Genomic DNA, 55284 nt, shown 5'->3' with positions numbered 1-55284 from the left:
CGGCGTTCTTCACGCTGCGCAAGTACCTCAAGGTCTGATCCCGGACCGCCTCGACGGCCCCGGACGGCACTGCGCCGTCCGGGGCCGTCGGCGTTCCGGGGGGCTTCGTTCCGGTTCGCCCCGTGCGGAGCGGTGTCTACACTCCGGTGCCATGCTGCAAACTCCGCGCAGGGCCCGCCAGGTGGCCGCGCTCAGCCTGGTGTTCGGCGCCGTGCTGCTGGCCGGCGCGGCCACCGGGGCCTGGGGCGACCCGGGCGGCTCGCCGCACCACCCCTCCACCGACACCGTCCGGGCCGGCGGCGGGCTCCCGGCGGACCCGGCCGGCGCCGCCCTGTCCGAGCAGCAGGCCGAGCACCTGCTGGCGGCCGGCGGCGACCGCTGGGGCGCGTACTACAGCGCCCAGGAGTACGCGGAGTTCAGCCAGGGCCTGGACGGCCGGTACCCGGGAGTCGGCCTCTCGGTCGGCCGCGGCCAGGACGGTGTCACCGAGGTCTCCCAGGTCGCGCCGGGCGGCCCGGCCGCCGCGGCCGGGATCGCCCCCGGCGACCGGCTCGTGCGGATCGGCGGGGACCAGGCCGACCACCTGCCGGTGACCGAGGTGGTCGCGCGGCTGCGCGGCCAGGGCGAGGAGCGCCGGGCGGGCTCCGAGGTCACCCTGGCCGTCCGGCGCGGTGAGGGGCAGGAGCGCGAACTGCGGCTGCGGCGCGTGCTGCTGGACAGCCGGCAGGTCACCGCGGAGCAGCTGGGCAAGGGCGTGCTGCGGGTGACCGTGCGCGCCTTCACCAGCGGCGTGGCCGACCAGGTGCGCGCCGCCCTGCGCGCCCCGCACGCCGGCGTGGTGCTCGATCTGCGCGCCAACTCCGGCGGGTTGGTCGACGAGGCGGCCGAGACCGCCGGGATCTTCCTGGACGGCGGAGCGGTCGGCTCGTACCAGGAGCGCGGCGGGACCAGGGAGTTGACCGCCCCGCCCGGCGGCGACCAGCGCACCCCGCTGGTGCTGCTGGTGGACGGCGGCACGATGAGCGCCGCCGAACTGCTGGCCGGCGCCCTCCAGGACCGCAGCCGCGCCGTGGTGGTGGGCTCGCGGACCTTCGGCAAGGGCACCGTCCAGCAGCCCAGCCGGCTCGCCGACGGAGCCGTGCTGGAACTGACCGTCGGCCGCTACTACACCCCGGCCGGCCGCTCCCTGGACGGCACCGGCCTCACCCCCGACGTCCCGGCGGGATCGGGCGAGGAGGCCGACGCCCTCGCCCTGCGGGTCCTCTCGGGGCTCGGCACCCGCGCCTGAAGCCCCGCCCTAAAGCAGCTGCCCGATCCGGCGTCGAAGTGCGAGAATGGCCGCGCTATGGCAAAGGAAACCGGACAGAAGCTGATCGCGCAGAACAAGAAGGCGCGACACGAGTACACGATCCTCGACACCTACGAGTGCGGCCTCGTGCTCACCGGCACCGAGGTCAAGTCACTGCGCGAGGGGCGGGCCAACCTGGTCGACGGCTACGCCTACATCCAGAACCACGAGGCGTGGATCGACAACGTCTTCATCCCCGAGTACACCCAGGGGACGTGGACCAACCACGCGGCCCGGCGCAAGCGCAAGCTGCTGCTGCACAAGCTGGAGATCCGCAAGATCGAGACCAAGGTCCGCGACGCGGGTCACACCCTGGTCCCGCTCTCGCTGTACTTCAAGGACGGCCGGGTGAAGCTCGAACTGGCGCTCGCGGTCGGCAAGAAGCTCTACGACAAGCGCCAGACGCTGCGCGAGAAGCAGGACACCCGCGAGACGGCCCGCGCGGTGGCGGCGGCACGCCGGCGCCAGGGTTAATCCGCTGGACCCTCGCCCGTCGCCTCGCGTACTATGGCGCAAGCAACACGGACGATCGCCGTCCGAGCTGTTTCTCAACAAAACATGGGGATGATCGGTTTCGACAGGGGATGTTGAAACAGGGGAAGCGAGCCGAGGAACGCGGCAATGATCTCGTTAACCACGTGTCGCAAAAAAATAATCGCCAACACTAAGCGCGATTCCCAGCAGTTCGCTCTCGCTGCCTAATAAGCACCGATAGCGCTTGGGTGTCAGACCGGGGGGTTCCCGACCCGGACCCTGGCATAATCTAGGGAACTCAACCGTCCGCCCGGGCTGCGAGGGCGGATGGGAAATCAAACAGCAGCTGGGCCTGTTGGCGGCTTGTCCGCGTGACCGCCAGGGCCGAGAAAAGCACAGCGGACTGCGCTCGGAGAAGCCCTGAATTGACTCCACTGGACCCGGGTTCGATTCCCGGCATCTCCACCACCCCATGTTCACACCGAAGGCCGTTCTCCGCTCCAGGCGGAGGGCGGCCTTCGATTTTTGTACGTTCCGGAGCAGCGCGGCCGGGGGGTCGCGGCGTAGGATCATCCGTCCGCTCGTTTTCCGGAGCCGGATTCCGCCGCAACCACCGAGGCCATGCAGAGCAACACGGACACCACCCCCACGGCCGATCACGAGACCGTCCGCACGCGCGAGATCGCCGGTGAGCAGCAGCACCTCGACACCGTCTACCACCGGTTGGAGGAGAAGCTCGCCGAGGCCGAGTACATCCTGGAGGACGCCGCCAAGCGGGTCCAGGTCGGCACCCCCGGCGCGCTCGCCGAACGCGACGCCCAGGTCTACCGGGCCGGCGCCCACCTCCAGCGCCTGAACAGCGAGTTCGAGGACTTCCTGTTCGGCCGGATCGACCTCCAGCGGGCCGACGCGCCGGAGGAGCACGGCATCCCGTCGAACACCCCGCTCGACCCGGCCGACCCGGCCGTCGCCGAGACCCTCCACATCGGCCGCCTCGGCGTGCTGGACGCCGAGTACGGTCCGCTGGTGATCGACTGGCGCGCGCCCGCCGCCGCCCCGTTCTACCGCGCCACCCCCGTCGAGCCGGGCCGGGTGATCCGCCGCCGGGTGATCCGCTCCAAGGGCCGCAAGGTGATCGGCGTCGAGGACGACCTGCTGCGCCCCGACCTCACCCCCACCCTGGACGGCGAGGAGCTGGCCGTGGTCGGCGACGGCGCGCTGATGGCCTCGCTGGGACGCGCCCGCAGCCACTCGATGCGCGACATCGTCTCCTCCATCCAGAGGGAGCAGGACGAGGTGATCCGCGCCGCCGCCGCGGGCGCCACCCTGGTCACCGGCGGCCCCGGCACCGGCAAGACCGCCGTCGCCCTGCACCGCGCCGCCTACCTGCTCTACCAGGACCGCCGCCGCTACGCCGGGGGCATCCTGGTGGTCTCGCCGACCCCGCTGCTGGTGTCCTACACCGAGGGCGTGCTGCCCGCGCTTGGCGAGGAGGGCCAGGTCGCCATCCGGGCGGTCGGCTCGCTGGTGGACGGCATCGAGGCGGGCACCTACGACACCCCTGAGGCGGCCCGGGTCAAGGGCTCGGCCAGGATGGTGCACCTGCTGCGCCGGGCCGCCCGCGCGGCGCTGGAGCTGGGCGCGCCGCAGGAGCTGAAGGTCGTCGCCCGCGGCGAGGTGCTGAAGCTGGACGCCTCCCGGCTGAAGGCCGTGCGCGGCAACGTGGTGGGCTCCGGCGGCACCCCGCTGAACCTGCTGCGCCCGCGCGCCCGCAGGCTGCTGCTGGACGCCCTGTGGCAGCAGGCCACCCGGGACCTGCCGAAGCCCACCGACCACTACGCCCGGGAGCAGCGCCAGGAGGAGAAGGAGTCCTTCGACGAGTACGTCTCGGACGAGGCGTCGTTCCTGGACTTCCTGGACGCCTGGTGGCCGGCGCTGACCCCGCGCGGGGTGCTCGGCACGCTGCGCCAGCACCGGCACATCAACCGGATCGCCCGCCGCGCCGTCACCCCGGACGAGGCCAGGCTGCTGGCCGCCTCCTGGCGCCACCTGTCCGCGCAGGGCGAGGGCGCGCTGTCCGCGCACGACGTCGCGCTGGTCGACGAGCTCCAGGTGCTGCTCGGCGAGCCGGCCCGCCCGAAGGTCCGCGAGGTGGACGCGGTGGACCTGCTGAGCGGCCTGGAGGAGGTCACCACCTTCGCCGACCGCAGCACCCGCCAGCGGGACCGCTGGCCGGTCGAGCGCAAGGAGTACGCGCACGTCATCGTGGACGAGGCGCAGGACCTCACCCCGATGCAGTGGCGGATGATCGGCCGCCGGGCCCGGATGGCCACCTGGACGATCGTCGGCGACCCGGCGCAGTCCTCCTGGCCGTTCCCGCAGGAGGCCCAGGCCGCGCTGGACGAGGTGCTCTCCGGCAAGCCGCGCCGCCGCTTCACGCTGACCGTGAACTACCGCAACCCGGCCGAGATCGCCGAGGTCGCGGCGAAGGTGCTGGCGCTGGCCGCGCCGGGCACCCCGTCGCCGAGCGCGGTGCGCCACGTCGGTGTGGAGCCGCGCTTCGCGGCCACCACCGACCCCTCGCCGGAGGCCTTCGGCAAGGCCGCCCGGGCCGAGCTGGAGCGGCTGCTGGCCGAGGTGGACGGCACCGTGGCGATCGTGGTGCCGATGGACCGCCGGGAGGAGGCGGCCGGCTGGGTCGAGGGCCTGGGCGAGCGCGTGGTGGCGCTGGGCAGCCTGGAGGCCAAGGGCCTGGAGTACGACGCGACGGTGGTGGCCGACCCGACCGGCATCGCCGGCGAGTCGGAGGCCGGCCTGCGGGTGCTGTACGTGGCGCTGACCCGCGCGACCCAGCGGCTGACCGTGCTCTCCGGACCGGACGACCTGCCGGACGCGGCCGGCGTGCCCGCGCTGCTGCACGGCTGACGGTTCCCGAGGCCCACGGAAGAAGGCCCCCCACCGGATGGTGAGGGGCCTTCAGACGTTTAGTACACCGACCCGCCATGCTCGCCTCGCGGCAAGTGGTCCCTCGAAGGGACGAAGGTTGGGCCCGGGGGCTTGGATCGAGCCGGTGCCTGTCCAATGTAACGCATCGGCCGGGAGAGGCAAGGAGTGAGCGGGGGAGACCCAGGGTCGCCGGATGGGATTGTCGGATCCGCACACTCAATGAACGTTATTTCTGGCTTCCCCCAGGAAGGTGCGACGATCGAGGTCTAGCATGCGTAGGCGATGCCTTCAACAAAATGTTGAGCCTGCGGGACAGACGGAAGAAGGAAGCGTCGATGGCGACGGTGCCCAGTGTCTCCAACTCGATCACGGTACGGCTGGAGGTCCCGGCCCGGGGCAACGCCGTCAGTGCGATCACCACGGCCGTGGAGTCCTCCGGCGGTTCGGTGACCGGTCTCGACGTCACCGCCTCCGGCCTGGAGGCGCTGCGGATCGACGTCACGGTGGCGGCCTCCTCGGTCGCGCACGGCGAGGAGATCGTCGAGAAGCTGCGCGCGATCGACGGCGTGTCGATCGGCAAGGTCTCGGACCGCACCTTCCTGATGCACCTCGGCGGCAAGATCGAGATGTCCTCCAAGCTGCCGATCCGCAACCGTGACGACCTCAGCATGATCTACACCCCGGGTGTCGCCCGCGTCTGCATGGCGATCGCGGAGAACCCCGAGGACGCCCGCCGCCTGACCATCAAGCGCAACAGCGTCGCCGTGGTCACCGACGGCTCGGCGGTGCTGGGCCTGGGCAACATCGGCCCGGAGGCCGCGCTGCCGGTCATGGAGGGCAAGGCGGCCCTGTTCAAGCGCTTCGCCGGGATCGACGCCTGGCCGATCTGCCTGGACACCCAGGACACCGACGAGATCGTCGCCATCGTCAAGGCGATCGCCCCGGGCTTCGCGGGGATCAACCTGGAGGACATCTCCGCGCCGCGCTGCTTCGAGATCGAGGCCCGGCTGCGCGAGGCCCTGGACATCCCGGTCTTCCACGACGACCAGCACGGCACCGCGATCGTGGTGCTGGCCGCCCTCACCAACGCGCTGAAGGTGGTCGGCAAGGAGATCGGCGACATCCGCGTGGTGATGTCCGGCGCCGGCGCCGCCGGCACCGCGATCCTCAAGCTGCTGATGGCGGCCGGCGTCGAGCACGCCACCGTGGCGGACGTGCACGGCGTGGTCCACCTGGGCCGCGAGGACCTCACCGAGAGCCTGCGCTGGATCGCCGAGCACACCAACCGCTCGGGCCGCACCGGCACCCTCAAGGAGGCCGTGGCGGGCGCCGACGTCTTCATCGGCGTCTCGGCCCCGAACGTCCTGGACGGCGACGACCTGGCCACCATGGCCGAGGACGCGATCGTCTTCGCGCTGGCCAACCCGGACCCGGAGGTCGACCCGGCCATCGCCCGGCAGACCGCCGCCGTGGTCGCCACCGGCCGCAGCGACTTCCCGAACCAGATCAACAACGTGCTGGTCTTCCCGGGCGTCTTCCGCGGCCTGCTGGACGCCCAGAGCCGCACCGTCAACACCGAGATGATGATCGCCGCCGCCCGGGCGCTGGCCACCACCGTGGCCGACGACGAGCTGAACGCCAACTACATCATCCCGAGCGTGTTCCACAAGGACGTGGCCAAGACCGTCGCCTCCGCGGTGCGCGAGGCGGCCCTCGCGGGGGCCCAGGAGGCCCCGGCGCCGGCCCGTCCGACCCCCGGCATCGTCGGCACCCTCGACACCGCCGCGTTCCCCACCGTCAAGCTCTGACGGCCGGATCGGGCGACGTGTCGTAGACCGCTCAAATGTACGAATAGTGAGCATACCTGCCCAGCCCGCCCCGAACCCTTGCGACACAAGGGCGAGGGGCGTGTTTGGGCTTGTCAGTCGTAGGGCGTACCGTAGCCCTGCACGGGGCAGGCGTGTCCGACAAGTACGGAACGTCCCCCTGGTCTTCCGGCGTGTCCTCCCGACCGCCGCCCGCGCCCGGTCCGCCGGAGCCGACGGAGCGTCACACCTCCAACGGGCGGGCGATGTTCGGGCGGCTGGGCCGGGGCCCGATTGGCTTTCTCGGGGCCGGTCGGGGCAGGATTCGTATCCAGGCGGGCGGGCGGGCCTTCGACGGCTCCGGCGCGCGGCATCGGGTGCGGACCCGGCCTGCGACCACGCATTGCCTGCATGAGCACAGTGTGCGGACCTGCGGCCCATCCGGGTGCCCCCCGGTGGGAGCACCGATGGGCCCCCGCGCACCGCAAGCGAACAGACCACAGGAGTACACATGAACCGCAGTGAGCTGGTGGCCGCGCTGTCCGAGCGCGCCGAGGTGACCCGCAAGGACGCCGACGCCGTTCTGGCCGCCTTCGCCGAGATCGTCGGCGAGGTCGTCGCCAAGGGCGACGAGAAGGTCACCATCCCCGGTTTCCTGACCTTCGAGCGCACCCACCGCGCTGCCCGCACCGCCCGCAACCCGCAGACCGGCGAGCCGATCCAGATCGCCGCGGGCTACAGCGCCAAGGTGAGCGCCGGCTCCAAGCTGAAGGAAGCCGCCAAGGGCGCTGCCTGAGCCACCCCTTGAACGCCCGAGAGGCCGGGCTCCCCGCTGGGGAGCCCGGCCTCTCGCCGTCGTGTCGGGGCCGTCAGGCCTCGACCAGCTGCTCGCTGGGCAGCTCGACGTGGGCGCCGAGGTCCCGCAGCTTGTCCATGAAGTTCTCGTAGCCGCGGTTGATCAGGTCGATGCCGTGCACGGTCGAGGTGCCCTCGGCCGCCAGCGCCGCGATCAGGTACGAGAAGCCGCCGCGCAGGTCCGGGATGACCAGCTCGGAGCCGATCAGCTTGGACGGGCCGGAGACGACCGCGGAGTGCAGGAAGTTGCGCGCGCCGAAGCGGCACGGGGTGGCGCCCAGGCACTCGCGGTAGAGCTGGATGTGCGCGCCCATCTGGTTCAGCGCGCCGGTGAAGCCGAGCCGCGACTCGTACACCGTCTCGTGGACGATCGACAGGCCGGTGGCCTGGGTCAGCGCGACCACCAGCGGCTGCTGCCAGTCGGTCTGGAAGCCCGGGTGCACGTCGGTCTCCAGGGCGATGGCCTTGAGCTCGCCGCCCGGGTGCCAGAAGCGGATGCCCTCGTCGTCCACCTCGAAGGCGCCGCCGACCTTCCGGAAGGTGTTCAGGAAGGTCATCATCTCCAGCTGGCGGGCGCCGCGGACGTAGATGTCGCCCTTGGTGGCCAGCGCCGCGCAGGCCCAGGAGGCCGCCTCCAGGCGGTCCGGCAGCGCGCGGTGGTTGTAGCCGTTCAGCTCGTCCACGCCGGTGATCAGGATCGTCCGGTCGGTGCCCAGCGTGATGATCGCACCCATCTTCTGCAGCACGCAGATCAGGTCGACGATCTCCGGCTCGATGGCCGCGTTGCGCAGCTCGGTGACGCCCTCGGCGAGGACGGCGGTGAGCAGCACCTGCTCGGTCGCGCCGACCGAGGGGTACGGCAGCTCGATCTTGGTGCCGCGCAGCCGCTGCGGGGCGACCAGGTAGGTGCCTTGCGGGTGCTTCTCGATGGTGGCGCCGAACTGGCGCAGCACCTCGAAGTGGAAGTCGACGGGGCGGCCGCCGATGTCGCAGCCGCCGAGGCCGGGGATGAAGGCGTGGCCGAGGCGGTGCAGCAGCGGGCCGCAGAACAGGATCGGGATCCGCGAGGAGCCGGCGTGCGCGTCGATGTCGGCGACATTGGCGCTCTCGACGTGCGAGGGGTCGAGGATCAGCTCGCCGTCCTCGTCACCGGTGCGCACGGTCACGCCGTGCAGCTGCAGCAGGCCGCGGACCACCTTGACGTCGCGGATGTCCGGGACGTTGCGCAGTCTGCTGGGGCCCTGCCCGAGGAGGGCGGCGACCATGGCCTTGGGCACCAGGTTCTTCGCACCGCGGACGCGGATCTCGCCTTCGAGCGGGTTTCCGCCATGGACCAGCAGGACGTCGTCGGTCATCGTTCTCGCAATCCGGGGTGCCAGAGGAGTGGGGAAGGGGGCTCCGGGAGAGAGCCGGTGGTGGACCGGTCGTACGGGCGCGTTCGGACCCCCGGCGAAACCGAGTCGGCACCGTGAAGGGCGTCCACCAGACGTAGATGGTAGTAGGCGCGCCGTTGGTTCCCGTGAGCCTCTCCCGTGATGGTGCTCTCTCCGGGCCCGCGCCCGCCCCCCGGTACGGCCGTACGGGTGTTCGTCGCGGTGGCCGGTTTCCGGGCGTTGCGGTGTCCGAGCGGTGCCGTTCTGCGGGATCATGTGGGCATGACGGCGGCCCATTCGCACGGAGGCCGGTCCCACACCGGCAGTCTGCTCGTCGCGACGCCCCTGCTCACCGACCCGAACTTCGCGCGGGCGGTGGTGCTGCTCCTCGACCACGACGTCGAGGGGGCGCTCGGCGTGGTCCTCAACCGGCCGACACCGGTCGAGGTGGGAAGTGTGCTGGACGGCTGGAACAGACTCGTCGGACAGCCCGCCGTGGTGTTCCAGGGCGGCCCGGTGGCGCTGGACTCGGCGCTCGGCCTCGCGGTGGCCCCGGGGGAGCCCGGCACCGGCGAGCCGCTCGGCTGGCGCCGGGTGCACGGCGCGATCGGCCTGGTGGACCTGGAGGCGCCGCCCGAGGTGCTGGCCGGCGAGCTGGGCAGCCTGCGGATCTTCGCCGGGTACGCCGGCTGGTCGCCGGGGCAGCTGGAGGCGGAGCTGGAGACCGGCGCCTGGTACCTGGTGGACTGCGAGCCCGGGGACGTCTCCAGCCCCGAGCCGGAGCGGCTGTGGCGCTCGGTGCTGCGCCGCCAGCGGGGCCCGCTCGCCCTGCTGGCGACCTACCCGGACGACCCGACGATGAACTGAGCCGACCGGCCCGGTGCGGCGACACTGGCCGGGTTTCCGGGGGCGCCCATAGACTTGGCACCCATGAGCACTCTTGAGCCCGAGCGCGGCCTCGGCACCGGCACCCTGGTCGAGCCCGTCCCGCAGGTGTCCAACGGGGACGGCGACCACGAGCGCTTCGCGCACTACGTCCAGAAGGACAAGATCATGGAGAGCGCGCTCTCCGGGTCTCCCGTGGTGGCGCTCTGCGGCAAGGTGTGGGTGCCCGGTCGCGACCCGAAGAAGTACCCGGTCTGCCCGATGTGCAAGGAGATCTACGACGGCATCGGCAAGCCGCAGGGCGGCGACGGCGAAGGCAAGTAGTCCGCGGCGCTCCGCGCGACGCCGTTTTGCATAGCACCCGGTTTCCTGGGTGGTCTATGCCAATCGTTCCGGGCGTGGGCAGGATGTCGGAATGGACCTCATTCCCGCACCTTCGAGTGCCGCCCGCCGCCCGGACGAGGACTATCCGCTCGACGCCACCACGACGCTGACCGCACCCCCCGCGCTGGCCGACGCCGAGCGCTGGCTGCGGGCCGCCCTGTCCGCCGCCACCGGGCTGCCGCTCGGCCCGGGCCGGCCGGGCGCGGGCATCGAGCTGGTGCAGGACGCGACGCTCGCCGCCGAGGCGTACCGGCTCACGGTGCGCCCCGGCCACGCCCTGCTCACCGCGGGGGGGCCGGCGGGCGCGCTGTGGGGCGCGCAGACCCTGCGGCAGCTGCTCGGGCCGGACGCCTACCGGCGGTCGCCGCTGCGCCGCGAGGGCTGGGTGCTGCCCGGCGCCGACATCGAGGACGCCCCCCGGTTCGGCTGGCGCGGCGCGCTGCTCGACGTCGCCCGGCACTTCCTGCCCAAGTCGGACGTGCTGCGCTTCGTCGACCTGCTGGCCGCGCACAAGCTGAACGTGCTGCACCTGCACCTGACCGACGACCAGGGGTGGCGGGTCGAGATCAAGCGCTACCCGAGGCTGACCGAGCGCGGTGCCTGGCGGGACCGCTCGATGGTCGGCTACCGGGCCGGGCAGCGCCGCGACGACCGCCCGCACGGCGGCTACTACACCCAGGACGACCTGCGCGAGATCGTCGCCTACGCGGCCGCCCGCGGGGTCACCGTCGTCCCGGAGATCGACCTGCCCGGCCACACCCAGGCCGCCGTCGCCGCCTACCCCGAGCTGGGCAACACCGACGTGGTGGACACCGCCGCGCTCGGGGTCTGGACCGACTGGGGGGTGAGCCACAACGTGCTCAATGCCTCCGAGGAGACCCTGCGCTTCTTCGAGGGCGTGCTGGAGGAGGTCCTGGAGATCTTCCCGTCCGAGTTCGTCCACCTCGGCGGCGACGAGTGCCCCAAGGAGCAGTGGAAGGACAGCGCCGCCGCGCAGGCCCGGATCCGCGAGCTGGGCCTGGCCAACGAGGACGAGCTGCAGAGCCACCTCATCCGGCACTTCGACCGCTGGCTGGCCGAGCGCGGCCGCCGGCTGATCGGCTGGGACGAGATCCTGGAGGGCGGGCTCGCCCCGGGCGCCGCCGTCTCCTCCTGGCGCGGCTTCGGCGGCGGGATCGCCGCCGCGAAGGCCGGGCACGACGTGGTGATGTGCCCCGAGCAGCACGTCTACTTCGACCACCGGCAGGCGGACGGACCGGACGAGCCGATCCCGGTCGGCTTCGTGCGCACGCTGGAGGACGTCTACCGGTTCGAGCCGGTCCCCGCGCAGCTGGACGAGGCCGCCGCCCGGCACGTGATCGGCACCCAGGCCAACCTGTGGAGCGAGTTCATGGACAGCGCCAGGGACATCGACTACCGGGCCTTCCCCCGGCTGGTCGCCTTCGCCGAGGTCGCCTGGTCCGAGCTGCCCGCCGCGCCGGCCGAGCGGGACTACGCCGGTTTCGAGCAGCGGTTGACGGTCCACCTGAAGGTGTTGGACGCGCTCGGCGTCGAGTACCGCCCGGCGGACGGGCCGCACCCCTGGCAGCGCTGGCCCGGAGTGGCCGGCCGACCGATCGAGGGCCCTCCGCCGGTGCGCTAGTCCTACTCACCGGGAACTTCTGAGCGGTCATCCGACGTCAAGAACTGATGAACATCTGCCCTGGCCCGGAGCGGGCCGGGGCAGATACCGCCCGGTATCAGTCCCAATCGGGCAGTCCCGTTCACCGGTCCCGAGATGATCATCGAGCATTGTGTGCCAGAGTTGCCCAACCCGGCCCGATCGCCCGTACCCTACGGGCCAGGCCGGGCTGCTGACGCAGGACGGCACGGCCGAAGGCCGGCGGGCGGCAGGCGATCGATGAGCAAGTGGAGCACGGTGGGACCCAGGTGAACCGGACGATCATGCTGCCGGCCTCCCTCGACGAGGCCGTCGACGCGCTGGCCGCCGCCCCGGCCGCGGTACCGGTGGCCGGAGCCACCGACCTGATGGAGGCCGTCAACGCCGGCCGCCTGCGCCCCGCCGCCCTGGTCGGCCTCGGCCGGATCACCGAACTGCGCGGCTGGCGCTACGAGGACGGCGGCACCGCCGTCCTCGGCGCCGGACTCACCCACGCCCGGATGGACCGCCCCGACTTCGCCGCGCTCATCCCCGCGCTCGCCGACGCGGCCCGCACGGCCGGCCCGCCGCAGGTCCGCAACGTCGGCACGCTCGGCGGGAACATCGTCACCGCCGCCGCCGCGGGCGACACCCTCCCGGTGCTCACCGCGCTGGAGGCCAGCGTCACCCTGGCCCGGGCCGGGGGCACCCGCGAGGTGCCGGTCAGTCACCTGCTCACCGGGCTCGACCCGGTGCGCCCCGGCGAACTGCTCACCTGGGTGCGCGTCCCGCTGCTGCACGCCCCACAGGTCTTCCTCAAGGCCACCGGCCGCAGCGGCCCGGCCCGCGCCACCGCCTCCGTCGCCCTCGTCCTCGACCCGGCCCGGCGCTCGGTGCGCTGCGCCGTCGGTGCCGTCGCGCCGGTGCCGCTGCGCCCGCTCGAGGCCGAGGCCTGGGTGGCCGGCTGCATCGACTGGGACGGCAGCCGGGAGATCGACCCGGCCGCGACCGCCGCCTTCGGCGAGTACGTGGCCGGCGCCTGCGTCCCCGACAACTACGGCGCCGAGGGCGCCTGGGAGGCCGTGACCGAGGGGCCGACCGCGGCCGCCGTTCGGCTGCGGCGTACCGTATCGGTGCTGGCCCGACGGGCACTGGGAAGGGCGCTGAAGTGACCACAGACCCCATCGAGACCCTCGACGCCGACCCGCTCGGCCTCTCCCCGCAGGTCAGCCGCGAGCTGCGCCCGTGCGCCTCGTACACGCTGCGGGTCAACGGTTTCGAACGGCCCGTCACCGACGCCTGGATCGGCGAGAGCCTGCTCTACGTGCTGCGCGAGCGGCTCGGCCTGGCCGGCGCCAAGGACGGCTGCGAGCAGGGCGAGTGCGGGGCCTGCTCGGTGCAGGTGGACGGCCAGCTGGTGGCCGGCTGCCTGGTGCCCGCGGCACTGGCCGCCGACAGCGAGATCAACACCGTCGAGGGCCTGTCGGCCGCCGGCGGCGCGAGCGACGTCCAGCAGGCGCTGGCCGCCTCCGGCGCCGTCCAGTGCGGCTACTGCACCCCGGGCATGGCGATGGCGGTGCACGACCTGCTCCAGCGCAACCACCGGCCCACCGAGGTGGAGGCCCGCCAGGCGCTGTGCGGCAACCTCTGCCGCTGCACCGGCTACCGGGGCGTGCTGGCCGCCGTCCAGACCGTCGCGGACGCCCGCGCGCTGGACACCGAGGAGGCCGAGGAGGCCGCGCAGGCGGTCGAGACCACCGCCGAGGCGCCGGTCGAGCCGGTCGCCGAGCCGTCCGCGGGGGCGCCCGTCGAACCCGGGCACGCCGTCGAGCCGCCGGTCTACGCCGACGCCGGGGCCTGGATCGAGCACGTCCCCCAGCAGGCCGCCCCCCAGCAGCCCGTCGAGCAGTCCCACCCGGTCGCCCACCCAGTGGAGCAGCACGCCGCGGAGCAGCACGCCGCGGCGCAGCACCTCGTCGGGCAGCAGCCCGTCGATCAGCACCCCGTCGACCGGGCCCCGGCCGGGATGCCCTACGGCGACCCCCGGGGCGGGTACGACAGCGGCGTGTACGACACCACCGTGCTGGCCCCGATCCGGGACGGCATCCCCGCCCAGGCCGCCGACGACCAGGTGTACTACCCGCCCCAGGGCTACCCCGAGCAGCCGTACCAGGCCACCCCCGCGCACGGCACCCACCTGCTCTTCCCGGACGGCCACCAGCAGCAGAGCGGCTACGACACCGGGTACGACGCCCCGGTCTACGAGTCCACCCCCGCGCACGGAACCCCGCTGCCCGGCGCCGTCTACGACGGCACGCCGCCGCACGGCACCCCGTACGCCGCCCCGCACCCGCACGGTGCCCCGGCCGAGGGCGGCGCCCCGGTCGGAGTCCCGTACGGCGCCACCCCCGCCCACGGCATCCGGCTCCCCGAGGACGACCACGCATCATGACGTCGCCTACCGACATCGGCGCAGCACTGCAGCAGGACGGCGGCGAGGGCGGCGCACCGGAGCCGATCGGCCTGGGCAGCTCCCCGCTGCGCAGCGACGCGCTGCCCAAGGCGCTCGGCATCTACCCGTACGCGGCCGACCTGTGGGCCGAGGGCCTGCTGTGGGGCGCGGTGCTGCGCTCGCCGCACCCGCACGCCCGGATCCGCGGCATCGACACCTCGGCCGCGCTGGCGCTGCCCGGGGTGCACGCCGTGGTCACCGCCGCCGACCTGCCACCCGGCCCGGACGGCACCCCCGACGGCGCCCCGGCCGGGCCGATCGTCGCCGACCGGCCGGTGCTGGCCGCCGGTGTGGTGCGCCACCACGGCGAGCCGATCGCCGCGGTCGCCGCCGACCACCCGGACACCGCCCGGCTGGCGGTCGGTCTGATCGCGGTCGACTACGAGCCGCTGGAGGCCGTCACCGACCCGGAGCAGGCCTTCACCGCGCCGCCGCTGCACCCGGACGGCAACCTGTTCCGCCACCTGCCGCTGCGCACCGGGGACCCGGACGCGGTCGGCGAGATCGTCGTCGAGGGCCTCTACCAGGTCGGCCGGCAGGATCCGGCCCCGCTCGGCGCCGAGGCCGGGCTGGCCGTGCCGCGCCCGGACGGCGGCGTGGAGCTGCACCTGTCCTCCACCGACCCGCACGGCGACCGCGACCGCACCGCCGCCTGCCTCGGTCTGGAGCCGGACCGGGTCCGGCTGGTGGTCACCGGCGTGCCCGGCGCCACCACCGACCGCGAGGACCTCTCGTTCCAGGTCACCCTGGCCCTGCTGGCGCTGCGCACCGGCCGTCCGGTGAAGATGACGCTCACCCGCGAGGAGTCCTTCCACACCCACGCCTCACGCCACCCCGCGCTCCTGCGCTACCGCCACCACGCCGACGCCGAGGGCACGCTGGTGAAGGTCGAGGCGCAGATCCTGCTGGACGGCGGCGCCTACGCGGACGTCTCCGCCGAGGCGCTGGCCGCCGCGACGGCCTTCTCGGCCGGTCCGTACGTCTGCCCGAACGTCTTCGTGGACGCCTGGGCGGTGCGCACCAACAACCCGCCGGCCGGCCGGATGCGCGGCGAGGGCGCCCTGCAGGCCTGCTTCGCGTACGAGTCGCAGCTGGACCAGCTGGCCGCCCGGATCGGCGTGGACCCGGTGGAGATCCGCCGCCGCAACGCGATGTCCACCGGCGACCCGCTGCCCACCGGACAGGCCGTCACCTGCCCGGCGCCGGTGCGCGCCCTGTTGGACGCGGTGGCGGCCGAGCCGCTGCCGGCCCTGCCGGTGGACGACCCGGACGCCGAGTGGCTGCTGCCCGGCGGGCCCGGCGGCGCGGGCGACCCGGCGGCGGTGCGGCGCGGCATCGGCTACGCCGTCGGCATGGTGCACATGCTGGGCGCCGAGGGCGAGGACGAGGTCTCCACCGCGACCGTGCGGGTCAGCGGCGACCACGCCACCGTGATCTGCGCGGCGGTCGACGCCGGGCAGGGCTTCGCCACGCTGGCCCGGCAGATCGTGCAGACCGTACTGGGCGTCAGCGAGGTCTACATCGCGCCGGCCGACAGCGACCAGTCGATCGCCGGGCCGTCCGCCCGCGGCCGGCACACCTGGGTCTCCGGCGGCGCCGTCGAGCGGGCCGCGCTGATGGTCCGCCACCAGTTGCTGCAGCCGATCGCGGCGAACTTCGGGATGTCGGTGGAACTGCTCCAGATCGCCGACGGCAAGATCACCTCGTACGACGGGGTGCTCGGCATGCCGGTCGCCGAGGCGCTGGAGGGCAAGGAGCTGTGGGCCACCGCGCAGTGCCGCCCGCACCCCACCGAGCCGCTGGACGAGGCCGGGCAGGGCGACGCCTTCGTCTCCATCTCGTTCTGCGCGATGCGCGCCGTGGTGGACGTGGACATCGAGCTGGGCGCCGTGCGGGTGGTCGAGATGACGGTCGCCCAGGACGTCGGCCGGGCGCTGAACCCGCGCCAGATCGAGGACCGGATCGAGGCGGGGGTGGCCCAGGGCGTCGGCCTGGCGCTGCTGGAGGACCTGCGGACGGAGGGCGGGGTGCTGCAGAACCCCTCGCTCACCGGCTACCGGCTGCCCACCGCGCTGGACACCCCGGAGGTGCGGATCGCCGCGCTGCTGGAGGAGCGCGACGTGGTGGCCCCCTTCGGCGCCAAGGCGGTCGGCGCCGTCCCCGCGGTGGTCGCCCCGGCGGCCGTCGCCGCGGCCGTGCGCGCCGCCACCGGCCTGCCGGTCGGCCGACTGCCGATCCGGGCGGAGGACGCCGTCACGGCCTGACCGGATTCCCCGGGAAATACCGGGAACGGCGAAAAGGAATTGCCGGCCGACTTTCGGAGTCGACCGGCAATTCCTTTTCCGCGGAGGCCATGGCGGGAATCGAACCCGCGTGTACCGCTTTGCAGACGGTTCCCTAAGCCACTCGGGCACACGGCCAGTGAATTCATGGTGGCCGATCCGGGGGAGCGGGGTCAATGCTCCTTTGTAAATTCTGTATGGCAGTGTGTGCTACCGTCGGAGACCGGTGGCGGCATTCCCGCCACCCCGGACGAGCGCGTCGTACCCGGTGACGACAAGACGGCGCAGTTCAGCGGCAATCCGGCCGCTGTGGACTGCGGAGGCATCACCGTCATGGCCTGGCTCGTTCTGATCGTCTCGGGTTTCCTGGAGACCGTGTGGGCGGTCGCCCTGGAATCGTCCAAGGGCTTCACCCGCCTCGTTCCCAGCGCCGTCTTCGGCGTCGCGCTGCTGGTCAGCATGGGCGGCTTGGCGTACGCGATGCGCACCATTCCGATCGGCACCGGCTACGCGGTCTGGGTCGGCATCGGCGCGGTCGGCACCGCGGTCTACGGCATGGCCGTCCTGGGGGACCCGGCGACGGTGGCCCGGATCGCCTGCCTGCTGCTGATCGTCTCCGGCGTGGTGGGCCTGAAGGTGCTCCACTGAGCCCGTCCCAGGCCTCGGGGCCGAGTCGTTCACCGACCGAGGTCAGGGGTCATCGAGGCAGACGCCACTTACGATGATACGTATGACCACTGCCTCCCCCACCTCGGTCGACCCCGTACCGATACCCCTCGACGACGACCCCGGCGGCGGGGTCCTCGGCGGCCGCTACCGCGCGCTGACGCTGGGGATCGTCTCGGTGGTCCTGGTGATCGCCTTCGAGGCGACGGCCGTCAACACCGCGATGCCGACCGCGGCCCGTGAGCTGCACGGGCTGGGGCTGTACGCCTTCGCCTTCTCCGGCTACTTCACCACCACCCTGTTCGCCCTGGTCGTCTCCGGCCAGTGGTGCGACCGGAGCGGCCCGCTGCGGCCGCTGTTCAGCGGCATCGCGGTGTTCGGCGTCGGACTGGTGGTGGCCGGGACGGCACCCGGGATGTGGGTGTTCGTGGCCGGGCGGGCCGTCCAGGGCCTGGGCGGCGGGCTGGTGATCGTCGCCCTGTACGTGGTGGTCGGCCGGGCCTACCCGGAGCGGCTGCGGCCCGCGGTGTTCGCGGCCTTCTCCTCGGCCTGGGTGCTGCCCTCGATCATCGGCCCGCTGGTCTCCGGGGCCGTCACCCAGCACCTGGGCTGGCGCTGGGTGTTCCTGGCCGTGCCGGTGCTGATCCTCCTGCCGCTGGCCGTGATGGGCCCGGCGCTGGCCCGCTCGGAGCGGGAGAACCCGGTGGTCAGGGGCGCGGCCTTCGACCGCCGTCGCACCCTGCTGGCCGCGATGGCGGCGGTCGGCGCGGGCCTGCTGCAGTACGCGGGCCAGCGGCGCGACCTGATCGGCCTGGCCCCCGGGATCGCCGGGGCGGCGCTGCTCGTGCCGGCCGTCCTGGGACTGCTGCCGGCGCGGACCCTGCGGGCCGGTCGCGGGCTGCCGGCCGTGATCCTGCTGCGCGGGGTGGCCGCGGGGGCGTTCTTCGCGGCCGAGGCGTTCATCCCGCTGATGATGACCACCCAGCGCGGGCTCTCGCCGACGCTGGCCGGCCTGACCCTGACCAGCGGCGGCCTCACCTGGGCGTTCGGCTCCTGGCTCCAGGGCCGGCCCGGGGCGGAGCGCTACCGCGCGGTGATGATCCGGGGCGGCTTCGTGCTGACGGCGGTGGCCATCTCGGGTGCCGCGCTGGTGCTGTTCCCGGCGGTGCCGGCCTGGGCCGCCGCGGCGGCCTGGGGCGTCGGCGGCGTCGGGATGGGGATGGCGGTCGCGAGCGTCAGCGTGCTGATGATGAAGCTCTCCACGCCGGAGGACGCCGGGGCCAACTCGGCGGCCCTGCAGGTGAGCGACGCGCTGGGCAACGTGCTGCTGACCGGCCTCGCCGGAGTGATGTTCGCGGCGCTGGGCGGCGGCTCGCTCGCCGCCGCCCACGAGGACGGCGGGGTGGCGGGCTCGCCCGGCGCCTTCGCGGTGATCCTGCTGTCGATGGCCGGGGTGGCGCTGGTCGGCGCGCTGCTCTCCGGCCGGGTGCGGACGAAGGCCTGAGGGTCAGCCGGCGGCGGGGGCTCCGGCCCCCGCCGGGGCGCCGAGGAAGGACTCCCAGCCGCCGGCCGGGGCCTGGCCAGGGGCGAGGGTCCGGAGCTTGCGCAGCACCGCCGGGTCCTGGGCGTCCAGCCAGTCGACCAGCTGTCGGAAGGAGACCAGCCGGACCTCGGGCTTGCTCGCGATGGCCCCGAGGACCTCCTCGACGGCGTTCATGTAGATGCCGCCGTTCCACTCCTCGAAGTGGTTGCCGATGACGTACGGCGCCCGGTTCCCGTTGTAGGTGCGGTCGAAGCCCATCATGTAGGCGTCGCGGGCCTGGGTCTGGAAGCCGGGGTGGAGCGCCGGGTCGGCCTTGGTGTTGGGGCCGCACTGGTTGTACATGATGTTGTAGTCCATCGAGAGCACCTGGAAGGTGTGCCCGGGGAACGGGATGGACTGCAGCGGGAGGTCCCACAGCGCGCCGCCCTGGATCTTCTGCGGCCACACCTGGGTGCCGTTGCCGCTGCTGTCGTAGCGCCAGCCGCGCCTGACCGCGGTGGGCAGCAGGTTGCGCTGGCCCTCCAGGCAGGGGGTGCGGCTGCCGATCAGCTCCTTGCGGTAGTCGAAGGGCAGCGCCGGCAGGTCGGTGAAGCCGGTGTTGGTGCGCCAGTTCATCACGAAGTCCATCGCCTGCTGGATCTCGCTGTCCCACTCCTCCGGGGACCACTTGCCGACGCCGGTGGAGCCGCAGAAGTGGCCGTTGAAGTGGGTCCCGATCTCGTGGCCCTCCAGCCAGGCCGCGCGCACGTTCTCCAGGGTGTCGCGGATGTGCTGGTCGCTCAGGTAGCCGATGTCGGAGGCGCCGGCCTTGTGCTGGGGCGGGCGGTAGAGCTCCTTCTTGGACTCGGGCAGCAGGTAGAGGCCGCTGAGGAAGAAGGTCATCTTCGCGTCGTGCTCCTGGGCCAGCCGGCGGAAGCGGGCGAACAGGCCGTTGTCGAGCTCGCCGGCGCCGTCCCAGGAGAAGACCACGAACTGCGGCGGCCGCCGGCCGGGCTCCAGCCGTTCGGGGACGGGCTGGTGCGGCTGGGCGCCGGTGTCCGAGGTGGAGCCGTCGCCGATCACGACGGTCCGCTGCTCGGGGGCCGGGGCCGGGACGGGAGTGGCGCCCTGCTCGTCGGCCGCGCCGGTGGCCGGGACGGCGGCGTCGGTCGCCCGCTCCCCGCCGGTGGCGTGGTTGCTGCCGCAGCCGGCCGCCAGGGCGGCGGCGGCGCCGGCGCCGGCCGCCAGCAGGGAGCGGCGGGAGAGGGCGTCCATGGTCACTCCGTTTCGTTGGGCGGTGGGCGGGAGTGCGCGGTCCCGTCGGACACGTGGGTGGGGAACCGTAACCGGGTCAGCATGGCACGAGGGCGGGGCCGTTCGGAGAGGCGCAGCGGGCGGTCGTGAGCGATCGCTCGAACGACGCAACCGATCGGGTCCGTTGAACCGTCGGTAGCTCGTGTCGGGTGTGTTCCCGGGGGGATCGTGTGTGGAAGGTGTCCGTCGCACTCCGCTACCGGATGCCCACGAGGCGCAGGGAAAGGGCGATCGCCCCTGCCGATCGGCGGGTGCCGGTACGACCGTCGTATGGACGTGCCTTACAGTCCGTTCCGGTTGAATTGTTCCCAGGAAACTCCCAGGAAGCGGGGTTCCGTCGGCAGAGGGGAGCGCCCGTGGGCGTCCAGCAGAGCGGGGGGCCCTGGCCGGGCACCCTGGCGGCGGGGGCCGCGCTGGTGCTCGGTGCCTGGCTGCTGCACGACGGAAGCCCGTCGCTGCCGCCCGCGCCGGGGGCCGGCCAGGCCCAGGCCGGGATCGCGCCGGTCTCGATCGTCCCGCCGCTTGGCCCGTCCGCGCCGACCCGGATCCGCATCCCCGCGGTGCGGTTGGACGCCCCGGTCACGGCGCTCGGACTGGACGCCGACGGCCACCTCCAGACCCCTCCCGAGGGGGACCGGAACCTGGCGGGGTGGTACCGCGGCGGGGCCAGCCCCGGCCAGCGCGGCACCGCGATCCTCGCGGGGCACGTCGACAACAAGGCCGGCCCCGCGGTCTTCTACCATCTGGGCGCGCTCCGTCGGGGGGACCGGATCGAGATCGCCCGGGCGGACGGCGCCACCGCCGTCTACCAGCTCTACGCCATCGAAGTGCACGACCGAAAGGACTTCCCGGACGATCGGGTCTACCGTCAGGCCACTGACGCGCAGCTGCGGGTGATCACCTGCGGCGGCTCGTACAGCGAGGAACACGGCTACGACGGCAACGTCGTCGCCTACGGTTTCCTGGCCGACACCACCCCGCCGGGCCGAGCCGCATGAGCACGTTGACCCTTGCCTCCCGCTGGAATCCGATCGACTGGCCGCTCACCGAGGGCCTGATCCCGCACGCCGTGCTGGCGGCCGGCTGGGCGGCGCTGTTCGCGCTCGCCGTCGGCCGCGGCCGGAGCTGGTGGCGGGTCCGCCTGCCCGCCGCGCTGGTCACCGCCGCGGCGCTCAGCTGGCTGCTGGACGTCGTGGTCGACGGCTGGTGGCACCCCTTCCCGGAGGGCACGCCCCGGTACGTCACCTGGTGGATAGCCGTCGCCCTGCTCGGGCTCTGCCTGGCCGGTTACCGGATGCGGCGGCTCACCTGGCGCCGCCGGGGCGGCGCGCTGGCCCTCAGCGGCCTGGTGCTGCTGATGTCCTCCTCCGAGGTCAACATCGGCTTCGGCCAGTTCCCGAGCGGGCGCGTGATGCTGGCGCCGTGGCTGACCAAGACCGACGGGCTGGTCGCCACCAAGGCGGGCCAGACCGTGACCGCCCCGCCGGGCAGGTCGCTGGAGGAGGTCTGGAAGCCCCCGGCGGACCTGCCCGCGAAGGGCACCGTCTCGGTGGTGCCGATCCCCGGTACCAGGTCGGGCTTCCAGGCCCGCGACGCGTACGTCTACCTCCCGCCCGCCTACCAGGCCACCCCGCGGCCGCTGCTGCCGGTGGTCGTGATGATCACCGGTCAGCCCGGAATCCCGGGGGACTGGGTGCTGTCCGCTCAGATCAACGAGACGCTCGACGCCTACGCCGCGGAACACGGCGGCCTCGCGCCGATCGTGGTGATGCCCGATCAGCTCGGCTCGACCTGGGCCAACACGCTCTGCCTCGACTCCAAGATCGCCAAGGCCCAGACCTACCTCGCGGTGGACGTCCCCGAGTGGGTCCACCAGAACCTCCAGACCGCCACCGGCCGCACCGCCTGGGCGATCGGGGGCGCCTCGATGGGCGGCACCTGCGCGCTCCAGCTCGGCGTCAACGCGCCCGATGTCTACGGCACCGTCCTCGACATGTCCGGGCAGGAGGAACCGACCCTGGGCAGCCGGGAGCAGACTGTCAAGGCCGCGTTCGGTGGTGACGAGAAGAAGTTCGACGAGGTCGATCCGCTCCAGGTGATGGCCCGCAAGAAGTTCCCGGACACCAACGTCGCGTTGGTCGTCGGCGAGACCGACGAGGAGTTCAGACCACAGATGGAGAAGGTCTACCACGCCGCTCAGGCGGCCGGAATGAAGGCCAAGTTCGATCTGATGCCGGGCGGCCACGGATGGGTCGTCTTCCGGCCCGGCATCGGCCAGCAGCTGCCGTGGCTCGCCCAACAGACCGGGCTGACCCGGTGACCGGGGCGACCGCGCTGGCCGCCGTCAGCGAGCAGCGCGGGTCCGGGCCGGAGCCGGAGCGCGCCGCCGAGCGGGGCGCCGACCGGGCCCCGGTCACCCGGACGCCGGAACCGGGTCCGCAGAAGCTCCGGCGGGCGGCCGGGGCGCTCGGCGACCGGCTGCGCTCGGCGCCGCTGACCCTGACCCTGCTGGCCGGGCTCTGGCTGCTCGGCGCGGCCACCGGCAGCCTGGACCACGGCCCGTCCGACCGGCTGCTCGAGCGGGCCGGGGTCGGGCTGTCCACGCTGGCCGAGGGCCACTGGTGGGCGCCGGTCACCTCGATGCTCTGGTGCTCGGGCACCGGCTCGTACGTGTTCACCAGCCTGCTGCTGCTCCTGGTCGGCCCGGCCGCCGAGCACCGGCTCGGGCGGCCGCGCACCCTCGCGGTGCTGGTCGGCGGGCAGGTCGTCGGCACCCTGCTGGGCACCGCCCTGGTCGCCTTCGGCTCCTCGGCGGGGGAGCAGTGGACCGCCTCGGTGGCCGACCAGATCTCGGTCGGCCCGGGCGTCGGCGTGTTCGCGCTGGCCGGGGTGCTCGGGTACCGGCTCACCGTGCTCTGGCGCCGCCGGCTGCACCTGCTGGTGCTGCTCGTCCCGCTGGTGATGACGCTGTACGTGGGCCACCTGCAGAGCGTCCAGCGGTGCGCCGGCGCGCTGGCCGGGCTCGCCCTGGGCGCCCTGGCCAGCCGGGGCCGCCCGCACCTGCGCACCCACCGCTCCTCGCACTCCGAGACCCGGGTGCTGGTCGCGCTCTGCCTGGTCGCCGCCGCCTTCGGGCCGCTGCTCGCCTCGCTGTACGACAACGCCAGCGGGCCCTTCAACACCTTCTCCGAGCTGTACTTCTCGCACCGGCTCAGCCCGGACGAGGTGGCCGACTTCTGCGCACTGTCGGCGCACGACTGCGCCCGGGCGCACGCCGTCGTCCGGATCTTCGACACCCCGGGCCGGATGATGGCCGCGCTGTTCCCGGCGCTGCTGCTGGTGCTCGCCGAGGGATTGCGCCGGGGGCTGCGGTTGGCCTGGCTGGTCACCGTGGCCACCGAGTTGCTCTGGGCGGCGCTGCTGTGCTGGCTGTACCTGGACGCCGGGCCGGTCAGCCGGGACGTGGTGCAGTACTTCGTCGAGGCGCTGCTGCTGCCGCTGCTGACCACCGTCCTGCTGGTCGCCACCCGCAAGCGGTTCCCGCTGCGGCTGTCCGGCCGCTCGGTGCGCCGGCTCGCCCTGGTGCTCGGCGGCGCGGCGCTCGCCTCCGCGGCCGCCTACGTGGGGGTCGGGCGGCTGGTCGCCGGGGAGTTCGAGCCGGGGGCGACTGCCCGCAGGCTGGTGGCCGGGCTGCCGGCCCAGTTCCTGCCGCCCGCGTACAACGACCTGCTGCCGGACTACCCGATCGCGGTCGGGCCGGTGGCGCGCCTGCTGGAGACGTACTGCGGGCTGGTGTTCTGGGTGGTCGCGCTGGCCGTGCTGCTGTCGGTGTTCCGCCGTCCGGTGCTGCACACCGACGCGGCGGCGGCCGGCCGGGCGCGGGCGCTGCTGGCCGAGCACGGCGGCGGGACGCTCTCGTTCATCGCCACCTGGGACGGCAACCACTACTGGTTCGACGAGGGCGGCCGGGCGGCCGTCGCCTACCGGGTGGTGGGCACCGTCGCGCTGACCACCGGCGACCCGTTCGGCGCCCCGGAGGACCGGGCCCGGGCGGTGGCCGGCTTCGCCCGGTACTGCGACGCGCGCGGCTGGACGCCGTGCTTCTACAGCGTCTGCGGCGACACCAGGGCCGCCGCCGCGCAGCTCGGCTGGCGCTCGGTGCAGGTCGCCGAGGACACCGTGGTGCCGCTGCCCGAGCTGGCCTTCACCGGCCGCAAGTGGCAGGACATCCGCACCGCCCTCAACAAGGCCGGCAAGCAGGGCATCTCCGCGGAGTGGTGGGCGTACCACGAGGCGCCGCTCGCGCTGCGGGAGCAGATCCGGGCGATCTCCGAGGAGTGGGTCTCCGAGAAGGGCCTGCCGGAGATGGGCTTCACGCTCGGCGGGCTGGCGGAGCTGGACGACCCGGACGTGCGGGTGCTGGTCGCGGTGGACGAGCAGCGGGTGGTGCACGGGCTGACCAGCTGGATGCCGGTGTACGAGGACGGCGTTCCGGTCGGCTGGACGCTGGACTTCATGCGCCGGCGCTCGGACGGCTTCCGCGGGGTCAGCGAGTTCCTGATCGCCTCGGCCGCGCTCGGGTTCAAGGAGGAGGGCGCGCGCTTCCTGTCGCTGTCGGGCGCTCCGCTGGCCCGCACCGGGCAGGACGAGGAGCCCACCGGGCTGCAGCGGATGCTGGACTGGATGGGCAGGGTGCTGGAGCCGGTGTACGGCTTCCGCTCGCTGCTGGCGTTCAAGGCGAAGTTCCAGCCGGAGTACCGGCCGATGTACATGGCGTACCCCGACCCGGCCGCGCTGCCCGGCATCACCAGGGCGATCGGCAAGGCGTACCTGCCGCACCTGACGGCGGCCCAGGGCGTGCGGCTGATGCGCAGGCTGTCGGGCTGAGCGGAGGTCACAGTCCCCGGGCCCCGGACCCGGGAGACCGTGCGCCGCTGCCCCGGCCGTGGCGCCGGGCCGCCCGTCAGCCGAGCAGCTGGGCGAGCGCGCGGTCGGCGTCCAGGTGCAGGTGCTCCTCGCCCTCGGGGACGAGCAGCCGGCTGCGCCACAGGAAGCGGCGCAGGTCGGCGCTGTCGAAGCGGAGCAGCGCGGTGCCCTCGGGGGCCCGCAGCTCGACCATGGTGCGCCGGCCGACCGCGGGCCGGACGTGGACGTCGCCGACGCCGGCCGGCAGCTCGATGCCGGCCGACAGCAGCTGGCGCGCGAAGATCCAGACGATGTCCTCGGAGTCCCGGCGTTCGGCGGGGTCGTCCAGCGAGAACTCGGAGGGGAAGGCCATCCGGACGGCCAGCGGGTCCTCCGGCAGGTAGGAGAGCACCACCCGCAGTCGGACGGAGCGGTGGGTGGAGAGGATCAGGCGGGCCTGGACGGTCTCTTCGACGGTGCGCACGGGGGGATCCCTTCGGTTCGGTGCGAGGCCGCGCTTCGGCAGGTGGGGTTGGTGCGGCCTCACCCTGGTGAGAGTCACGGGGCGCCTGGTGCTTACCGGGTTTCACGGAGCATTCGATGTGATCCGGGTCACATCGATTTCCGGCCGCGCGGGCCCGACGTGGAGCCTCGCCTGGAGGCTCGAACGGCGTCGGGCCGGTACGCTGGGCGGGTTGTCCGATCGCCGCCCGACCGCGGGGCGAGGCCGCAAAACCGCCTCTGACCTGCGATGATCCCCCTCGGAGACCGTGAGTACTGCCGCCGCCTCCTCGATGCCGCTGTTCTCCGACGCACCGGAGTCGCAGGCCCCCGTCCGATCCGTCGGCCATGCCGCGCCCGCCGGCTCGCACCACCTCTCCCCGGCCTTCCCCGGCCGCGCCCCCTGGGGCACCGCGGGCAAGCTGCGGGCCTGGCAGCAGGGCGCGCTGGACAAGTACATCGAGACGCAGCCGCGTGACTTCCTCGCGGTCGCCACCCCGGGCGCAGGCAAGACCACCTTCGCGCTCACCCTGGCCTCGTACCTGCTGCACAACCACCTGGTGCAGCAGGTGACCGTCGTCGCGCCGACCGAGCACCTGAAGAAGCAGTGGGCCGAGGCCGCCGCGCGGATAGGCATCCGGCTGGACCCGGCGTACTCCTCCGGGCCGCTGTCCCGGGACTACCACGGCATCGTGGTCACCTACGCGGGCGTCGGGGTGAACCCGATGCTGCACCGCAACCGGACCGAGGCCCGCAAGACCCTCGTGATCATGGACGAGATCCACCACGCCGGTGACTCCAAGTCCTGGGGCGAGGCCTGCTTCGAGGCCTTCGAGCCGGCCACCCGCCGACTGGCGCTGACCGGTACGCCGTTCCGCTCGGACACCAACCCGATCCCGTTCGTGGCGTACGAGGCGGGCGGCGACGGTATCCGCAAGTCCGTCGCCGACTACACCTACGGCTACGGGCACGCGCTGGCCGACCACGTCGTCCGCCCGGTGATCTTCCTCAGCTACAGCGGCAACATGCGCTGGCGCACCAAGTCCGGCGACGAGCTGGAGGCCCGGCTCGGCGAGCCGATGACCAAGGACCTGATCGCCCAGGCCTGGCGCACCGCGCTGTCCCCGCAGGGCGAGTGGATCCCGGCGGTGCTCCAGGCCGCCGACCGGCGCCTCACCGAGGTCCGCAAGGCGATCCCGGACGCCGGCGGGCTGGTCATCGCCACCGACCAGAACGTCGCCCGGGCGTACGCCAAGATGCTGCGCGAGATCAGCGGCGAGAAGGTCACCCTGGTGCTCTCGGACGAGACCGAGGCGTCCAAGCGGATCTCCGACTACGCGGCGGGGACCTCGCGCTGGATGGTCGCGGTCCGCATGGTGTCCGAGGGCGTCGACGTGCCCCGGCTGTGCGTGGGCGTGTACGCGACCTCGATCTCCACCCCGCTGTTCTTCGCCCAGGCCGTCGGCCGCTTCGTGCGCGCCCGCAAGCGCGGCGAGACCGCCTCGGTGTTCCTGCCGACCATCCCGCTGCTGCTGGGCTTCGCCAACGAGATGGAGCTCCAGCGCGACCACGTGCTCGACCGGCCGAAGAAGGAGGGCGAGGGCCTCTTCGACGAGGAGGACCGACTGCTCGCCGAGGCCGAGCGGGCCAACGACGGGCCGGACGGCGCCGGCGGCGAGGAGTTCTCGTACGAGGCGCTGGGCTCCGACGCGGTCTTCGACCGGGTGCTGTACAACGCCATGGAGTTCGGCATGCAGGCCCACCCGGGGAGCGAGGAGGAGGAGGACTACCTCGGCATCCCGGGCCTGCTGGAACCGGACCAGGTGCAGATGCTGCTGCAGAAGCGCCAGCACCGGCAGATCCAGCGCAGCAAGGCCAAGCCCGCCGAGGAGGCCGACCTGCTGGAGCTGCCGGCCGAGGAGCGGCCGGTGGTCACCCACCAGGAGCTGCGGGAGCTGCGCAAGGAGCTGAACGCGCTGGTCGCCGCCTGGCACCACCGCACCGACCAGCCGCACGGCACCATCCACAACGAGCTGCGCCGCCAGTGCGGCGGGCCGCTCACCGCGCAGGCCACCGCGAACCAGCTCAAGGCGCGGATCGCGAAGATCCGGGAGTGGGCCAGGTAGCGGGGCCGGAAGCGGGCGCGGCTCCGTCCGCCGCGCCCGCTCCGGGGCGCTCGCTCCGGCGTGTCCGGTCACCGGACCGGGGGCGCGGCCGCGGCCCTGCGCACCCGGCGAATCGCGGGGGTTCGTCCGGAATCCGAGACGGTGTTGAAGTCGATCACGCCCGAATTTTGGACAACCACTTCCGCCGCGTCATTTCCTTCACTACCTTTCCCCCACGCTCTTCCGTCGGGCAACCCCCGCGGGACGGCGTCGCAGGGCCGCACGCGTCAAGGACGACGCCGTACGGACCGAGCGCGGCCACCCCCACCTGCGCGCGACACCGACCTTGGAACGGCGCCGCCCGCCCCGCGAGCGCCGCGGAAAGGATTGCCCGTCGTGACTGCCGAGACCTCCCAGACCCTGGACCGCGGCGTCCGGGTCCTCAAGCTCCTCGCCGACTCCGAGCGCGGACTCACCGTGACCGAGCTGGCCGCCCGGCTGGCCGTCAACCGGACGGTGGTCTACCGCCTGCTGGCCACCCTGGAGCAGCACGGACTGGTCCGACGGGACATCGGCGGGCGCGCCCGGGTGGGCCTCGGCGTGCTGCGCCTCGCGCACCGGGTGCACCCGCTGCTGCGCGAGGCCGCCCTCCCGGCCCTGCGCAGCCTGGCCGAGGACCTCGGCGCCACCGCCCACCTGACCCTGGTGGACGGCAACGAGGCGCTGGCCGTCGCCGTGGTCGAGCCCAGCTGGACCGACTTCCACGTCGCCTACCGGACCGGCCTGCGCCACCCGCTCACCGAGAGCGCGGCCGGCCGGGCGATCCTGGAGGCGCGCACGTTCCCCAGCCAGCGCAGGCCCGAACAGGGCTTCGTCATCACCCGTGCGGAGGAGCAGTCCGGGGCGAGCGGGGCGGCCGCCGCACTGGTCGGACTCAGCGGCATCGAGGGCAGCGTCGGTGTGGTGATGCTGAACGGCATGGTGCCCGAGCGGGTCGGCCCCCGGGTGGTGGAGGCGGCGACCGAGGTGGCCGACGCCCTGAGGTAGCACCCGCGCGGGTCGTCGGGTGTGTTTGGATTTCCCTTGTGTCCGACACCAAGCTCACCAAGGCCCTCACCTCCCCGCGGACCCGCGCGCTCACGCTGTGCGGGGTGCTGGTCGCCGCGCTGTTCGGCGTGGCCGCCTTCGTGCCGCTGCCGTACACCGTCACCTGGCCGGGCCTGACCGCGGACACCCTGGGCACGTACGAGGACAAGCCGGTCCTCACCATCACCGGGGCGCCGCTGCGCACCACCGAGGGCGAGCTGCGGATGGTCACCATCACGGCGACCAACCCGGGGCAGAAGAACACCTTCTGGCGCTCGCTGCAGGCGTGGTTCGACCCGAAGGAGGCGGTCCGCCCGACCGAGACGGTCTACCCGGAGAGCAACCCGGCGAAGGCCGACGAGGCGACCGCCCAGCAGATGGCCGAGTCGCAGGACGCCGCCACCGCGGCCGCGCTGGACTACCTCCACCTGTCGCCGGACCAGGTCAAGGTCAAGGTCGACCTGGGGGCGGTCGGCGGCCCCAGCGCCGGCCAGATGCTGGCGCTGGGCATCGTCGACAAGCTGGCCGGCGACGGCAAGGGCGGCGACCTCACCGGCGGGCGCACCATCGCCGGCACCGGCACCATCGCCAAGGACGGCACCGTCGGTCCCGTCGGCGGCGTCCCCCTGAAGACGCAGGCGGCCGCCCGGGACGGCGCGACGGTGTTCCTGCTGCCCAAGGACGAGTGCACGGACGCCAAGGTGAACACCCCGGCGTCGCTGCGCCTGGTGCCGGTCGGCAACCTCGCCGAGTCGGTCTCCGCCCTCCAGGCGCTGAGGAGCGGCGGCACCGTCCCGTCCTGCTGACCGTCCCCCACTGCACTGCCGGCCGTTCCCGCCGGGGCGCCGGGGCTGGCCGGCCCCGGCGCGGTCAGATCCCGAAGGCCACCGAGGCGAAGTCGTCGCCCAGCCGGGTGTGCAGCTGGGCGGCGATCCCGGCCAGCCGGTGGGCCTGGGCCATCGGCAGGGAGACCGAGATCGCGCCGATGCCGGTGCCCGCGACGATCGGCACCGCCGCACCGGCCGAGCCGATCTCGTACTCCTGGAACTGGGTGATCGGGACGACCCGGCGCGGGCCCTGGCGCGGCAGCAGCGGCAGGCACGCCGGGTCCCGAAGGGTGTACGGGGTGAACGGCACCATCGGGTAGCGGGCCAGGTGGTCCCGGCGCTCCTCGGCGGTCATCAGGGCCAGCACGGTCTTGCCGGCCGCGGTGGCGTGCGCGGCGGCCCGGAAGCCGGCCCGGTCGATCAGCGGCGCGCCGGGGGCCTCGGCGGCTTCGACCAGCTCCACCTCGCCGTGCCGGTACCAGGTGAAGTAGACGGCGGCGGACAGCTCGTCGGCGAGCATGCCCAGCAGCGCCTTGAGCCGGGCCCGGCCCGTCGCCGGGCCGTCGTACCGGATCAGCCCGGCGACCGCGGGGCCGGTCAGGTAGAGGCCGCTGTGGCGTTCCAGGTAGTGGTCGTGCACCAGGGTGCGCAGCAGGTGGTACGTGGTGCCCAGGGCCAGGCCGGTGTCCCGGGCGAGCTGCTTGGCGGTGGCGCCCTTGGGGTAGCCGGCGGCCGCCTGCAGCAGGCGCAGGGCGCGCTGGGCGGAGGCGATGAGGGTGGGGGCGGTTCCGTCGGCCGCGACCGCGTTCGTCATGCGGGGGCCGACCCGGGAGAGGGCTCGGTCGGCACGCGTTTCAGCGGATCGGAGGGCGGCGCGAGGGTTAGTAGAACGTTCATATAGAAATCTTGCGGCCATCGACGCCTCACGGATGTGCCAAATCGGCGCGTCGGGCCGTGTCTCCCCTCCTACTCGGCGGCGGCCTGGTCCACCAGCGGCAGGATCCGGTACGGAACCGGGTTCTCCAGCACGATCGCGGTGGACGAGCGGACGATCCCGTCGAAGCCCAGCACCCGGTCGATCACCCGCTGCAGATCGGCGTTGGACCGGGCCACGATCCGCACCAGCATGTCCCCGATCCCGGTGATGGTGTGCAGCTCCAGCACCTCCGGAACGCTCGCCAGGTGCGCCCGCACGTCCGCGCCCTGGCCCTGGGAGATCTCCAGGGTGGCGAAGGCCGTCACCGGGTAGCCGATCGCCGCCGGGTCCACCTCCGGGCCGAAGCCGCCGATCACGCCCTTGGCCTGGAGCCGGTCCAGCCGGGCCTGCACGGTTCCCCGGGCGACCTGCAGCCGGCGCGAGCACTCCAGCACCCCGATCCGGGGCTCCTCGGCGAGCAGCCGGATCAGCCGGCCGTCCAGGGGGTCGATGGCGTCGTTGGTGCCGGCCGGCGGGGCGGCGGAAGCGCCTTGCGGGGCGGGGGAGTTGGGTGCGCCGGGGGAACCCGGGGAGTTCGGGGAGTGGGCGGGGGGCATTCGCGGCACCGTCCTGGGGTGGGCATTCTGTACAGCTGCGCGGCCGATTCTTCCGCTCCGGGGCACAGCTTGACCAGGAGGAAACGGAACAGTTGCGCGCGGGTCGGCCCGGCGCCACCCTCCAGCCACACCCCCCGCTCCCAGGGCCCCACCCCCGGGTGCCGGGGCGGCCAGGATGGTCCGTACGCCAACCGGGAGGGCAGTCATCATGACCGACACCGCCGCCGAACCAGCCCTGTTCGGGGCAGGCCTCGCACCGTTCGGGGCAGGCCTCGCAGCGGACCCGGCGGAGGCGGGGCCGCTGCCGATGGGCCGTGCGGACGCGGTGGTCTTCGCGGTCGCCGACGCCGAGCGGGCGGCCCGCCGCTACTGCGCCGCGCTCGGACTGCGCTGCACCGCGTACGCCGGGCCGGAGACCGGCGAGCCGGAGACGCTCTCGTACGTCCTCGCCGCGCCGGGGACGCGGATCGTGCTCACCTCCCCGGTGCGGAGCACCGGCCCGCGCGGCCGGGAGCTGACCGCGCATCTGGACCGCCACGGGGACGGGGTGCTGGACCTCGCAGTGAGCGTGCCGGACGTCTACTACGCGTACGACTACGCGGTGGACCGGGGCGCGCTGTCGCTGGCCGAGCCGTACGAGGCGCGGGACGACTACGGCGCGGTGGTGCTGGCCACCATCGCGGTGCCGGGCGGGACCAGGCACACGCTGGTGGACCGGGCGGGGTACGCGGGGCCGTACCTGCCGGGATACGTGCCGTGCGAGGACTTCTGACGAACCGCGGCCTGACGGGGCGTCGAGAAGCGGGCCTCAGCGGATCACCGTCTCCACGATCGGCGGGTGGCCGTTCCAGGAGGCGATGACCGAGTTGGTCTCGGTGTCCCGGACGAAGTCGACCCGCAGCCACTGGCCGTCCGTCCACACCAGCATCTGCCAGCCCGGGTCCGGGGTGGCGGAGACCAGGGTGGCCCGGTCCGGCTTCAGGTCCAGTGCGACCTTGCCGCCCGGGATCGGATAGCTCTTCACCGTGGACGTCGTGGTGGCGGTGGGGGCGGGCCGGCGGGTCGGTGACGCCGCGGTGGTGGCGGGAGCCGGGCCGTGCGGGGTGGTGGCGGCGGTGGAAGTGGCGGCGGTGGTCGGTGAGGCCGCCGGGGAAGGGGGCGTCGACTGTGCGCCGGAGCGCGGCGGGTCCGGGGTGGCGGGCGCCGGGTGCGGCGTGCCGTCGGCCTTCGGGGAGGGCAGCGGCAGCGCCGTGGGCTGCTCGAACGCGGCGCCGGTCAGCACCGCGTGCACGCCGAGCCAGGACAGCGCCACCGCCGCCCCGGTGGCCGCCGCCCAGGCGCCGAGCTGTACCAGTCCGTTCCGCATCGTCCGCACATCCTGCCGTATTTCCATTCGGAAGGAGACCGGCACCCCCGGTATTCAGCAGGGCAGTTGCACAATGTCCGGACCCACCCCCGAGGTACAGACCACTCGCCGGCGATGGCGTACCGTGCAGGCCCATGGCAACAGTGCTCGTGGTCGAGGACGACCCCTTCGTACGTTCCGCCCTCATCCGCCACCTGACCGACACCGGTCACGCGGTCCGCAGCGTGGGCACGGCTCTGGAGGCGCTGCGGGAGGTCGCCCAGGTCGGCTGCGACCTGGTGATCCTCGACCTCGGCCTGCCCGACCTGGACGGCAGCGAGGCGCTCAAGATGATCCGGGGCCTGACCAACGTGCCGGTGATCGTCTCCACCGCCCGGGACGACGAGGCCGAGATCATCCGGCTGCTCAACGACGGCGCCGACGACTACCTGGTGAAACCTTTCTCCGGGGAGCATCTCAGCGCCCGGATGACCGCCGTGCTGCGCCGGTTCGGCGGCGGCGCCGCGCCCGTCGCCCAGGTGCTGCGGGTCGGCGGACTGGCCATCGACCTCCAGCGGCGGGAGGCCGCGCTGGACGGACGGCCGCTCGACCTGACCCGCCGTGAGTTCGACCTGCTGGCCTTCCTGGCCGCCCGGCCCGGCGTCGTGGTGCCCCGCAAGGAGATCCTCGCCGAGGTCTGGCAGCAGACCTACGGCGGCGACCAGACCATCGACGTCCACCTCTCCTGGCTGCGCCGCAAACTCGGCGAGACCGCCTCCAACCCCCGCTACCTGCACACCGTCCGGGGCGTCGGGGTCCGGCTGGAGGCCGCCGGGGGCCTGGCGGAGCACCGGACATGAGGCGGTTCGGGTGCTCGCTGCGCTGGGCCCTGATCAAGGCCGCCGTGGCCGGCACCACCATGGTCGCGCTGGCCTTCCTGATCCCGCTCGGGATGATGGTCCAGCAGACCGCGCGGGACCGGGCGTTCACCGCCGCCGAGCGGCAGGCCGCGGCGCTCGGACCGGCGCTGGCGATCACCACCGACGAGGACGCGATCACCCGGGCCCTGGCCAGCACGGACGCCGGCGGGCAGGGGCGGATGGCGGTCCACCTCCCGGCGGCCGGGCAGCCCGCCGGGGCGGGGGGCGGCGACGCGCTCCACGACGGCGGTGGCGGGGGCGCCGGGGCGGGTGGTGCTGTTACGGGTGGTGCCGGCGTGGGTGGTCCCGCCGCGAGTCCGGGCGCGGGGAGTCCTGGTGCGAGCGGTCCCGGTGTGGCGGCCGCCGCGGTCGGCGGGCCCGGGGGGCCGATGCTGGGGGAGGGGCGCGCCGCGGCGGCCGACGTGGCCACGGCCGGCGGGCAGGGCCGCTCCTTCACCGTGCAGGTGGCCGGCGGGTACGCCCTGCTCCAGCCGGTCGCGGTGGACACCGGGCGGACCGCGGTGGTCGAGGTGTTCGTGGCCGAGAACGACCTCACCAGGGGCGTCGCCACGGCCTGGCAGGTGCTCTCCGCCGTGGCGCTCGGCCTGGTCGCCATCTCCGTGCTGGTCGCCGACCGGATGGGCAGCCGCATCGTCGCCTCCGCGCGCAAGCTCGCCGCCGCCGCCCGCTCGCTCGGCGCCGGGAACCTCTCGGTGCGGGTCCCGGTGGAGGGCAAGCAGGTCGAGGGCAGCCCCGAGGAACTGCGCGAGGCCGGCCAGGCGTTCAACACCATGGCCGACCGCGTGGTCCAACTCCTCGCCGCGGAACGGGAACTGGCCGCCGACCTGTCGCACCGGCTGCGCACCCCGCTGACCGTGCTGCGGCTCAACGCCGCCTCGCTCGGCGAGGGCGACGCGGCCGAGGCCACCCGGCACGCGGTCGCCCAACTGGAGCGCGAGGTCGACCAGATCATCCGCTCGGCCCGCCGCGCCCCCGAGGACGCGCCCGCCGTCGCGGTCGGCTGCGACGCCGCCGAGGTGATCCGGGAGCGGGTCGCCTTCTGGTCGGCGCTGGCCGAGGACGAGGGACGCCGCTGGCAGCTGGCCGGCGCCGAGCAGGCGGCGCCGGTGCCCGTCCAGCGCGGGGACCTGGCGGCCGCCGTCGACGCACTGCTCGGCAACGTCTTCCGGCACACCGCCGTCGGCACCGCCTTCTCGGTCGACGTGCTGGCCACCGGCTGCTCGGTGATCGTCCTGGTCGGCGACGCCGGACCGGGGTACAGCGACCCGGCAGCCGCCCTCAGACGCGGCGAGGGACACGGCGGCGAGGGCTCCACCGGCCTCGGCCTCGACATCGTCCGCAAGCTCGCCGAGTCCACCGGCGGGGACGTCGCGCTCGGCCGCTCCGCGGTGCTCGGCGGTGCCGAGACCCGGCTGCGGCTGCGCACCGGGCCGCAGGAGGCGCCGCCCGCGCGGGGCGGACGGCGGCGGACCCGGGGCGTGCTGTTCCAGAAGTGACGGCAGGGCGCGGCGACGGCGGTGGCTTGAGCGGCCCGGGTGGTGGGGCGACGGGGCGACGGGGTGGCTGGTCGCGGCTGGACGGCTGGGCGGCTGGGCACTTGGGGCGGCTGGGCGCGTCGGGCGGGTCCTTCTCGTACGGGCTCATCCTTAACGGCGACCTAAGGGAGTTCTACCCCTCGCTCAGCCCGGCGGTCGCGGCCCCGGGCCGCGGCTAGCGTCGGTCGTGCCGGCCACCCGACCACCCCGGCGCCGACCCGCACCCCGACCGTCACCCCCACGGCGACCGGTGTGCCCTTCCCCCAGGTCGGCGCCGGGGCCGGTCAGGGCCGACGCGTCACGCTGCGTAGTTGATCGTGTCCGATCCCAGTCGGGCGGCATCCGGTATCGTCGCTGGTTGGCCGAGCCGTGGACGGAGTGGACAGTGACAGCGGTGCAAGACGAGCGCAGCCCGGTGCGGACCGCACCCGACCCCTCGCCCGCCCCCCTGTCGGACCGGCTGCGCCGGGCCCTCGGCGCCCCTGTCCGGGCGCTGCGCGAAGCCCCCCGCCGCCCGCTGCTGGCCGCCTCCGCCGTGGCGCTGCTGTCCCTGCTGGTGTACGCGGTGGTCCGGCACTTCGTCCACACCTCGATGGTGGACATGATCGTCTACCGGGCCGAGGGCGCCGCCGTGGCCGACGGCACCGACCTGTACGCGCTGCGCGTCACCGAGTGGAACCTGCCCGCGACGTACCCGCCGTTCGCGGCGATGCTGTTCGTCCCGACCACCTGGTTCCCGGTCCCCTTCCTCCGAGTGGCGATCACTCTCGGCAACCTCGGGCTGCTCGCCCTGCTGACCCACCTGTCCTTCAAGCTGGTCGGCTGGCCGCGCCGCGAGCTGCGGCCGATCGGCGTGATCCTGGTGACCGGCCTCGGGGTCTGGCTCGAACCGGTCTTCACCACGCTTCGCTACGGCCAGATCAACCTCGCGCTGGCCTGCCTGATCCTCTGGGACCTCACCCGTGCGGACGGGCGGCGCAGCAAGGGCGTGGCGATCGGCATCGCCGCCGGCATCAAGCTCACCCCCGGCCTGTTCGCGGTCTACCTGCTGATCACCGGCCGGATCCGGGCCGCCTTCGTGGCCGGCCTCACCTTCCTCGGCACCTTCCTGCTCGGCGCCCTCGTCCTGCCCGATGCCACCTGGGGCTTCTGGACCAAGTACCTCTACGACTCCTCCCGGGTCGGCAAGACCTGGATCGTCGACAACCAGTCGATGCGCGGCGCCTTCGCCCGCCTGCTGCACTCGGCCGACCCCGGCACCGTCGCCACCGTCGGAGCCGGCCTGGTCGCGCTCGCCGGTCTCGGCGTCGCCGCCTGGGCCGCGCGCAGCGGCCGCTGGCTGCCCCGGTCCGAGGCCTGGGGCGTCTGCTGCGCCGCCGTCACCGCCGTGCTGATCTCGCCGATCAGCTGGACCCACCACTGGGTCTGGTGCGTGCCGATGCTCGTCCTGCTCGCCGCCGAGGCCGCGGTCGAGCACGCCCGCCCGGCCGGCGTCCGTCGGCTGCGCTGGCGGGCCGTCTTCTGGGCCACGCTGGTCGCCTTCCTGTCCTTCGCGATGTGGGCCGCGAAGCCGGTCGGCCTGGCCGTCCTCGACATGCCGCTCTGGCGCCAGCTGCCGACCTCGGTCTATCCGTGGGTCGGACTCTGCTTCCTGCTCGCCGCCGCCGTCCGGATAAGGGCACGACGGCTCTCGGCCGGCGCGCCGCTGGTCCGGCTGCCCGGACAGCGGGACGTCGGCGGCCCGGACGCCGCCCGCGGCCGTCAGCAGGCCCCCGCGGCCCGCTGAGCCGGCGGGGGCGCCGCTCCTGCTTCTTCCGGTCCTGCTTCTTCCGGTCGTTCCGGTCCTTCCGGTTGTTCCGGTCCTTCCGGTTTTTCCGCCGAGCCCGCCGCTCGTTCTCGCGCCCCGTGCTCGTGTTGCTGTACGTGCCGGTGCACGCCGCGGCGCACGCTAGGCGAGCAGCTCGGCGAGCGAGCCGTCCATGTCCAGCGCGGCCAGCTCGCTGCCCGGCGGGACGAGCCGGTGCGCCCGCTCCAGCCAGGCCGCGACGACCGGCAGCGGGGCCTCCAGCAGCGCGTCCCCGGCGGGCGAGCTCAGCGCCAGGCAGAGCACGCTGCGCCGGCCCGAACGGGTCGGCCAGATCCGCACGTCGCCCTGGCCGCACGGGCGGAAGGTGCCCTCGACGAGCAGCTCGCGGGCGAACACCCAGGTGACCGGGGAACCGGTGTCCAGGTGGAAGGTCATGTACACCGCGTACGGGTCGTGGCTGCCGTAGGACAGCCGGGCCGGGACGGGGACGCTGTGCTCCGGCGAGAGCACCAGGTTGAGCTCCAGCTCGTGCTCGACGACGCTGACGGGACGCTCCATGATCGTCTTCCTCTCTGCCTTCGGGTTGTGCCCGGCTTCGGGCCCCTGTGACCTTTGAGAGGGCGGTCCGCACCGGCTCTTACACACGTTTCCGGGATTTCTTCGGGAAGTCCGGTGAGGGGTGGTGAACAGCGGATGACACGGCGCGCGGGCAGTCGTCGTGCGCCTGGTTCCTTACCTTGAGCGACCCTCCGCTGTCCGGCGAATCGCGAACCTTCCGTCACGGCTTCGATGAGGTACTACCCTTTGTGACTGCCCGGCGACTTTCCGCCCACCGGCGGTGCCCCCACGCGCGCCGACCGCCGGGAGCGCGCCGGGTCGTGCGCGCGGGTGGACGCGTCTGCGGTGGTCGGGCCCGGTCGGCCCGCACCCTCCTCGTCAGGACCTGCCAGGAAAGAAGACCCCCATGACGGACCGCCCCTTCGTCGCCGACGGCGACCCGGCCGTCGCGCCCGAGCCCGGCTACTACCCCGACCCGTCCATCCCCGGCTACGTCCGGTACTGGGGCGGCGCGGCGTGGGTGCCCGGCACCAGCCGGCCCGCTCCCGCCGGGGGAGAGGCGCTGGAGCCGCCGCGGTACGTGACCCGGCGGCCCGCTCCGGGCGGTGCGGCGGCGCGGGTGGTGCCGCCACCGGTGGTGCCGGAGGCCGCGTTGCCGGGGGCGGTCGGGGTGCCGGAACCGGTGGTCGTGGAACCGGTGGTCCCGGGGCTGCCGGTCTCGGGGTCGGTGGCTCCCGGGTCGATGGCCTCGGAGGCGGTGGTCTCGGGGTCGGTGGCATCGGGGTCGATGGCGGAGGTGCGGGCCGGGCTGCCGGCGGGTGGGGGCGACACCGGGCCGGTGTACTTCGACCAGACTTCGGGTGGGGCGTCCTTCGTGCTCGGGCCCCGGGTGGCGGAGGTGATCGGCGGGCCGGTGTTCCGGACGGTCGACGGATCGGGGGCGTCGCCGGGAGCTTCGGCGGGGATGCCGGTCGCGGGGATGCCGGTCGCGGGAGAGCCGTCCGCGGGAGTGCCGTCGGGCTTCGCCGGTGTGGAGCCGCCGGGGGCCGTCCCGGTCCAGGCTTCGGCCGCTTTCTCGGCCCCGCCCCTGTCCCCGTCGCCTTCCCCGTCGCCGTCCCCTCCCCCGGCCCCGTTCCAGGGTGTCGGGGAGTCCGGCTGGCAGGCAGATCCTCGGGCGCAGCGGGGCCTGATGGACACGGGCGACGCACCGCGTTGGGTTTCCTGGGGGGTGCTTCCGGAGGCACTCGATGTGGAGGAGGGGCGCGCGGAGCCCGAGCGCACTCCGGCTGCCACGGAACTGGCCGCCGCCGGCGCTCCCGTCGTGGCGGTCACGGTGCGGGAGGCGCCGGTGCCGGCCGTCCTGGCCTCGGGGCCGGTGCCGGTGATCGGCGAAGAGGCGGTGGCGGCCGCCCCTCCGGGCCCGGGGTCGGGGCCGGGGCCGACCGCGGTCGCGGTCGCCTCGAAGTCCATCGCCACGGCGGCGGTCGCGGCGACGGCGCCCGCCACTCCGCTGCCCGCCGTGCGGACGCTCCGCGAGACCGCCGTCCAGCCCCGCCCGTCCGCCTCGGCCTCCGCCGCCACCGTTCCCGCGTCCTCCGGGGCCGCGCGGGCCGCCGGGGCCGCCGGCAGCGCTCGGGTCGCTCGGGCTGGTCGGACCGGCAGGAACGCCCGGGGCGCCGAGCCGGCCGGCCTCGGCCGCCGACTGGCGGCGCGGGCGGTGGACACCGCCATCCTGCTGGTGGTCGCGGTCGCCGCCGGGATCCCGCTCGGCCGCTCGGTGACCGACCACCTCCAGCGGAAGGTCGACCAGGCCCGGATGGCCAGCGTCCTCGCCCGGCACCAGGTCCAGGTCTGGCTGGTGGACGACGTGGTGCTGGGCAAGGCCGCCGTGCTGCTCGGCATCCTGCTGTTCGTCAGCCTGCTCTACGAGGTGCTGCCGGTCGCCCGCACCGGCCAGACCTTCGGCAAGCGACTGGCCCGGATCCGCGTGGTGGACGCCGCCGCCCCGGCCGCCCGGGCGGCGAGGCTGAGCCTCGGCCGCTCGCTGCTCCGGTGGGTCGTGCGGCAGTTGGGCACGGTGCTGCTGCTCGGACTGGTCTGGCCGGTGTTCGACCGGACGGCCCGGCGGGGCTGGCAGGACCGCGCGGCCCGTACTCGGGTGGTGCGCGGCTGAGGGCAGCCAGGGGCCAGTGCAAAACGGACAGAATGTCCCGAACATCGAGAATTCGTGATGTTCTACTCGGGGACATGAGCACCCACGACCCCTCAGGCTCCCAGCCGGAGGGGGGCGGCAAGCCCTCCTTCGACAAGCAGCCCCCGCAGCCGGGCGGCGGCACGCCGGAAGGCGAGCCGTCGGGCCCGACCCCGTCCAACAGCCAGTCCGGCGGCGAGTCCGGAGACCAGTCCGGCGGCCCCGGCGCCTACCGGGGAACCTACGGCGGCAGCCCGTACGGCGAACCGACGCCCGGTCAGGCCCCCTACGGACAGTCCCCGTACGGCCAGCCCCCGTACGACCAGCCGCCGCCCGGTCACGGCACCGGCTACGGACCCGGCGCGTACGGCACACCCGGCGCCGGCCCCGTCCCCGGTATGCCGCCGCTCGGCACCTGGCCCAAACGGATCCTCGCCCGGCTGATCGACTACGTCCTGGTGCAGGTCATCGGGGTGATCGTCGTGGGGCCCTTCGTCGACCTCAGCACGCGCAACGGCTCCACCGAGGCGTTCTGGCTCGGCTGCGCCATCTACCTCGTCTACGAGGCCCTGATGCTCAGCCGGGACGGCCAGACCCTCGGCAAGAAGGCGATGAAGATCCGGGTCGCCATGCTCGTCGACGGGAACAAACCCACCCCGTCCGCCGCCTGGACCCGAGCCGCCGTCTTCATCCTCCCGGCCGTCATCTGCTGCGCCGCGCTCTGGTGGATCGTCGACGGATTCTTCGGCGTCTTCGACAAGCCCTACCGGCAGTGCCTGCACGACAAGGCCGCGAAGACCGTGGTGGTCACCACCGAGGTCTGAGCGGAGCGGCAGGCCACACCCGCGCCCGGCGGCGGATCAGCGCTGCGGGGCGAACGCGTGCCCGGCGGCGGCCGCGGTGCGGCCGGCCGCACCGGCCGGATCCGCGGGAGCGGCCGTCCCGGCCGCCGACCTGGCCGCGGCGGCCGACATCGAGAGCACCGTCACCACGGTGCCGAGCGCCAGCGCGAACCCCACCAGCACCGCGACCGCCAGAACGCCCGAGGCGCCCGAGACGGCCAGCAGTGCCACCGTGGAGGCGACGACGGTGAACGAGCCGAGGCAGGCCTGGGCGACGGAGGGGCGCGGCATGGCGGGGGGTCCTTCGCACGTCGGGGGGAACGGGCGGGAATGGTGCCGGATCCCGTGGTCCTACCCCGCGGGGAGACGGGTACGTCCAGGCTAGTCCCCGAACGCGGGGGCACAGGGGGCGCACGGGCTCACCCCGGGGTCGTCCGACCCGGTCGGTACGGTGAACCGGAACCCGTCGACACCACGCGTCACCGCACACGCCACCACCACCGGGGGAACCGACCATGCCCATCCCCGCCGACTGGCCCACCACCGAGGCCGAGGCACTCGCCGAACAGGAGCGGCTGCGCCCGCTCGTCCAGGCCCACGACGACCCTGGCCACGACCCCGCCGCCCCCGGCACGCTTATCGCCGGCGTCGACGTCGCCTACGACGACGACCGCGACCTCGTCGCCGCCGCCGCCGTCCTCCTCGACCGGGACACCTTGCAGGTGGCCGAACAGGCCACCGCCGTCGGCCGGATCGCCTTCCCGTACGTCCCCGGACTGCTCGCCTTCCGCGAACTCCCCGCCGTCCTCGACGCCCTGGCCGCACTCACCCACACGCCCGACACCGTCGTCTGCGACGGCTACGGCCTCGCCCACCCCCGCCGCCTCGGCCTCGCCAGCCACCTCGGCGTCCTCACCGGACTGCGCACCCTCGGCGTCGCCAAGACCCCCTTCACGTTCGACCACCACGCACCCGACAAGGCCTGCGGCTCCTGGACCCCCCTCACCGACCCCGCCACCGGCGAGGAGGTCGGCCGCGCGGTGCGCACCAGGACCGGCGTGAAACCCGTCTTCGTCTCCGTCGGCCACCGGACCGGCCTCGACACCGCCGTCCGCACCACCCTCGACCTCGCCCGCCACTACCGCCTCCCCGAGACCACCCGGCACGCCGACTCCCTCTGCCGCCGCGCCCTCGCCGACGCCCAACGGACCGGGACGAACGCGAACTGACCAAGCCCCGGGCCGGATTCGGGCCCGGTGTGTTAGACATGAGACACCGGGGCCCGGCCCCGACCGCCAGGGACGGACGCACGGGGGGCGCCGAAATGGGAACAGGGAGCACCGGTACCGGCTCCACCGGCGGAGCCGGACAGGGCTACCGCATCGAAGTCGAACAGCTCCGCACCTTCGCCGGCCAAGTACGGCTCCTGCTCGCCGACTTCCAGAAGCACGCCGACGGGACCGACGCGCACGGCCGCAGCGCCATCGGCAAGAACGCCTTCGGGACCTTCGCCGAGGCCACCGAGATCCACAGCCGCTACGGCACCATGCGGGACGCGCTGCGCGACGTCCTCAACCAGCTCCAGGACGCCGTGAACGAGGCCCAGCAGAAGGCCGACCTCACCGCCGTCAACTACGAGGAGCAGGACCGGCACGCCGCCATCAAGCTCAAGGTCGGCGACGACGGCTGGTCCGTCGCCAACCCCTCCGCGAGCAGCCAGGCCGCGACCCAGCAGAACCCCACCCCGTCCACCCGCGGCAACGCCACCGTCTGACCCGCGCCCGCCCGGACCGAACGGAGGCCGACCGCCCGTGGTCTACACCGACTTCACCAAGTACAGCCACGCCCAACTCCGCACGATGGCACAGGCCCTCGACCCCGGCGCGGTGATGGCCGCCGGTGACCCCTGGCGCAAGGCCGCCGACACCCTCAAGCAGATCCGCCAGGCCCTCACCAAAGCCAGCACCGAAGCCGCCACCTCCTGGGAAGGCACCACCAGCGACGCCTTCCACACCCGCATGCTCACCCTGGCCGCCAGCATCAACAACGCCGCCGCCTACGCCAACGACGCGGCCAACATCCTCCACAACGCCTCCGAGGCCATGGCCAAGGCCAAACGCGACATGCCCGAGGAACCCGGCAACTGGGACAAGGTCAAGGACACCGTCGGCGACGCCCTCTTCGGCGACGACGACGAACACATCCCCCTCGCCGACCGCAAGAAGGCCGAAGCGGCCGCCATCATGCAGACCCTCGCCATGCACTACCGCATCGCCACCCCGGCCCTGAAGCCCCCACCGCCGTACGACCCGAAGAGGCCGCCGGTGAATCCTGGGGGACGGGACGACTTCACCGACCAGACGGCCAGTGATCAGAGTGCGTTCGTTGCGGCGGGCGGTGTGATGACCGGAATGGGTGCCGGAAACCTGCGCACGGTCGGAGGGCCCTTCGAGAAGTCCTCGGAGGCTCCACCGGCTCCTCGGAACCGCAGTGGGAGTAGCGGTGGCGTCGCTCCCAAGCGGTCGGCAGTCTCAGGAAGCACGCCGATTTCCTCAGAGCCCGGGATCAAAGGCGGAACGGCCAAGGCTCCGACGAAGCCCGAAGGGGCCAGCTACGGGGCGGGCACGGGTGTTGACGGTGTGACCGCGGTTGCGAAGCCGACAGCGGCCGGGCCGCAACCGGGTGGCGTCGCAGGTACGCCTACCCCCACTGCGCCCGGACCGCAGACCGGCACCGGGCCTACTTGGGTAGGGCCCGGCAAGGGGGAGACGGTGCGTGGCCCGTTCACCGGCGGACGTGAGAACCAGACGTTTGTCGAGCGGGGGACTACCAGTCGGAACGACCAGGGAGGACGACTGGGCGACGATCGTGGCGGTGCGGCACGGGGTGCTGAGGGTATTCACGGGGGCAGCCCCGGCCGGTTCGGCCCCGGAGCGGGCCGAACCGGCGGCACTGTGGTCGGCGACGGCGGGAGAGCGGCCCCCGGAGGCAAGGCGCCTTCGGGTGAGGCGGCGCCTGGCAGCAAGAGGGCTTTCACCGAGGGCGGCTCCGGCCTGGGGCAGCGCAACCGTCTCCGGACGGAGTCGGCGATTCCCTCCGGAGCATCCGCGAGTTCCGCTGTCCCGTTTGGCGGGGCTCACGGGCGTGCCAAGGAAAAGGAGAAGGCCAGGAGTCGACCGGATTACCTCGTGGAGGACGAGGAGACCTGGGAGTCGGGCAAGCCCGCCAATTCGAACGTGGTGAAATGACCTCGGTTCTTGTGGAGACCCAGGTGATTCGATCGGGGCCCCGGTGGTTCATGGACCACGGGCGCCACCGCTGTGCTGAGTGGGGTGACCAGCCTTGGGAGACTGGCGGCTTCGGCGTGGAGTGACTGCGCTGACGCTTGGCGGCCTGGTCGCTGCGATCGGGACGGGGCAGGCCTGCGCGGACGGTACTCGTGACGCCCAATGGGTGCTGACCGGCTATCGAGCCGACAGTGCGCTCTGGCCGGTGTCTCGGGGCAGTGGTGTCACGGTTGCCGTCGTCGACAGCGGTGTGATGAAGGATCATCAGGACCTGGTCGGCCAGGTCCTCTCCGGCGCCGACTTCACCGGCGAGGGTGGTGACGGCACAGTCGACAAGGACGGCCACGGCACTGGGATGGCCAGTCTCATCGCAGGTCACGGGCACGGGGAAAACGCCGGAATCATGGGCCTCGCCCCAGCGGCAAAGATCCTTCCCGTGAGGGTGAGCTGGAATCCCGACGACGCCGTGGCGCAGAGCGGCCTGGCGAAGGGGATCCGGTTCGCGGTCGACCACGGCGCCAGGGTGATCAACATGTCGATCGGCGGCTACTCAGGGACCGATCAGGAGACCCGAGCGGCGGTCAAGTACGCCGTCGACCACGACGTGGTCCTCGTCGGGTCCAGTGGGAACAGCGGCCAACAGGCTGCACCCGTCGAGTACCCGGCCGCCTTCCCGGGAGTGGTGGCGGTCGGTGCGGTGGACCGGCAAGGACGCCTGTGGGAGAAGTCGACGTACGGACCGGAGACCACGTTGGCAGCTCCCGGAGCGGAGATCTACCGGGCGAGTGCGAAGTCCTCGGCAGGCTACGGAATCGGCAACGGCACGTCGGACGCCACCGCCTACGTGTCCGCCACCGCGGCGTTGATCAGGGCGAAGTACCCGAACCTGTCGGCTGGGCAGGTGGTCAATCGGCTGATCAAGACGGCCACTCCTCCGGCTGACGGGTCTGCGGTGCCGAGTGACCGGTACGGGTACGGGGTGTTGGCGCCGGGGAAGGCGCTGGAGGCGAATCCTGGGGTGGACGACGGGCCTCGGGGGAATCCGTTGGTGGGGCGGAAGGAGTCGCAGGGGGCGCCGCCGGCGGATGATCCGACGGATGGGGCGTCGGAGGAGGCTGTTGCCCCCGGGGCTGAGGGTGGGGGCAGCAGCGGGAACGGGATGGGTGCCGCCGTGGGGGTGGCGGCGGGTGGCCTGGCGCTGGTGGTCGGGCTCGTCGTGGTGTTCGTGGTGCGGGGGCGGCGACGGGGTCAGTGAGTGGCGAGCCATTCGGTGCGTAGGGCGGCCATCTGGAGGACGTCCCAGTAGCGGCCGTCCCAGTGGTGGGCTTGGCGGGAGCGGCCTTCGAGGATGAAGCCGGACTTGCGGTAGGTGTGGGCGGCGCGTTCGTTGTACTCGAAGACTTCGAGGTGGACGCGGTGGAGGCGGATGGTCTCGAAGGCGTGGCGCAGGACCAGGAGGGTGGTTTCGGTGCCGATGCCGCGGCCGGTGGCGTCCGGGGTGAGGGCGATCCGGTAGCTGGCGGAGGAGTTGTCGGGGTCGACGTCGGTGAGGGCGGTGTCGCCGAGGAAGCGGCCGGTGGTGGGGTCTTCGACGGCGAGGTCGAGGCGGTCGGGTTGTTCGGCGCGGGTGGTGCACCAGTGGTGGATCCGGTCGCGGGTGAAGGTGGTGCGGGTGCCGGTGAGCCGGTTGGTCTCCTCGTCGGCGCAGAGTTCCCACATCGGGTCGGTGTGCCGTTCGTCGAGGGGGACGAGTCGGATGGTGGGGCCGTACAGGGTGGGTTTGACGGCGAGGGCGGCGAGATCGGCGGTCATGGTGCCCAGGATGGGTGGTCGGATTCCGGTTCGTCCACGCATTTATCCTGGAGCGCGCGCGGGGATGGGGGCGTGTGTCGGGCGAGTGCGCCGGGGTGGCAGTAATTCGGCGACGGCTGGCGTCAATGCCGCTGGTGGGGTCCTCCGGTGGCGGGGATGCTGGGCCCATGAGCACTTCTGAGAGCACGCCGGGGGCCACCGTCGACGCGGGCATCGTCCCGGACACCAAGGACTGGACCTGGGTGCTGGAACGCCCTTGCCCCGACTGTGGGTTGGACACCCCGCGGGTGGTGCGGGAGGACGTCGCCGGGATGGTTCGGGCCAATGCGGAGGGCTGGCTTGCGGTGCTGGCGGGGGACGGGGAGGGGCTGCGCCGGCGGCCGGCGCCGGGGGTGTGGTCGGCGTTGGAGTACGCGTGCCACGTCCGGGACGTCTTCCGGCTGTTCGACGTCCGGCTGGGTCTGATGCTGGACCGGGACGACCCGCTGTTCCCCAACTGGGACCAGGACGGGACGGCCGTCGCCGAGCGCTACGGGGAGCAGGATCCGCGGGTGGTGGCCGGGGAGTTGGGGCGGGCCGCGGAGACGCTCGCCGCGGCCTTCGGGCGGGTGGCCGGTACGCAGTGGGAGCGGACCGGGAACCGCAGCGACGGGGCGCGGTTCACGGTCGAGTCGTTCTCCCGGTACCTGATCCACGACCCGGTGCACCATCTGTTCGACGTGACGGGCGAGCGGGTCTGAAGCCGGGCGGGGGTTTGCGGAAGGGCCGCAGCCGGCGGCCGGGGCGCGGCGTCACCAGCCGGAGGCCTCACGCAGCATGGTGCGGCGCAGCCGCCCGGCCACGCTGGCGGCGTCGGTTCCGATGACGTCGGCGATCTCGGGGGCGGCGAGGCCGACGACGTAGTGCAGGATCGCGAGGTCGTCGTCGGCCGGGTGGCGGTCCGGGGCGGCGGGCATCCGGCGGCTGTGTTCGGCGACGGTGCCGCGCAGGATGTCCCAGGCGTGCGCGGTCGGGTTGGAGCTGCCCATCAACTCCCGCCAGAGCACCGCGATTTCCGCGAAGGCCTGCTGGACGGCGGCGGTCGCGGCGCTGTGCTCGGTCAGCCACACGTGCGCGTAGCTGAGGTACCGGGGGCGGTGGAGTTCGCAGAACGCGGTGAACTCCAGTGGTACGTCCGCCGGCTCGCCGGGCCCCGGGGGCGGCTCGGCGGAACTCTCGTGACGATTGGTCATCTCGGCTTCTCGGAAAGGGAGATGGGTTTCTGACGGTCGATCATCTGTGCTCACTCTACGGTAGGCCCTCGGTGCGCTGGGTGACCAATCCGATGGAATGCCCGGAACCCGTCGCCGCCAGGCCGGTTCCGGTGGAGAACGGGTGCGGCGAGGCGGCGGGACGGTCGGGCGGGGGGGCCGGCGAGGGCCGGCGGGGCAGTGCTGCGCAGTGGCGTGGGGCTCGTAGGTGCGAGCGTGTCGCGGCTGGTCAGAGGGTGTGGACGGCGATGGCTGCAAGGCAGTTGATGTGCCACCGTAGGGCCTGGGGAGGCTGGCGTCCACGCCCAGGGCGCGAACCTGTGCGCGCACAACCACCCGCACAACCGCGCTCGCGATCAGCACGGAGATCGCCGTGAAGATCACCACGGACGGGGGCATGGTCGTCACCGCGGTGACGGGGGGCGCCCACCGGGGACGGCGGGCGCAGGGGCGGCGGGCCGGGGCTCGCCGCGCCCATCGACCGTGCCCCGGCGGTCTGGACGGGACCGGCCGGGGCGGTGGGGCGGGCGGATCGACTGCCCGTCAGGATGTGGTCCGGGTCTCCGTCGGGGAGATCCGGTCGGCGGCGGTGTCCCGTTCGACCTGGGTGGGGAAGGCTTCGACGGCCCGCCGCCGGGCCGCCTGTGCCGCCGTGGCGGCAGCGGCCGCAGCCGCCGCGGCCGCCCCGGCGGCGGCCTCCTCGCGTTCGCGCCGGTGCGCCGCACCCGAGGGGTGTCCACCCGCGCCATGAGTGCCCGGGGCGTGTCCGCCCGCGGCGTGCCCCCCGGGGGCGTGCCCGCCGCCGGTCAGCGTTCCGGGGGTGAGCCCGCCGGCCGCGAGGGTGCCGGCGGGCCGTCCCGCCGCCCGTCGTCGGCGGCCGAGCGCGGCCCGGGCGGCGTGTTCCTCGGCGGCCTGTCTAGCGGCCAGGTAGGCCTGCACGGCCGCCATGCCGTAGACGGGTTGGATGAGTTGGTGGCCCTTGAAGAAGGGCCTGGCCGGGGCGAACCCGGCGGCGACCACGAGGTCGCGGATCTCTGCTATCTCGGCCTCACTGCGGGCGGTGAAGCGGACCTCCCAGCCCTTCTTGTACGTATGGCCCTTCTCGCCGCTGCGGCGGGCGGGGTCCGGGCGGCGGACGTATCCGGGCAGACGGCCGAGGCGGAGCTGGGCCGCGCGGAGGCCGGCGGTCTCGTCACGTGACATGACGTAAGCCTAGGCAATCCCCGAGGCGGGATTGACGCCTTGGGGTTCCCTCGCCGTATGCCCTTGGTCACTCTGGGTCAGGCGACCAGGTGGGCGATCGTTTTCGATCACATATGACAACCTGATGAGCGTCAATTACTCCAAATGAGTGAGGGTATGAGGACTTTAGTGCGGGCTGATCCCGGTTTCGCGACGGTTGGGTAACAGTGCGTCAGGGTCCCGGTCGCAGGTCGTGGCGGTTGGGGATGGTGTCGGCATGAGCTACCGGATTCCGTCCCCGCCGCCGTCCCTGGAGGACCTGGCGAAGCGTCAGCAGAACGTCGTCACCGCGAGTCAGTTGCGCGCCCGGGGCGTGCCGGCCCGGATCATCACCGAGCACTGCCGCCGGGGCGGTCCCTGGCAGCGGATGCTGCCCAGGGTCTACCTGCTGCAGGCCGCCGAGCCCACCCCCGAGCAGCGGATGTGGGCCGCGCTGCTGTACGCCGCGCAGAACGGGCGCCAGGAGGGCCGCGGGGAGGGCGCGGTGATCACCGGCGCGGCCGCACTGGCGCTGTACGGCTTCACCGTCGTGCCCCGGCTGCCCGCGGTGACCGGGGTGGACGTCCTGGTGCCCCGGCAGCGCCGGCTGAAGGACGTCGGCGGGGTGCGGATCCGGCGCACCGAACGGGAGTTGGTGGCCCGCTCGGTGCACGGCCTGGCCTGCGCGCCGGTGGCCAGGGCGGTCGCCGACGCGCTGGTCGAGTGGACGGCGGAGCCGGGTGGCCCGGCGCCGGTGCGCGCGGTGCTGCGGGAGGCCGTCGCCGGGCCCGGGAACCGCTGCACGGTACAGGAGTTGGCGACCGAGCTCACCGACTCCGGGTTGACCCGCGAGCCCCGGGTGCGGGCCGCGCTGGACGAACTCCTCGCCGCCGAACGGGACGTGGCGCTGGAGCGACTGGGGCGGCTGGTGGACGAGTGGCGGCTGCCCGCCCCGCTGAACGCCCCGGAGCTGCGGATGGGCGGCGGCACCTACATCGCCGTCCCGGACCTCTACTGGCCGGAGCGGGGCGTCGCGGTGGAGGTGGACCCGGAGCTGCGCTGCGTGAGCGAGGGCGAAGCCGCCTGGGTGCGCGGCGGCCGGCAGCGGATGGAGTACCTGGGCGTCCGGGTGGTGTACGTCTGCGGGGCGCGGCTGGCCGCCGACCCGGACGCGGTCGGCGGCGAACTGCGCGAGGCGTACCGGGCCGGCGGGACGGACGTGGTGGACCTGCTGGTGGTCTGAGCGGACGGCGGCTCCGCGGGCACCGCGTCCGCGTCCACCGGAGCCGCTACGGACGCACCACCGGTTCGCCGACCAGCTCGACCCCGGCCGCCCGCAGCTCCGCCAGCGCGGCGGCGGTGGTCTCCGGGGCGACCCCGGCGGTGAGGTCCAGCAGCACGCGGGTGGTGAAGCCCGCCCGGGCGGCGTCCAGCGCGGTCGCCCGGACGCAGTGGTCGGTGGCGATGCCGACCACGTCGACCCGGTCGACCTGCCGCTCGCGCAGCCACTCCACCGGACCGCGGTTGTTCTCGTCCAGCCCCTCGAAGCCGCTGTACGCCGCCGAGTGGGCGCCCTTGTCGAAGACCGCCTCGACCGCGCCGGAGATGACGGCGGGTGCGAAGTTGGGGTGGAAGCCCACGCCCTCGGTGCCGGCCACGCAGTGCGGCGGCCAGCTGTCGACGTAGTCAGGCTCGGCGGAGAAGTGGGCGCCCGGGTCGATGTGGTGGTCGCGGGTGGCGAGGATGTGCCGGTAGCCGGGGGAGGACTCGGCGATCAGGTCGGTGATGGCGGCGGCCACCTCGGCGCCGCCGGCGACGGCCAGGCTGCCGCCCTCGCAGAAGTCGTTCTGCACGTCGACGACGATCAGTGCCCGGTACATGACTCGCAACCTCGGATCTCGGGGGCCCGCGGGAGGCGGCGCCCCGGTGGGGGAGCCCTCGGGAGTGCGCGGCCCGGCCGTGCCGGGCGCGGGGGGTCCTCGGGGAGCTCCGGGGGAACTCGGGGAACTCTACGGCTGACTCTAGGGAGTGGCGCGCGGGGGCGGAAGCCCCGGGGCGGGTCCTGCGCCCGGGGCCGGAACGCCGGACCGGCCCCGGGCCCGGCTCAGCGGGCCGGCCCGGCGGGCAGCGCCAGTTCGGTCGGCAGCACCGGGTCGCCCTTGGACAACTGGGTGGCCGACAGCGGCAGCGCGGCGCGGGCGCGCACGTGCCGGTCGCGGGCGGCGCTCAGCGGCTCCCGCCCGACGGTCTCGCCGGCCAGCACCAGCGGCACCTGCACCAGGTGCGGCCGCAGCTCCTCCGGGACGGGCCCGGTGCCGACCACCTCGGCCTCGGCCACGCCGTCGGCGTCGGGCCGGCGGGCGGCCCACTTGCGGCCGCCGATGCTGGTCTTGCCGCCGGCCGCGCGCTTGGCCACCGGCACCAGCGGCCCGCCGTCGGCCTCGGCGCGGGCGACGAGCTTGTAGACCATCGCGCAGGTCGGGTGCCCGCTGCCGGTGACCAGGCTGGTGCCGACGCCGTAGCCGTCCACCGGGGCGGCGGCCAGGGCGGCGATGGCGTACTCGTCCAGGTCCGAGGTGACGATGATCCTGGTCCGGTCGGCGCCGAGGTCGTCCAGTTGGCGGCGGACCCGGTGGGCCAGCAGGGTGAGGTCGCCGGAGTCGATCCGGACGGCGCCCAGTTCGGGGCCGGCCACCTCGACCGCGGTGCGCACGGCCTCGCGCAGGTCGAAGGTGTCGACCAGCAGCGTGGTGCCCCGGCCCATGGACGCGATCTGCGCCTTGAAGGCGTCCCGCTCGCTGTCGTGCACCAGGGTGAAGGCGTGGGCGGCGGTGCCGGTGGTCGGGATGCCGTGGGTGAAGCCGGCCTCCAGGTCGGAGGTGGCGGCGAAGCCGGCCACGTAGGCGGCCCGGGCGGCGGAGACGGCGGCGTGCTCGTGGGCCCGGCGGGCGCCCATCTCGATCACCGGGCGGCCGCCGGCGGCGGCGGTCATCCGGGAGGCGGCCGCGGCGATGGCCGAGTCGTGGTTGAGGATCGAGAGGATGACCGTCTCCAGGATCACGGCCTCGGCGAAGCTGCCCTCGACGGTGAGCAGCGGCGATCCGGGGAAGTAGACCTCGCCCTCGGGGTAGCCGTGGACGTCGCCGCGGAAGCGGTAGTCGGCGAGGAAGCGCAGGGTGTCCTCGTCGACCACGTCCTGGTCGGCCAGCCAGTCCAGCTGGGGGGTGGTGAAGCGGAAGTTCTCGACGGCGTCCAGCACCCGGCCGGTGCCGGCCATGACGCCGTAGCGGCGACCGCTCGGCAGGCGGCGGGTGAACACCTCGAAGACGGAGCGGCGGTGCGCGGCCCCGCTGCGCAGGGCGGCCTGCAGCATGGTGAGCTCGTAGCGGTCGGTGAGCAGCGCGGTCGAGCCGGCCGCGCGCACTGAAGTGGCGTCCATACGGATGATGCTACTACCACTTAGCGTCAGAGTGACGATTTCTCATGGAGCATGCCGGGCCGGAATCGCCCGGCTGTCGCCCGGATGGCAGCATGGGGCTGAGGGGTTACGGACGACTGTGCAGCGAGGAGGACCCGGCGTGAGCGTCGCGCCCGTGGAGATCGAGCGCCCGGAGGTCGAAGGGGTACCGGTGACCGAGCCGGACACGCCCTGGGTGACCATCGTGCACAACGACCCGGTCAACCTGATGAGCTACGTCCAGTACGTCTTCCAGGCCTACTTCGGGTACCCGAAGGACAAGGCCAGGAAGCTGATGATGGACGTCCACACCAAGGGTCGGGCGGTGGTCTCCAGCGGCTCCCGCGAGGAGATGGAGCGCGACGTCCAGGCGATGCACGGCTACGGCCTCTGGGCGACGCTGCAGCACGACTGACGCCGGGCCGACCGGCGCCGGCGGGACGGGCGCCGGCGCGACCGGGCGCGGGCGGCCGGTACCGATTCGATCGGTGCCGGGCCGCCGGCCGTACGACCGAAGACGACGAAGACGGGCTGACCGATACAGATGGCTGGGTTGTTCGAGAGCACCGGCGGTGGCGGCGCGGCGATCGCGCTGGACGAGTGGGAGGCCTCCATCCTGCGCTCGCTGGAAGTGCAGTTGCTGGAGCTGATCGGCCCCGGCCCGGGCGGGGGCGGCGACGACCCGCTGGCCGCGCTGTTCGCCGAGGGGCCGACCGAGGCGCCCGCCGACCCGGTGCTGGCCCGGCTCTTCCCGGACGCCTACGGCGACCCGGAGAAGCCGAGCGACGAGGAGGCGAAGGTCGCGTCCGGGGAGTTCCGCCGCTTCACCGAGCTGGACCTGCGGGCCCGCAAGCGGGACGACGCGCTGTTCGTCGTCCGGGCGCTGGACGGCCTCGGCGACGGCGGCGGGGTGCTCAAGCTGTCCGTGCCCGACTGCCTGCGCTGGCTGGGCGCGCTGAACGACCTGCGGCTGGCCGTCGGCGTCCGGCTGGAGGTCACCGAGGACGACGAGGACGGCCTGTACGAACTGCCGGACGGTGACGAGCGCAAGCCGCTGGTGATGGCGTACCTGTGGCTGGGCGCCCTGCAGGAGTCGCTGCTGGAGGCCATGGCGGACTGATTCCGCGCGGGCTGACCCCCTTGGGGGAGCGATCCTGCCCGATTCCGGGCAAGCCCCGGCTGTTTTGTCCAGAGTGTGGACGATCAGCCGGGGCATTTCTTATGAAAATCGGGCAAACCATACCAGGTCATGCTCAAATAACGCTCAGATGGACACCGCTATCCGAACCCCGCGTGGTACGACTTCTCCACCCCCGAGACCGACCAGGACGGTGCATAGTGGCCGAGAAGTTGTACGACGAAATGGTCGACAATCCGCCGGATGCGGAGGGCTACGAGCGCGGGCTCGGCAGCCGCCAGATCCAGATGATCGCGATCGGCGGAGCCATCGGCACCGGCCTGTTCCTCGGTGCGGGCACCGCGATCTCCCGCTCCGGCCCGAGCCTGATCCTCTCCTACGCCGTCGCCGGCCTGGTGATCTTCGTGATCATGCGGGCGCTCGGCGAACTGCTCACCTACCGCCCGGTCTCGGGCAGCTTCGCCGAGTACGCCCGGGAGTTCCTCGGCCCCTTCGCCGGCTACGTGACCGGCTGGACGTACTGGCTGTTCTGGGTCGTCACCGGGATGGCCGAGACCACCGCCGCCGCCGTCTACGTGCGGTTCTGGGCGCCCGACATACCGCAGTGGATCAGCGCGCTGACCTTCCTGGTCGTGCTCTACGCGGCCAACCTGATCTCGGTGAAGCTGTTCGGCGAGATCGAGTTCTGGTTCTCCATGGTCAAGGTCACCGCCATCATCGGCATGATCCTGATCGGCGTCGGGGTGCTGACCCTCGGCTTCAGCAAGGCCGGTGACACCGCGTCACTCGGCCACCTCTGGCAGGACGGCGGCTTCTTCCCGCAGGGCATCGGCTCCACCGTGATGACCCTCCAGATCGTCATGTTCGCCTACCTGGGCGTCGAACTCGTCGGCGTCACCGCGGGCGAGAGCGAGAACCCCGAGAAGACCCTGCCGCGCGCCATCAACACGCTGCCCTGGCGGATCATGCTGTTCTACATCGGCGCCCTGGTGGTCATCCTCTCGCTCGTGCCGTGGACCGAATTCCAGCCCGGCGTCAGCCCGTTCGTCGCCGCCTTCGGCAAGATCGGCATCCCGGCGGCGGCCGGCATCATCAACTTCGTGGTGCTCACCGCGGCGCTCTCCTCCTGCAACTCCGGGATGTACTCCACCGGCCGCATGCTGCGCGACCTCGCGCTGAGCGGCCAGGCCCCGGGGCGGCTCACCAGGCTCAACTCCCGCCGCACCCCGGCCTTCGCGATCACCGTCTCCAGCCTGCTGATGGGCATCGGCGTGGTCCTCAACTACCTCGTCCCGGCGCGGGCGTTCGAGTACATCACCTCGGTCGCCACGGTCTGCGGCCTGTGGACCTGGGCAATGATCCTGATCTCCCAGATCCGCTACCGCCGGGCCTGGCAGGCCGGCCACCTGCCGCCGCCCACCTTCAAGGCGCCCGGCGGCGCCTGGGTCAGCGGGGCCGCGCTCGCCTTCCTCGCCCTGGTCGTGGTGCTGATCGGCCTGGACCGGGACAACCGGATCTCGCTGTTCGTCTTCCCGGGCTGGGCCCTGCTGCTGGTGGTCGGCTACCAGGTGCTCAAGCGCCGCGACCCGCGGGTCCTGCGCGGCGGCGCCCAGGACCCGGAGCCCGCCGCCGGCGCCGCCGCGGACGCCCGCGACGGGAACGCGGACACCCACTGACCGCGCCCCGGACGCCCCGGCGGCCATCCGCCGGGGCGTGGCTATCCTGAGCCGCATGCTGACCATCACCCGAGAACTCCGCGACCGGATCGTGGCCCACGCCCGCGCCGACCACCCGGACGAGGCCTGCGGCGTGGTCGCCGGACCGGCCGGCAGCGGCCGACCCGAGCGGTTCGTCCCGATGCTCAACGCCGCCCGCTCGCCCACCTTCTACGAGTTCGACTCGGGCGACCTGCTCAAGCTGTACCGCGAGATGGACGACCGCGACGAGGAGCCGGTGATCGTCTACCACTCGCACACCGCCACCGAGGCCTACCCCTCGCGCACCGACGTGAGCTACGCCTCCGAACCGTTCGCCCACTACGTCCTGGTCTCCACCGCCGAGGGCGACGGCGAGGACGACCCCTACCAGTTCCGCTCGTTCCGCATCGTGGACGGCGAGATCACAGAGGAAGACGTTCAGGTCGTCGAGGCCTACCCGGCCTGACCGGCCCGCCCGCGGACCCGGCCCGCCGCCCCTTCCCGAGGGGTCGGCGGGCCGCCGTCGTCTCAGCCCTGGGAACAGGAACATCCGGATCCCGAGACGGGCATGTCGGAGCGGGCCCGGGAATCTATACGATGAGTTCATGCGTTCCGTCGATGTGAGCACTCAGGCCCCGGGCACCCGCCTCGTGGCGCGCCTGCACATCGACCTGTGCCGGCACGCCGGTGCGATCTGTCCCGGCACGCCCGCGCGCTCGCGCTGAGAGCCGCTTCACCACCTCACCCGGGCCCGCCGCCCACCGGCGACGCCGAGCCCCGGGCACCCCTCCGCCCTGCCGCGTCCGCAGCGGCCCACCCACTCCACGACCCGCACAGGAGCGCACTCATGGCCATCGAGGTCCGCATCCCGACCATCCTCCGCACCTACACCGACGGCGCCAAGGCCGTCGAGGGCAACGGCAGCAACCTCGGGGAGCTCTTCGCCGACCTCGACGCCCGCCACCCGGGCATCGCCGCCCGCCTGGTCGAGGGCGGCGAGCTGCGCCGCTTCGTCAACGTCTACCTGAACGACGAGGACGTCCGCTTCCTGGAGGGCATCTCCACCGCCCTCGCCGACGGCGACAGCGTCACCATCCTGCCCGCCGTGGCCGGCGGCGCCCGCTAGACCACCCGGTTCCCCCGCCGCCGGACGACCCGGACGCCTCGGTCACCGACCAGTGGAAGGCCGCCGCCGAGCACTACACGACCTCGGTCAAGGAGAGCAAGGACCCTCTGATGGG

51 protein-coding genes, 1 tRNA gene, 1 other RNA gene, 2 pseudogenes and 1 riboswitch (1 of these 56 only partly in view) are annotated in these 55284 nt (G+C 73.4%); of the genes and pseudogenes, 40 read left to right on the top strand and 15 right to left on the bottom strand.

Features of this window, described 5'->3' with window-relative positions; translation table 11 throughout:
- From ftsX to ACWDBB_RS27755, 7 genes are all read left to right on the top strand, one after another.
- On the top strand, nt 1–38 hold the 3' end of the coding sequence (ftsX, locus tag ACWDBB_RS27785; RefSeq protein ID WP_396304070.1) for a permease-like cell division protein FtsX. Its footprint begins 874 nt before the window's first position; the window shows 38 of its 912 coding nt (coding positions 875–912); the start codon falls outside the window, past its left edge; it ends in the stop codon at nt 36–38.
- A 113-nt stretch (nt 39–151) separates the two neighbouring features.
- Nucleotides 152–1288: a S41 family peptidase gene (locus ACWDBB_RS27780; RefSeq protein ID WP_449792198.1), complete on the top strand. Its 1137-nt coding sequence runs from the start codon at nt 152–154 to the stop codon at nt 1286–1288.
- Between the two features lie 57 nt (nt 1289–1345).
- Nucleotides 1346–1822, top strand: a complete 477-nt coding sequence (gene smpB / locus ACWDBB_RS27775) for an SsrA-binding protein SmpB (protein ID WP_045695776.1) — start codon at nt 1346–1348, stop codon at nt 1820–1822.
- A gap of 86 nt (nt 1823–1908) precedes the next feature.
- Nucleotides 1909–2290, top strand: a transfer-messenger RNA (tmRNA) gene (gene ssrA, locus ACWDBB_RS27770).
- Nucleotides 2291–2443: 153 nt separating this feature from the next.
- Entirely contained in the window at nt 2444–4747 is a 2304-nt protein-coding gene (locus tag ACWDBB_RS27765; protein ID WP_449792197.1) for a HelD family protein, read from the top strand.
- Between the two features lie 356 nt (nt 4748–5103).
- Complete coding sequence (locus ACWDBB_RS27760) at nt 5104–6576, top strand: malic enzyme-like NAD(P)-binding protein (RefSeq protein ID WP_449792196.1); 1473 nt, start codon at nt 5104–5106, stop codon at nt 6574–6576.
- A 508-nt stretch (nt 6577–7084) separates the two neighbouring features.
- Nucleotides 7085–7369, top strand: coding sequence for an HU family DNA-binding protein (locus ACWDBB_RS27755; protein WP_030242980.1), 285 nt, complete (start codon nt 7085–7087; stop codon nt 7367–7369).
- A gap of 73 nt (nt 7370–7442) precedes the next feature.
- Here the strand turns inward: ACWDBB_RS27755 and murA are convergent, their stop codons facing one another.
- Nucleotides 7443–8783, bottom strand: a complete 1341-nt coding sequence (gene murA / locus ACWDBB_RS27750; protein WP_449792195.1) for a UDP-N-acetylglucosamine 1-carboxyvinyltransferase — start codon at nt 8781–8783, stop codon at nt 7443–7445.
- A gap of 300 nt (nt 8784–9083) precedes the next feature.
- On the opposite strand from murA, the gene ACWDBB_RS27745 reads away from it, so the two are divergent.
- From ACWDBB_RS27745 to ACWDBB_RS27720, 6 genes and pseudogenes are all read left to right on the top strand, one after another.
- Nucleotides 9084–9668 (top strand): YqgE/AlgH family protein, encoded by a 585-nt coding sequence (locus tag ACWDBB_RS27745; protein ID WP_449792194.1) that lies wholly within the window; start codon nt 9084–9086, stop codon nt 9666–9668.
- Nucleotides 9669–9731: 63 nt separating this feature from the next.
- Complete coding sequence (locus tag ACWDBB_RS27740) at nt 9732–10010, top strand: DUF3039 domain-containing protein (protein ID WP_449792193.1); 279 nt, start codon at nt 9732–9734, stop codon at nt 10008–10010.
- 91 nt (nt 10011–10101) lie between these two features.
- Nucleotides 10102–11712: a beta-N-acetylhexosaminidase gene (locus ACWDBB_RS27735; RefSeq protein WP_449792192.1), complete on the top strand. Its 1611-nt coding sequence runs from the start codon at nt 10102–10104 to the stop codon at nt 11710–11712.
- A gap of 302 nt (nt 11713–12014) precedes the next feature.
- Entirely contained in the window at nt 12015–12881 is an 867-nt protein-coding gene (locus ACWDBB_RS27730) for an FAD binding domain-containing protein (RefSeq protein WP_392881353.1), read from the top strand.
- A 71-nt stretch (nt 12882–12952) separates the two neighbouring features.
- A pseudogene (locus ACWDBB_RS27725) lies at nt 12953–13513 on the top strand ((2Fe-2S)-binding protein); the annotation flags it as partial.
- A 644-nt stretch (nt 13514–14157) separates the two neighbouring features.
- Nucleotides 14158–16485, top strand: a complete 2328-nt coding sequence (locus ACWDBB_RS27720) for a xanthine dehydrogenase family protein molybdopterin-binding subunit (RefSeq protein WP_402407072.1) — start codon at nt 14158–14160, stop codon at nt 16483–16485.
- 84 nt (nt 16486–16569) lie between these two features.
- On the opposite strand, the gene ACWDBB_RS27715 is transcribed toward ACWDBB_RS27720, so the two are convergent.
- Nucleotides 16570–16641 (bottom strand) — tRNA-Cys (locus tag ACWDBB_RS27715).
- Between the two features lie 85 nt (nt 16642–16726).
- Nucleotides 16727–16792, top strand: a riboswitch (guanidine-III (ykkC-III) riboswitch).
- Between the two features lie 44 nt (nt 16793–16836).
- On the opposite strand from ACWDBB_RS27715, the gene ACWDBB_RS27710 reads away from it, so the two are divergent.
- Both ACWDBB_RS27710 and ACWDBB_RS27705 read left to right on the top strand, forming a co-directional pair.
- Complete coding sequence (locus ACWDBB_RS27710; RefSeq protein WP_449792191.1) at nt 16837–17151, top strand: DMT family transporter; 315 nt, start codon at nt 16837–16839, stop codon at nt 17149–17151.
- 82 nt (nt 17152–17233) lie between these two features.
- Complete coding sequence (locus ACWDBB_RS27705; RefSeq protein WP_449792190.1) at nt 17234–18673, top strand: MFS transporter; 1440 nt, start codon at nt 17234–17236, stop codon at nt 18671–18673.
- A 3-nt stretch (nt 18674–18676) separates the two neighbouring features.
- Here the strand turns inward: ACWDBB_RS27705 and ACWDBB_RS27700 are convergent, their stop codons facing one another.
- Nucleotides 18677–19966, bottom strand: a complete 1290-nt coding sequence (locus ACWDBB_RS27700; protein ID WP_449792189.1) for a hypothetical protein — start codon at nt 19964–19966, stop codon at nt 18677–18679.
- Between the two features lie 395 nt (nt 19967–20361).
- Here ACWDBB_RS27700 and ACWDBB_RS27695 point away from each other — a divergent pair, with 395 nt between their 5' ends.
- Genes ACWDBB_RS27695 through ACWDBB_RS27685 form a run of 3 tightly spaced genes read left to right on the top strand, consistent with a single transcriptional unit; the run spans nt 20362 to nt 24892 of the window.
- Nucleotides 20362–21003 (top strand): class F sortase, encoded by a 642-nt coding sequence (locus ACWDBB_RS27695; RefSeq protein ID WP_449792188.1) that lies wholly within the window; start codon nt 20362–20364, stop codon nt 21001–21003.
- On the top strand, nt 21000–22325 hold the full coding sequence (locus tag ACWDBB_RS27690) for an alpha/beta hydrolase (RefSeq protein ID WP_449792187.1): 1326 nt from the start codon (nt 21000–21002) through the stop codon (nt 22323–22325). Before ACWDBB_RS27695 ends, ACWDBB_RS27690 begins: the two co-directional genes overlap by 4 nt.
- A complete protein-coding gene (locus ACWDBB_RS27685) occupies nt 22322–24892 on the top strand; it encodes a rhomboid family intramembrane serine protease (protein ID WP_449792186.1) in 2571 nt (856 codons plus the stop codon). The genes ACWDBB_RS27690 and ACWDBB_RS27685 overlap by 4 nt, the downstream gene beginning before the upstream one ends.
- A 76-nt stretch (nt 24893–24968) precedes the next feature.
- On the opposite strand, the gene ACWDBB_RS27680 is transcribed toward ACWDBB_RS27685, so the two are convergent.
- A complete protein-coding gene (locus ACWDBB_RS27680) occupies nt 24969–25394 on the bottom strand; it encodes an SsgA family sporulation/cell division regulator (protein WP_449792185.1) in 426 nt (141 codons plus the stop codon).
- Nucleotides 25395–25704: 310 nt separating this feature from the next.
- Here ACWDBB_RS27680 and ACWDBB_RS27675 point away from each other — a divergent pair, with 310 nt between their 5' ends.
- The 3 genes from ACWDBB_RS27675 (at nt 25705) to ACWDBB_RS27665 (ending at nt 29408) form a co-directional block, all read left to right on the top strand.
- Nucleotides 25705–27537 (top strand): DEAD/DEAH box helicase, encoded by a 1833-nt coding sequence (locus ACWDBB_RS27675; protein ID WP_449792205.1) that lies wholly within the window; start codon nt 25705–25707, stop codon nt 27535–27537.
- Between the two features lie 375 nt (nt 27538–27912).
- Nucleotides 27913–28563, top strand: coding sequence for an IclR family transcriptional regulator (locus ACWDBB_RS27670; RefSeq protein ID WP_049654777.1), 651 nt, complete (start codon nt 27913–27915; stop codon nt 28561–28563).
- 38 nt (nt 28564–28601) lie between these two features.
- Nucleotides 28602–29408: a S16 family serine protease gene (locus ACWDBB_RS27665; RefSeq protein ID WP_449792184.1), complete on the top strand. Its 807-nt coding sequence runs from the start codon at nt 28602–28604 to the stop codon at nt 29406–29408.
- Between the two features lie 64 nt (nt 29409–29472).
- Here ACWDBB_RS27665 and ACWDBB_RS27660 read toward each other — a convergent pair whose 3' ends face one another.
- Nucleotides 29473–30243: an IclR family transcriptional regulator gene (locus ACWDBB_RS27660; protein ID WP_449792183.1), complete on the bottom strand. Its 771-nt coding sequence runs from the start codon at nt 30241–30243 to the stop codon at nt 29473–29475.
- 152 nt (nt 30244–30395) lie between these two features.
- The gene (locus ACWDBB_RS27655; protein WP_449792182.1) at nt 30396–30962 is read right to left on the bottom strand and encodes an Lrp/AsnC family transcriptional regulator; all 567 of its coding nucleotides are present in this window, start codon (nt 30960–30962) and stop codon (nt 30396–30398) included.
- Between the two features lie 208 nt (nt 30963–31170).
- Here ACWDBB_RS27655 and ACWDBB_RS27650 point away from each other — a divergent pair, with 208 nt between their 5' ends.
- A complete protein-coding gene (locus ACWDBB_RS27650) occupies nt 31171–31734 on the top strand; it encodes a VOC family protein (protein ID WP_449792181.1) in 564 nt (187 codons plus the stop codon).
- A 36-nt stretch (nt 31735–31770) separates the two neighbouring features.
- Here the strand turns inward: ACWDBB_RS27650 and ACWDBB_RS27645 are convergent, their stop codons facing one another.
- Nucleotides 31771–32328 (bottom strand): hypothetical protein, encoded by a 558-nt coding sequence (locus ACWDBB_RS27645; protein WP_449792180.1) that lies wholly within the window; start codon nt 32326–32328, stop codon nt 31771–31773.
- Nucleotides 32329–32462: 134 nt separating this feature from the next.
- Here ACWDBB_RS27645 and ACWDBB_RS27640 point away from each other — a divergent pair, with 134 nt between their 5' ends.
- The 3 genes from ACWDBB_RS27640 (at nt 32463) to ACWDBB_RS27630 (ending at nt 36569) form a co-directional block, all read left to right on the top strand.
- On the top strand, nt 32463–33167 hold the full coding sequence (locus tag ACWDBB_RS27640) for a response regulator transcription factor (protein WP_392880979.1): 705 nt from the start codon (nt 32463–32465) through the stop codon (nt 33165–33167).
- Nucleotides 33164–34744 (top strand): sensor histidine kinase, encoded by a 1581-nt coding sequence (locus ACWDBB_RS27635; RefSeq protein WP_449792179.1) that lies wholly within the window; start codon nt 33164–33166, stop codon nt 34742–34744. Before ACWDBB_RS27640 ends, ACWDBB_RS27635 begins: the two co-directional genes overlap by 4 nt.
- A 424-nt stretch (nt 34745–35168) precedes the next feature.
- Nucleotides 35169–36569 (top strand): glycosyltransferase 87 family protein, encoded by a 1401-nt coding sequence (locus tag ACWDBB_RS27630; protein WP_449792178.1) that lies wholly within the window; start codon nt 35169–35171, stop codon nt 36567–36569.
- A 162-nt stretch (nt 36570–36731) separates the two neighbouring features.
- On the opposite strand, the gene ACWDBB_RS27625 is transcribed toward ACWDBB_RS27630, so the two are convergent.
- On the bottom strand, nt 36732–37148 hold the full coding sequence (locus ACWDBB_RS27625; RefSeq protein ID WP_188298732.1) for an SsgA family sporulation/cell division regulator: 417 nt from the start codon (nt 37146–37148) through the stop codon (nt 36732–36734).
- A 406-nt stretch (nt 37149–37554) separates the two neighbouring features.
- Between ACWDBB_RS27625 and ACWDBB_RS27620 the strand changes: the two are divergent.
- Nucleotides 37555–37656 (top strand): annotated as a pseudogene (locus ACWDBB_RS27620) (hypothetical protein); the annotation flags it as partial.
- Here ACWDBB_RS27620 and ACWDBB_RS27615 read toward each other — a convergent pair.
- Entirely contained in the window at nt 37638–37979 is a 342-nt protein-coding gene (locus ACWDBB_RS27615; protein WP_449792206.1) for a hypothetical protein, read from the bottom strand. The pseudogene ACWDBB_RS27620 and the gene ACWDBB_RS27615 overlap by 19 nt on opposite strands.
- A 418-nt stretch (nt 37980–38397) precedes the next feature.
- Here ACWDBB_RS27615 and ACWDBB_RS27610 point away from each other — a divergent pair, with 418 nt between their 5' ends.
- Both ACWDBB_RS27610 and ACWDBB_RS27605 read left to right on the top strand, forming a co-directional pair.
- Nucleotides 38398–39321 carry an RDD family protein gene (locus tag ACWDBB_RS27610; RefSeq protein ID WP_449792204.1) on the top strand — a complete coding sequence of 308 codons (924 nt, stop codon included), beginning with the start codon at nt 38398–38400 and terminating at the stop codon, nt 39319–39321.
- Between the two features lie 74 nt (nt 39322–39395).
- Nucleotides 39396–40163 (top strand): RDD family protein, encoded by a 768-nt coding sequence (locus ACWDBB_RS27605; RefSeq protein WP_449792177.1) that lies wholly within the window; start codon nt 39396–39398, stop codon nt 40161–40163.
- 36 nt (nt 40164–40199) lie between these two features.
- Here ACWDBB_RS27605 and ACWDBB_RS27600 read toward each other — a convergent pair whose 3' ends face one another.
- Nucleotides 40200–40472, bottom strand: a complete 273-nt coding sequence (locus ACWDBB_RS27600; RefSeq protein WP_449792176.1) for a hypothetical protein — start codon at nt 40470–40472, stop codon at nt 40200–40202.
- Nucleotides 40473–40696: 224 nt separating this feature from the next.
- Here ACWDBB_RS27600 and ACWDBB_RS27595 point away from each other — a divergent pair, with 224 nt between their 5' ends.
- From ACWDBB_RS27595 to mycP, 4 genes are all read left to right on the top strand, one after another.
- Complete coding sequence (locus ACWDBB_RS27595) at nt 40697–41410, top strand: endonuclease V (RefSeq protein WP_449792175.1); 714 nt, start codon at nt 40697–40699, stop codon at nt 41408–41410.
- 95 nt (nt 41411–41505) lie between these two features.
- Nucleotides 41506–41955, top strand: a complete 450-nt coding sequence (locus ACWDBB_RS27590) for a hypothetical protein (protein WP_449792174.1) — start codon at nt 41506–41508, stop codon at nt 41953–41955.
- Between the two features lie 37 nt (nt 41956–41992).
- A complete protein-coding gene (locus tag ACWDBB_RS27585; protein WP_449792173.1) occupies nt 41993–43429 on the top strand; it encodes a WXG100 family type VII secretion target in 1437 nt (478 codons plus the stop codon).
- 205 nt (nt 43430–43634) lie between these two features.
- Entirely contained in the window at nt 43635–44723 is a 1089-nt protein-coding gene (mycP, locus tag ACWDBB_RS27580) for a type VII secretion-associated serine protease mycosin (RefSeq protein WP_449792172.1), read from the top strand.
- Here the strand turns inward: mycP and ACWDBB_RS27575 are convergent.
- Nucleotides 44717–45280: a GNAT family N-acetyltransferase gene (locus tag ACWDBB_RS27575; RefSeq protein ID WP_449792171.1), complete on the bottom strand. Its 564-nt coding sequence runs from the start codon at nt 45278–45280 to the stop codon at nt 44717–44719. The genes mycP and ACWDBB_RS27575 overlap by 7 nt on opposite strands.
- Nucleotides 45281–45447: 167 nt before the next feature.
- Here ACWDBB_RS27575 and ACWDBB_RS27570 point away from each other — a divergent pair, with 167 nt between their 5' ends.
- Complete coding sequence (locus tag ACWDBB_RS27570; RefSeq protein WP_449792170.1) at nt 45448–46020, top strand: DinB family protein; 573 nt, start codon at nt 45448–45450, stop codon at nt 46018–46020.
- Between the two features lie 51 nt (nt 46021–46071).
- Here ACWDBB_RS27570 and ACWDBB_RS27565 read toward each other — a convergent pair whose 3' ends face one another.
- Complete coding sequence (locus ACWDBB_RS27565; protein ID WP_449792169.1) at nt 46072–46512, bottom strand: hypothetical protein; 441 nt, start codon at nt 46510–46512, stop codon at nt 46072–46074.
- 561 nt (nt 46513–47073) lie between these two features.
- Nucleotides 47074–47733: a hypothetical protein gene (locus tag ACWDBB_RS27560; RefSeq protein WP_449792168.1), complete on the bottom strand. Its 660-nt coding sequence runs from the start codon at nt 47731–47733 to the stop codon at nt 47074–47076.
- A 256-nt stretch (nt 47734–47989) separates the two neighbouring features.
- Between ACWDBB_RS27560 and ACWDBB_RS27555 the strand changes: the two genes are divergently transcribed.
- The gene (locus ACWDBB_RS27555; RefSeq protein ID WP_449792167.1) at nt 47990–48994 is read left to right on the top strand and encodes a hypothetical protein; all 1005 of its coding nucleotides are present in this window, start codon (nt 47990–47992) and stop codon (nt 48992–48994) included.
- Between the two features lie 46 nt (nt 48995–49040).
- On the opposite strand, the gene ACWDBB_RS27550 is transcribed toward ACWDBB_RS27555, so the two are convergent.
- Complete coding sequence (locus ACWDBB_RS27550) at nt 49041–49631, bottom strand: isochorismatase family protein (RefSeq protein ID WP_392881014.1); 591 nt, start codon at nt 49629–49631, stop codon at nt 49041–49043.
- 224 nt (nt 49632–49855) lie between these two features.
- A complete protein-coding gene (locus ACWDBB_RS27545) occupies nt 49856–51190 on the bottom strand; it encodes a nicotinate phosphoribosyltransferase (protein WP_449792166.1) in 1335 nt (444 codons plus the stop codon).
- 139 nt (nt 51191–51329) lie between these two features.
- On the opposite strand from ACWDBB_RS27545, the gene clpS reads away from it, so the two are divergent.
- From clpS to ACWDBB_RS27515, 6 genes are all read left to right on the top strand, one after another.
- The gene (gene clpS / locus ACWDBB_RS27540) at nt 51330–51623 is read left to right on the top strand and encodes an ATP-dependent Clp protease adapter ClpS (protein ID WP_049654313.1); all 294 of its coding nucleotides are present in this window, start codon (nt 51330–51332) and stop codon (nt 51621–51623) included.
- 129 nt (nt 51624–51752) lie between these two features.
- Nucleotides 51753–52328 (top strand): DUF2017 domain-containing protein, encoded by a 576-nt coding sequence (locus ACWDBB_RS27535; protein WP_449792165.1) that lies wholly within the window; start codon nt 51753–51755, stop codon nt 52326–52328.
- A 242-nt stretch (nt 52329–52570) separates the two neighbouring features.
- Nucleotides 52571–54022 (top strand): amino acid permease, encoded by a 1452-nt coding sequence (locus ACWDBB_RS27530; protein WP_449792203.1) that lies wholly within the window; start codon nt 52571–52573, stop codon nt 54020–54022.
- Nucleotides 54023–54077: 55 nt separating this feature from the next.
- Nucleotides 54078–54509: a M67 family metallopeptidase gene (locus ACWDBB_RS27525; protein WP_280680035.1), complete on the top strand. Its 432-nt coding sequence runs from the start codon at nt 54078–54080 to the stop codon at nt 54507–54509.
- Between the two features lie 139 nt (nt 54510–54648).
- On the top strand, nt 54649–54768 hold the full coding sequence (locus tag ACWDBB_RS27520) for a putative leader peptide (protein WP_310593142.1): 120 nt from the start codon (nt 54649–54651) through the stop codon (nt 54766–54768).
- Nucleotides 54769–54890: 122 nt separating this feature from the next.
- Nucleotides 54891–55169: a MoaD/ThiS family protein gene (locus ACWDBB_RS27515; RefSeq protein WP_030257420.1), complete on the top strand. Its 279-nt coding sequence runs from the start codon at nt 54891–54893 to the stop codon at nt 55167–55169.
- The last annotated feature ends 115 nt before the right edge of the window (nt 55170–55284 follow it).

It is taken from the genome of Kitasatospora sp. NPDC001095 (assembly GCF_053598615.1).
Note: the sequence above shows the minus strand (reverse complement) of the source record. Positions and strands in the feature narration are given on the sequence as shown.

Excerpts from the sequence above, each read along its gene's own strand:
- ACWDBB_RS27575 (WP_449792171.1), bottom strand. The coding sequence starts at position 45,280 with ATGACCGCCGATCTCGCCGCCCTCGCCGTCAAACCCACCCTGTACGGC.
- ACWDBB_RS27745 (WP_449792194.1), top strand. The coding sequence starts at position 9,084 with ATGACGGCGGCCCATTCGCACGGAGGCCGGTCCCACACCGGCAGTCTG.
- ACWDBB_RS27755 (WP_030242980.1), top strand. The coding sequence starts at position 7,085 with ATGAACCGCAGTGAGCTGGTGGCCGCGCTGTCCGAGCGCGCCGAGGTG.
- ACWDBB_RS27545 (WP_449792166.1), bottom strand. The coding sequence starts at position 51,190 with ATGGACGCCACTTCAGTGCGCGCGGCCGGCTCGACCGCGCTGCTCACC.
- ACWDBB_RS27655 (WP_449792182.1), bottom strand. The coding sequence starts at position 30,962 with ATGCCCCCCGCCCACTCCCCGAACTCCCCGGGTTCCCCCGGCGCACCC.
- ACWDBB_RS27560 (WP_449792168.1), bottom strand. The coding sequence starts at position 47,733 with ATGTCACGTGACGAGACCGCCGGCCTCCGCGCGGCCCAGCTCCGCCTC.
- ACWDBB_RS27650 (WP_449792181.1), top strand. The coding sequence starts at position 31,171 with ATGACCGACACCGCCGCCGAACCAGCCCTGTTCGGGGCAGGCCTCGCA.
- ACWDBB_RS27570 (WP_449792170.1), top strand. The coding sequence starts at position 45,448 with ATGAGCACTTCTGAGAGCACGCCGGGGGCCACCGTCGACGCGGGCATC.
- ACWDBB_RS27605 (WP_449792177.1), top strand. The coding sequence starts at position 39,396 with ATGAGCACCCACGACCCCTCAGGCTCCCAGCCGGAGGGGGGCGGCAAG.
- ACWDBB_RS27590 (WP_449792174.1), top strand. The coding sequence starts at position 41,506 with ATGGGAACAGGGAGCACCGGTACCGGCTCCACCGGCGGAGCCGGACAG.
- ACWDBB_RS27700 (WP_449792189.1), bottom strand. The coding sequence starts at position 19,966 with ATGGACGCCCTCTCCCGCCGCTCCCTGCTGGCGGCCGGCGCCGGCGCC.
- ACWDBB_RS27720 (WP_402407072.1), top strand. The coding sequence starts at position 14,158 with ATGACGTCGCCTACCGACATCGGCGCAGCACTGCAGCAGGACGGCGGC.
- ACWDBB_RS27525 (WP_280680035.1), top strand. The coding sequence starts at position 54,078 with ATGCTGACCATCACCCGAGAACTCCGCGACCGGATCGTGGCCCACGCC.
- ACWDBB_RS27640 (WP_392880979.1), top strand. The coding sequence starts at position 32,463 with ATGGCAACAGTGCTCGTGGTCGAGGACGACCCCTTCGTACGTTCCGCC.
- ACWDBB_RS27550 (WP_392881014.1), bottom strand. The coding sequence starts at position 49,631 with ATGTACCGGGCACTGATCGTCGTCGACGTGCAGAACGACTTCTGCGAG.
- ACWDBB_RS27780 (WP_449792198.1), top strand. The coding sequence starts at position 152 with ATGCTGCAAACTCCGCGCAGGGCCCGCCAGGTGGCCGCGCTCAGCCTG.
- ACWDBB_RS27530 (WP_449792203.1), top strand. The coding sequence starts at position 52,571 with ATGGTCGACAATCCGCCGGATGCGGAGGGCTACGAGCGCGGGCTCGGC.
- ACWDBB_RS27645 (WP_449792180.1), bottom strand. The coding sequence starts at position 32,328 with ATGCGGAACGGACTGGTACAGCTCGGCGCCTGGGCGGCGGCCACCGGG.
- murA (WP_449792195.1), bottom strand. The coding sequence starts at position 8,783 with ATGACCGACGACGTCCTGCTGGTCCATGGCGGAAACCCGCTCGAAGGC.
- ACWDBB_RS27740 (WP_449792193.1), top strand. The coding sequence starts at position 9,732 with ATGAGCACTCTTGAGCCCGAGCGCGGCCTCGGCACCGGCACCCTGGTC.
- smpB (WP_045695776.1), top strand. The coding sequence starts at position 1,346 with ATGGCAAAGGAAACCGGACAGAAGCTGATCGCGCAGAACAAGAAGGCG.
- ACWDBB_RS27760 (WP_449792196.1), top strand. The coding sequence starts at position 5,104 with ATGGCGACGGTGCCCAGTGTCTCCAACTCGATCACGGTACGGCTGGAG.
- ACWDBB_RS27735 (WP_449792192.1), top strand. The coding sequence starts at position 10,102 with ATGGACCTCATTCCCGCACCTTCGAGTGCCGCCCGCCGCCCGGACGAG.
- ACWDBB_RS27690 (WP_449792187.1), top strand. The coding sequence starts at position 21,000 with ATGAGCACGTTGACCCTTGCCTCCCGCTGGAATCCGATCGACTGGCCG.
- ACWDBB_RS27520 (WP_310593142.1), top strand. The coding sequence starts at position 54,649 with ATGCGTTCCGTCGATGTGAGCACTCAGGCCCCGGGCACCCGCCTCGTG.
- ACWDBB_RS27565 (WP_449792169.1), bottom strand. The coding sequence starts at position 46,512 with ATGACCAATCGTCACGAGAGTTCCGCCGAGCCGCCCCCGGGGCCCGGC.
- ACWDBB_RS27625 (WP_188298732.1), bottom strand. The coding sequence starts at position 37,148 with ATGGAGCGTCCCGTCAGCGTCGTCGAGCACGAGCTGGAGCTCAACCTG.
- ACWDBB_RS27675 (WP_449792205.1), top strand. The coding sequence starts at position 25,705 with ATGCCGCTGTTCTCCGACGCACCGGAGTCGCAGGCCCCCGTCCGATCC.
- ACWDBB_RS27635 (WP_449792179.1), top strand. The coding sequence starts at position 33,164 with ATGAGGCGGTTCGGGTGCTCGCTGCGCTGGGCCCTGATCAAGGCCGCC.
- ACWDBB_RS27535 (WP_449792165.1), top strand. The coding sequence starts at position 51,753 with ATGGCTGGGTTGTTCGAGAGCACCGGCGGTGGCGGCGCGGCGATCGCG.
- ACWDBB_RS27515 (WP_030257420.1), top strand. The coding sequence starts at position 54,891 with ATGGCCATCGAGGTCCGCATCCCGACCATCCTCCGCACCTACACCGAC.
- ACWDBB_RS27600 (WP_449792176.1), bottom strand. The coding sequence starts at position 40,472 with ATGCCGCGCCCCTCCGTCGCCCAGGCCTGCCTCGGCTCGTTCACCGTC.
- ACWDBB_RS27710 (WP_449792191.1), top strand. The coding sequence starts at position 16,837 with ATGGCCTGGCTCGTTCTGATCGTCTCGGGTTTCCTGGAGACCGTGTGG.
- ACWDBB_RS27555 (WP_449792167.1), top strand. The coding sequence starts at position 47,990 with ATGAGCTACCGGATTCCGTCCCCGCCGCCGTCCCTGGAGGACCTGGCG.
- ACWDBB_RS27660 (WP_449792183.1), bottom strand. The coding sequence starts at position 30,243 with ATGACGAACGCGGTCGCGGCCGACGGAACCGCCCCCACCCTCATCGCC.
- ACWDBB_RS27705 (WP_449792190.1), top strand. The coding sequence starts at position 17,234 with ATGACCACTGCCTCCCCCACCTCGGTCGACCCCGTACCGATACCCCTC.
- ACWDBB_RS27595 (WP_449792175.1), top strand. The coding sequence starts at position 40,697 with ATGCCCATCCCCGCCGACTGGCCCACCACCGAGGCCGAGGCACTCGCC.
- ACWDBB_RS27765 (WP_449792197.1), top strand. The coding sequence starts at position 2,444 with ATGCAGAGCAACACGGACACCACCCCCACGGCCGATCACGAGACCGTC.
- ACWDBB_RS27730 (WP_392881353.1), top strand. The coding sequence starts at position 12,015 with ATGCTGCCGGCCTCCCTCGACGAGGCCGTCGACGCGCTGGCCGCCGCC.